The sequence below is a fragment of the Nocardioides sp. NBC_00163 genome (assembly GCF_045206295.1).
GTDB lineage: Bacteria > Actinomycetota > Actinomycetes > Propionibacteriales > Nocardioidaceae > Nocardioides.
Genome location: NZ_CP108155.1, coordinates 3,448,052 through 3,504,507, shown reverse-complemented (window position 1 = coordinate 3,504,507; position 56,456 = coordinate 3,448,052). Strand labels below are relative to the sequence as shown.

The 56,456-nt window shown below is 68.8% G+C and carries 55 protein-coding genes, 3 tRNA genes, 1 other RNA gene and 1 pseudogene (1 of these 60 cut by a window edge); 27 read left to right on the top strand and 33 right to left on the bottom strand.

Annotation, left to right across the window (positions count from 1 at the left end; all coding sequences use genetic code 11):
* Positions 1-22 precede the first annotated feature (22 nt).
* A complete protein-coding gene (locus OG801_RS16840) occupies positions 23-1,480 on the bottom strand; it encodes an alkaline phosphatase PhoX (RefSeq protein ID WP_406029916.1) in 1,458 nt (485 codons plus the stop codon).
* Between the two features lie 427 nt (positions 1,481-1,907).
* Complete coding sequence (locus tag OG801_RS16835) at positions 1,908-2,858, bottom strand: 5'-nucleotidase (protein WP_406029914.1); 951 nt, start codon at positions 2,856-2,858, stop codon at positions 1,908-1,910.
* A 107-nt stretch (positions 2,859-2,965) separates the two neighbouring features.
* Between OG801_RS16835 and OG801_RS16830 the strand changes: the two genes are divergently transcribed.
* A tRNA-Pro gene (locus tag OG801_RS16830) sits at positions 2,966-3,038 on the top strand.
* A gap of 8 nt (positions 3,039-3,046) precedes the next feature.
* Here the strand turns inward: OG801_RS16830 and OG801_RS16825 are convergent.
* Positions 3,047-3,520: a hypothetical protein gene (locus OG801_RS16825; protein ID WP_406029912.1), complete on the bottom strand. Its 474-nt coding sequence runs from the start codon at positions 3,518-3,520 to the stop codon at positions 3,047-3,049.
* A gap of 92 nt (positions 3,521-3,612) precedes the next feature.
* On the opposite strand from OG801_RS16825, the gene OG801_RS16820 reads away from it, so the two are divergent.
* From OG801_RS16820 to acs, 8 genes are all read left to right on the top strand, one after another.
* Positions 3,613-4,716, top strand: a complete 1,104-nt coding sequence (locus OG801_RS16820) for a sensor histidine kinase (protein ID WP_406029910.1) — start codon at positions 3,613-3,615, stop codon at positions 4,714-4,716.
* Positions 4,713-5,486, top strand: coding sequence for a LytTR family DNA-binding domain-containing protein (locus OG801_RS16815; protein ID WP_355229787.1), 774 nt, complete (start codon positions 4,713-4,715; stop codon positions 5,484-5,486). The genes OG801_RS16820 and OG801_RS16815 overlap by 4 nt, the downstream gene beginning before the upstream one ends.
* Before the next feature lies 1 nt (position 5,487).
* On the top strand, positions 5,488-5,856 hold the full coding sequence (locus OG801_RS16810; RefSeq protein WP_355021134.1) for a hypothetical protein: 369 nt from the start codon (positions 5,488-5,490) through the stop codon (positions 5,854-5,856).
* Positions 5,853-7,379 (top strand): cation acetate symporter, encoded by a 1,527-nt coding sequence (locus tag OG801_RS16805; RefSeq protein WP_406029908.1) that lies wholly within the window; start codon positions 5,853-5,855, stop codon positions 7,377-7,379. Before OG801_RS16810 ends, OG801_RS16805 begins: the two co-directional genes overlap by 4 nt.
* A 19-nt stretch (positions 7,380-7,398) precedes the next feature.
* Complete coding sequence (locus tag OG801_RS16800; protein WP_406029906.1) at positions 7,399-9,126, top strand: hypothetical protein; 1,728 nt, start codon at positions 7,399-7,401, stop codon at positions 9,124-9,126.
* 174 nt (positions 9,127-9,300) lie between these two features.
* Complete coding sequence (locus tag OG801_RS16795; RefSeq protein WP_355021136.1) at positions 9,301-9,651, top strand: DUF485 domain-containing protein; 351 nt, start codon at positions 9,301-9,303, stop codon at positions 9,649-9,651.
* A 1-nt stretch (position 9,652) separates the two neighbouring features.
* Positions 9,653-11,284, top strand: coding sequence for a cation acetate symporter (locus OG801_RS16790; RefSeq protein WP_355021137.1), 1,632 nt, complete (start codon positions 9,653-9,655; stop codon positions 11,282-11,284).
* Positions 11,285-11,394: 110 nt separating this feature from the next.
* Complete coding sequence (gene acs / locus OG801_RS16785; protein WP_406029904.1) at positions 11,395-13,365, top strand: acetate--CoA ligase; 1,971 nt, start codon at positions 11,395-11,397, stop codon at positions 13,363-13,365.
* 64 nt (positions 13,366-13,429) lie between these two features.
* On the opposite strand, the gene OG801_RS16780 is transcribed toward acs, so the two are convergent.
* Complete coding sequence (locus OG801_RS16780) at positions 13,430-13,957, bottom strand: C40 family peptidase (protein ID WP_406029902.1); 528 nt, start codon at positions 13,955-13,957, stop codon at positions 13,430-13,432.
* A gap of 513 nt (positions 13,958-14,470) precedes the next feature.
* On the opposite strand from OG801_RS16780, the gene nhaA reads away from it, so the two are divergent.
* The 3 genes from nhaA to OG801_RS16765 all read left to right on the top strand — a co-directional run bounded on the left by nhaA (position 14,471) and on the right by OG801_RS16765 (position 17,308).
* Positions 14,471-15,769: a Na+/H+ antiporter NhaA gene (gene nhaA / locus OG801_RS16775; RefSeq protein WP_406029900.1), complete on the top strand. Its 1,299-nt coding sequence runs from the start codon at positions 14,471-14,473 to the stop codon at positions 15,767-15,769.
* 42 nt (positions 15,770-15,811) lie between these two features.
* Positions 15,812-16,219 carry a phage holin family protein gene (locus OG801_RS16770; protein WP_406029898.1) on the top strand — a complete coding sequence of 136 codons (408 nt, stop codon included), beginning with the start codon at positions 15,812-15,814 and terminating at the stop codon, positions 16,217-16,219.
* 156 nt (positions 16,220-16,375) lie between these two features.
* Entirely contained in the window at positions 16,376-17,308 is a 933-nt protein-coding gene (locus tag OG801_RS16765; RefSeq protein WP_406029896.1) for a DUF559 domain-containing protein, read from the top strand.
* Positions 17,309-17,461: 153 nt separating this feature from the next.
* On the opposite strand, the gene OG801_RS16760 is transcribed toward OG801_RS16765, so the two are convergent.
* From OG801_RS16760 to nth, 4 genes are read right to left on the bottom strand one after another with little or no spacing between them, the layout of a single operon-like run.
* The gene (locus OG801_RS16760; RefSeq protein ID WP_355021143.1) at positions 17,462-18,640 is read right to left on the bottom strand and encodes a MarP family serine protease; all 1,179 of its coding nucleotides are present in this window, start codon (positions 18,638-18,640) and stop codon (positions 17,462-17,464) included.
* Positions 18,637-19,332 carry a CoA pyrophosphatase gene (locus OG801_RS16755; protein ID WP_355021144.1) on the bottom strand — a complete coding sequence of 232 codons (696 nt, stop codon included), beginning with the start codon at positions 19,330-19,332 and terminating at the stop codon, positions 18,637-18,639. The genes OG801_RS16760 and OG801_RS16755 overlap by 4 nt, the downstream gene beginning before the upstream one ends.
* Entirely contained in the window at positions 19,329-19,973 is a 645-nt protein-coding gene (locus OG801_RS16750; protein WP_406029893.1) for a TlpA family protein disulfide reductase, read from the bottom strand. Before OG801_RS16750 ends, OG801_RS16755 begins: the two co-directional genes overlap by 4 nt.
* Positions 19,973-20,689: an endonuclease III gene (gene nth, locus OG801_RS16745; protein WP_378685898.1), complete on the bottom strand. Its 717-nt coding sequence runs from the start codon at positions 20,687-20,689 to the stop codon at positions 19,973-19,975. The genes OG801_RS16750 and nth overlap by 1 nt, the downstream gene beginning before the upstream one ends.
* A gap of 187 nt (positions 20,690-20,876) precedes the next feature.
* On the opposite strand from nth, the gene OG801_RS16740 reads away from it, so the two are divergent.
* The 3 genes from OG801_RS16740 (at position 20,877) to OG801_RS16730 (ending at position 23,552) form a co-directional block, all read left to right on the top strand.
* A complete protein-coding gene (locus OG801_RS16740; protein WP_008356269.1) occupies positions 20,877-21,554 on the top strand; it encodes a Crp/Fnr family transcriptional regulator in 678 nt (225 codons plus the stop codon).
* Between the two features lie 68 nt (positions 21,555-21,622).
* On the top strand, positions 21,623-22,132 hold the full coding sequence (locus tag OG801_RS16735; protein ID WP_355021147.1) for a SigE family RNA polymerase sigma factor: 510 nt from the start codon (positions 21,623-21,625) through the stop codon (positions 22,130-22,132).
* Positions 22,125-23,552, top strand: coding sequence for a hypothetical protein (locus OG801_RS16730; protein ID WP_406029891.1), 1,428 nt, complete (start codon positions 22,125-22,127; stop codon positions 23,550-23,552). Before OG801_RS16735 ends, OG801_RS16730 begins: the two co-directional genes overlap by 8 nt.
* A gap of 44 nt (positions 23,553-23,596) precedes the next feature.
* Here the strand turns inward: OG801_RS16730 and OG801_RS16725 are convergent, their stop codons facing one another.
* The 5 genes from OG801_RS16725 to OG801_RS16705 form a co-directional block, all read right to left on the bottom strand.
* Positions 23,597-24,193, bottom strand: a complete 597-nt coding sequence (locus OG801_RS16725; RefSeq protein ID WP_406029889.1) for a YdeI family protein — start codon at positions 24,191-24,193, stop codon at positions 23,597-23,599.
* Between the two features lie 17 nt (positions 24,194-24,210).
* Positions 24,211-25,005: an MBL fold metallo-hydrolase gene (locus OG801_RS16720; protein ID WP_406029887.1), complete on the bottom strand. Its 795-nt coding sequence runs from the start codon at positions 25,003-25,005 to the stop codon at positions 24,211-24,213.
* Positions 25,002-25,886 carry an NUDIX hydrolase gene (locus tag OG801_RS16715; RefSeq protein WP_355021151.1) on the bottom strand — a complete coding sequence of 295 codons (885 nt, stop codon included), beginning with the start codon at positions 25,884-25,886 and terminating at the stop codon, positions 25,002-25,004. Before OG801_RS16715 ends, OG801_RS16720 begins: the two co-directional genes overlap by 4 nt.
* Positions 25,887-25,948: 62 nt before the next feature.
* Complete coding sequence (locus OG801_RS16710; RefSeq protein ID WP_406029884.1) at positions 25,949-26,407, bottom strand: RidA family protein; 459 nt, start codon at positions 26,405-26,407, stop codon at positions 25,949-25,951.
* Entirely contained in the window at positions 26,404-26,559 is a 156-nt protein-coding gene (locus OG801_RS16705) for a DUF4177 domain-containing protein (protein ID WP_141791386.1), read from the bottom strand. The genes OG801_RS16710 and OG801_RS16705 overlap by 4 nt, the downstream gene beginning before the upstream one ends.
* 92 nt (positions 26,560-26,651) lie before the next feature.
* Between OG801_RS16705 and OG801_RS16700 the strand changes: the two genes are divergently transcribed.
* From OG801_RS16700 to OG801_RS16690, 3 genes are all read left to right on the top strand, one after another.
* Positions 26,652-27,467, top strand: a complete 816-nt coding sequence (locus tag OG801_RS16700; RefSeq protein ID WP_355021153.1) for a maleylpyruvate isomerase family mycothiol-dependent enzyme — start codon at positions 26,652-26,654, stop codon at positions 27,465-27,467.
* A 27-nt stretch (positions 27,468-27,494) separates the two neighbouring features.
* A complete protein-coding gene (locus tag OG801_RS16695; RefSeq protein ID WP_406029882.1) occupies positions 27,495-28,511 on the top strand; it encodes an ArsA-related P-loop ATPase in 1,017 nt (338 codons plus the stop codon).
* A gap of 112 nt (positions 28,512-28,623) precedes the next feature.
* Positions 28,624-29,790 carry an ArsA family ATPase gene (locus OG801_RS16690; RefSeq protein WP_406029880.1) on the top strand — a complete coding sequence of 389 codons (1,167 nt, stop codon included), beginning with the start codon at positions 28,624-28,626 and terminating at the stop codon, positions 29,788-29,790.
* A 79-nt stretch (positions 29,791-29,869) separates the two neighbouring features.
* Here OG801_RS16690 and OG801_RS16685 read toward each other — a convergent pair whose 3' ends face one another.
* On the bottom strand, positions 29,870-30,145 hold the full coding sequence (locus OG801_RS16685; protein ID WP_045548985.1) for a WhiB family transcriptional regulator: 276 nt from the start codon (positions 30,143-30,145) through the stop codon (positions 29,870-29,872).
* A 226-nt stretch (positions 30,146-30,371) separates the two neighbouring features.
* Between OG801_RS16685 and OG801_RS16680 the strand changes: the two genes are divergently transcribed.
* A complete protein-coding gene (locus tag OG801_RS16680; RefSeq protein ID WP_406029878.1) occupies positions 30,372-32,801 on the top strand; it encodes a penicillin-binding protein in 2,430 nt (809 codons plus the stop codon).
* A gap of 67 nt (positions 32,802-32,868) precedes the next feature.
* Here OG801_RS16680 and OG801_RS16675 read toward each other — a convergent pair whose 3' ends face one another.
* The gene (locus OG801_RS16675) at positions 32,869-33,327 is read right to left on the bottom strand and encodes a GatB/YqeY domain-containing protein (RefSeq protein WP_355021157.1); all 459 of its coding nucleotides are present in this window, start codon (positions 33,325-33,327) and stop codon (positions 32,869-32,871) included.
* A 25-nt stretch (positions 33,328-33,352) separates the two neighbouring features.
* Here OG801_RS16675 and OG801_RS16670 point away from each other — a divergent pair, with 25 nt between their 5' ends.
* The 4 genes from OG801_RS16670 to OG801_RS16655 all read left to right on the top strand — a co-directional run bounded on the left by OG801_RS16670 (position 33,353) and on the right by OG801_RS16655 (position 35,747).
* Positions 33,353-34,273, top strand: coding sequence for a metallophosphoesterase (locus OG801_RS16670; protein ID WP_406029876.1), 921 nt, complete (start codon positions 33,353-33,355; stop codon positions 34,271-34,273).
* A 73-nt stretch (positions 34,274-34,346) separates the two neighbouring features.
* Positions 34,347-34,420 (top strand) — tRNA-Pro (locus OG801_RS16665).
* A 72-nt stretch (positions 34,421-34,492) separates the two neighbouring features.
* A complete protein-coding gene (locus OG801_RS16660) occupies positions 34,493-34,951 on the top strand; it encodes a nitroreductase/quinone reductase family protein (RefSeq protein WP_406029874.1) in 459 nt (152 codons plus the stop codon).
* 37 nt (positions 34,952-34,988) lie between these two features.
* Entirely contained in the window at positions 34,989-35,747 is a 759-nt protein-coding gene (locus OG801_RS16655; RefSeq protein WP_406029872.1) for a hypothetical protein, read from the top strand.
* A gap of 78 nt (positions 35,748-35,825) precedes the next feature.
* On the opposite strand, the gene OG801_RS16650 is transcribed toward OG801_RS16655, so the two are convergent.
* The 8 genes and pseudogenes from OG801_RS16650 to ffs all read right to left on the bottom strand — a co-directional run bounded on the left by OG801_RS16650 (position 35,826) and on the right by ffs (position 42,848).
* Positions 35,826-36,869 carry an aspartate-semialdehyde dehydrogenase gene (locus tag OG801_RS16650; RefSeq protein WP_406029870.1) on the bottom strand — a complete coding sequence of 348 codons (1,044 nt, stop codon included), beginning with the start codon at positions 36,867-36,869 and terminating at the stop codon, positions 35,826-35,828.
* Positions 36,866-37,423: an ACT domain-containing protein gene (locus OG801_RS16645; protein ID WP_406036282.1), complete on the bottom strand. Its 558-nt coding sequence runs from the start codon at positions 37,421-37,423 to the stop codon at positions 36,866-36,868. Before OG801_RS16645 ends, OG801_RS16650 begins: the two co-directional genes overlap by 4 nt.
* Positions 37,400-38,704 (bottom strand): annotated as a pseudogene (locus OG801_RS16640) (aspartate kinase); the annotation flags it as partial. The gene OG801_RS16645 and the pseudogene OG801_RS16640, both read right to left, overlap by 24 nt.
* A gap of 11 nt (positions 38,705-38,715) precedes the next feature.
* Complete coding sequence (locus OG801_RS16635) at positions 38,716-39,303, bottom strand: DUF5063 domain-containing protein (RefSeq protein WP_355020533.1); 588 nt, start codon at positions 39,301-39,303, stop codon at positions 38,716-38,718.
* 101 nt (positions 39,304-39,404) lie between these two features.
* Positions 39,405-40,001, bottom strand: a complete 597-nt coding sequence (recR, locus tag OG801_RS16630) for a recombination mediator RecR (RefSeq protein WP_008356228.1) — start codon at positions 39,999-40,001, stop codon at positions 39,405-39,407.
* Between the two features lie 48 nt (positions 40,002-40,049).
* The gene (locus tag OG801_RS16625; RefSeq protein WP_355020534.1) at positions 40,050-40,433 is read right to left on the bottom strand and encodes a YbaB/EbfC family nucleoid-associated protein; all 384 of its coding nucleotides are present in this window, start codon (positions 40,431-40,433) and stop codon (positions 40,050-40,052) included.
* Positions 40,434-40,443: 10 nt separating this feature from the next.
* Entirely contained in the window at positions 40,444-42,585 is a 2,142-nt protein-coding gene (locus tag OG801_RS16620; protein WP_406029867.1) for a DNA polymerase III subunit gamma and tau, read from the bottom strand.
* Between the two features lie 172 nt (positions 42,586-42,757).
* Positions 42,758-42,848, bottom strand: an RNA gene (ffs, locus tag OG801_RS16615) — signal recognition particle sRNA small type.
* A gap of 100 nt (positions 42,849-42,948) precedes the next feature.
* Here ffs and OG801_RS16610 point away from each other — a divergent pair.
* Positions 42,949-43,036 (top strand) — tRNA-Ser (locus OG801_RS16610).
* Positions 43,037-43,085: 49 nt separating this feature from the next.
* On the opposite strand, the gene OG801_RS16605 is transcribed toward OG801_RS16610, so the two are convergent.
* Both OG801_RS16605 and OG801_RS16600 read right to left on the bottom strand, forming a co-directional pair.
* Complete coding sequence (locus OG801_RS16605) at positions 43,086-43,820, bottom strand: hypothetical protein (protein ID WP_406029865.1); 735 nt, start codon at positions 43,818-43,820, stop codon at positions 43,086-43,088.
* Position 43,821: 1 nt separating this feature from the next.
* The gene (locus OG801_RS16600) at positions 43,822-44,319 is read right to left on the bottom strand and encodes a VOC family protein (protein WP_406029863.1); all 498 of its coding nucleotides are present in this window, start codon (positions 44,317-44,319) and stop codon (positions 43,822-43,824) included.
* Positions 44,320-44,377: 58 nt separating this feature from the next.
* Here OG801_RS16600 and OG801_RS16595 point away from each other — a divergent pair, with 58 nt between their 5' ends.
* Entirely contained in the window at positions 44,378-45,016 is a 639-nt protein-coding gene (locus OG801_RS16595) for a helix-turn-helix domain-containing protein (RefSeq protein WP_406029861.1), read from the top strand.
* A 6-nt stretch (positions 45,017-45,022) separates the two neighbouring features.
* Here OG801_RS16595 and OG801_RS16590 read toward each other — a convergent pair whose 3' ends face one another.
* Complete coding sequence (locus OG801_RS16590) at positions 45,023-45,433, bottom strand: RidA family protein (protein ID WP_406029859.1); 411 nt, start codon at positions 45,431-45,433, stop codon at positions 45,023-45,025.
* A gap of 76 nt (positions 45,434-45,509) precedes the next feature.
* On the opposite strand from OG801_RS16590, the gene OG801_RS16585 reads away from it, so the two are divergent.
* Positions 45,510-45,875, top strand: a complete 366-nt coding sequence (locus OG801_RS16585) for a winged helix-turn-helix transcriptional regulator (RefSeq protein WP_406029857.1) — start codon at positions 45,510-45,512, stop codon at positions 45,873-45,875.
* Between the two features lie 4 nt (positions 45,876-45,879).
* Here the strand turns inward: OG801_RS16585 and OG801_RS16580 are convergent, their stop codons facing one another.
* The 6 genes from OG801_RS16580 to OG801_RS16555 all read right to left on the bottom strand — a co-directional run bounded on the left by OG801_RS16580 (position 45,880) and on the right by OG801_RS16555 (position 52,168).
* Positions 45,880-47,025: a S8/S53 family peptidase gene (locus OG801_RS16580; RefSeq protein WP_406029855.1), complete on the bottom strand. Its 1,146-nt coding sequence runs from the start codon at positions 47,023-47,025 to the stop codon at positions 45,880-45,882.
* Entirely contained in the window at positions 47,007-48,410 is a 1,404-nt protein-coding gene (locus OG801_RS16575; RefSeq protein WP_355020543.1) for a type VII secretion protein EccB, read from the bottom strand. Before OG801_RS16575 ends, OG801_RS16580 begins: the two co-directional genes overlap by 19 nt.
* Entirely contained in the window at positions 48,410-49,780 is a 1,371-nt protein-coding gene (gene eccD, locus OG801_RS16570; RefSeq protein ID WP_355020544.1) for a type VII secretion integral membrane protein EccD, read from the bottom strand. The genes OG801_RS16575 and eccD overlap by 1 nt, the downstream gene beginning before the upstream one ends.
* A gap of 183 nt (positions 49,781-49,963) precedes the next feature.
* Complete coding sequence (locus tag OG801_RS16565; protein WP_355020545.1) at positions 49,964-50,257, bottom strand: WXG100 family type VII secretion target; 294 nt, start codon at positions 50,255-50,257, stop codon at positions 49,964-49,966.
* 47 nt (positions 50,258-50,304) lie between these two features.
* Positions 50,305-50,640 carry a WXG100 family type VII secretion target gene (locus OG801_RS16560; protein WP_355020546.1) on the bottom strand — a complete coding sequence of 112 codons (336 nt, stop codon included), beginning with the start codon at positions 50,638-50,640 and terminating at the stop codon, positions 50,305-50,307.
* A 154-nt stretch (positions 50,641-50,794) separates the two neighbouring features.
* On the bottom strand, positions 50,795-52,168 hold the full coding sequence (locus OG801_RS16555; protein WP_406029852.1) for a hypothetical protein: 1,374 nt from the start codon (positions 52,166-52,168) through the stop codon (positions 50,795-50,797).
* A gap of 174 nt (positions 52,169-52,342) precedes the next feature.
* On the opposite strand from OG801_RS16555, the gene eccCa reads away from it, so the two are divergent.
* Complete coding sequence (gene eccCa, locus OG801_RS16550) at positions 52,343-56,374, top strand: type VII secretion protein EccCa (protein ID WP_355020548.1); 4,032 nt, start codon at positions 52,343-52,345, stop codon at positions 56,372-56,374.
* A gap of 72 nt (positions 56,375-56,446) precedes the next feature.
* On the opposite strand, the gene OG801_RS16545 is transcribed toward eccCa, so the two are convergent.
* Positions 56,447-56,456, bottom strand: the 3' end of a protein-coding gene (locus OG801_RS16545; protein WP_355020549.1) for a protein kinase domain-containing protein. 2,054 nt of this gene lie beyond the right edge of the window; the window shows 10 of its 2,064 coding nt (coding positions 2,055-2,064); the start codon falls outside the window, past its right edge; it ends in the stop codon at positions 56,447-56,449.

The window sequence follows — 56,456 nt, the reverse complement described above, 5'->3', positions numbered from 1 at the left end:
TCATCTCTCGAGCCGCCGATCCTCAACCGAGGTAGCGCTCCCACGGGCCGGTGATGGCCAGGGTGTAGCCGGGGTCCTGCATGTTGACGAAGAGGACCTTGCCGTCGGGCGAGAAGCACGGCCCACAGAACTCGGAGTCGTTCAGATCGTTGCGGGCGATGGCGTACGCCGGGCCACCCGGGAACGCGCCGAGCACGTGCGAGGCGCCGGTGCCGTCCTCGGCGAGCACCAGCGAACCCCAGGGGGTGACGGTGACGTTGTCGGGGCCGTCGAAGGTGAGGTCGCTGTACTTCGGCGCCGGGGCATCGTCCTCGGACTGCGTCTGGTGCGGGAAGTACGTCACCAGCTGGATGGTCTCGGCCTTGTAGTCGTAGAACCAGACCATGCCGTCGTGCGGGGACGCGTCGGCGGGCATGTCGCCCTCCTCCCACGCGTAGGAGTTGACCACGTAGACGCCCTCGTCGGTGCCCCACACGCCCTCGAACTTGCGCCCGCGGGTGACCTCGCCGTCGGCGAACTGCTCGCGGCACGGCGTCTCCTGGGCGTCGCGCTCGGGCACGGTCTTCCACTTCACCGGGAAGGGCTGACCCATCTGCGCGGAGGTCAGATAGGCCACGTCGGGCAGCACCGAGCCGTCGGGAAGGATGATCTGCATCGCGGCGAGCGTGCCGGCGTCGTCGGCCAGCTCGGTGAGCACGCCCGGGCCGAGCCTCACCCCGGCCGGGGCGGTCCAGCGGTAGAAGAGCCCGTTCGGCTCGTCGGCGTCCTCGGAGAGGTAGACCTTCGTGCGGCTCTTGTCGATCGCGAGGGCCTCGTGGTCGTAGCGACCGAAGGCCTTGATCGGGCGCGGGTCGGCCGAGCCGTCGGCCCAGACCTCGAAGACGTAGCCGTGGTCCTTCTCGTAGACGCCCTTGGTGCCGTCCTCGCCCTCCCACTCCTCACCGGCGTCGTTGACGGTCTCCTCGCAGGTCAGCCAGGTCCCCCACGGCGTCGGACCGCCGGCGCAGTTGGTGGACGTGCCGGAGATCGCGACGAACTCACCGAAATTGGCACCGCCCCCGTCGGTGGTGATCACGGTGCAGCCGCCCGACGGTGCGCCCGGGTCGTAGACGGTGCCCTCGACGAGCGGAACCGGCACGCCCTCACCGGGCTCGATCTCGTGGTTCTGGATCAACGTGTAGCGCCCACGCCTGCCGCCGAGCACCATCATCCCGTCGTGGTTGGACGGCGTCTTCTCACCCGTCTTCAGGGTCGTCTCGCCGGCGGAGGTGACGATGGCGTACGCGAACCCCTCGGCCAGCGCGAGGATCCCCTTGGGGTCGTCCACCAGCGGCGGGAACGGCTCGCGGGCGCGCTTGCGTCCAGGGGTGCCGGGCCGCGCCGGCTTCGCCTCGGCAAGAGCGGGAACGGCACCGGCGACGGCCAGGCCGACCCCGGCCGCGGCTCCTCCGGTGAGCAGGGAGCGTCGAGTTGCGGACATGGGTTGGTACTCCTCGGAGCTTGGTAGGGGATCCCGAGACAGGTCTCAGCCCTCTACCCAAGCCACTCCGCAACACCTGCGCGCCCGCGCGAGATGAACCTCAGGCGACAGTGGCGTGAAACGTACGCCGACGGCGCCTCAGGCCGCTCCGAACAGGCCGTTCAGGCCGGTCCTCCGGGCGGGGCCGGAGCGCCCGCTCTCCCACGCGTACCCGCACCTGCAGCACATCAGCCGCCGGCGGCCCCCCGCCGAACGCGAGAGAACCCGGATCTCCTCGTCTTCGGTGCACTTGGCACACATAGCCGAAGTCATCGAGTGAACTCCTCGCACTTCTCAAGTGAACAGAATCTGTACAACTCCGCCCAGGGTGACATATGCGAGGGCCTATCCACCAGATGAGAACCTCCTGTGGATGAACTGTAAAGCGCTATTGACCAGCGGGAACATCGTCGGCGTTGGCCACGCCGTAGGGGATGTGGACTCCGGCGATCGACCCGACCGCCTCGTCCAGATGGGTCGTCTGGTCGTCGAAGAAGATCAGCGGACGGAGCACCTCGAGCACCCGCACCTTCTCCACGCCACCGAGGAAGAAGGCCTCGTTGACGTAGACGTCCCACGACTGCAGAGACCGGATCGCCCGCTCGTGGGCGGGGGCGCCGCGGGCGGTGACGAGCGCGATCCGCAGCCGTGGCTCGTAGCCCGGATCCTCCAGACGGCGCTGCTCCTCGATCTGCTGGATCCGGTTGAGGTCGCGCAGCAGCGGCTGCAGCGGCCCGGGCTCGAGCGGCTCGGCCTTCCGGCTGGCCTCGTAGGCCCGATATATCTCGATCCCCTCCTCGCGGAAGACCCGCTCGCTGCCGTCGTCGGCGAGCACACCGTCGAAGTCGAAGGCGACGACCACGGAGCGGTCGGCCTCGTCGTACGTCGCCGCCGACGGCAGCACGTGACCGGCCGGGAACCCCTCGCGGCTGGCCGCGATGACGTCCTCGCGGTTGCCACTGAGGAACAGCGACATCCCGAGCGCGCCGATGTAGGGGTGGGGCGAGCGACCCTGGGTGAAGACCGCGCGGGTCATCGGCAGGCCGTGGTGCTCGATCGAGCGCATCACCCGCAGACCGGTGTTGGGGTCGTTGCGCGAGACCACGATCACCTCGACGAGCCCGTCGTCGGCGTCGGCCGCCAGGTCGTTGAGGCTCAGCAGCCGCTTGATGAACGGGAAGGCGACACCTGGCCGGAGCGGGTCGTCGATGCGCTCGTCCTGGTAGCGGCGGTAAGCCTTCTCGCCGTGCTCGCGGAAGTACGCATCCGACTCGGTGAGGTCGAAGAGCGCGCTCGAGGCGATCCCGACGACCAACCGGTCCCTCAGCTCGTATCCCACGCGTCGCAACCTACAGCCGATAAATCGATAAATCGTGTGCGTTCGGAGTCATGGCCTGTCTAACGTGGTCGGCATGCAGCAGCGACCGCGCCCGTGAAGACACGAAACGGGTTGTGGGGAAGCGGCTATCCCTCCTGGGTTGGGTCCAGGCGATCGCGGGTTCGAGTCCCGCCAACCCGACGACGACCTCAGTCCACGTTGGTGACGCGGAGGAACTCCTGGACGTCGAAGACGGCCCGGAAGACGCCGGCGGCCTTCGGGAGCAGCGGCGCGACCTCGGCGTACGGGACGACGCGCGGGTCGGTGACCCGGTGGTCGACGCCGTCGTAGACGATCGTGGCCGAGTTGGCGGCCAGGACGTTCTGGGCCCAGTCGACCTTCGAGGTGTAGGGCAGGTTGATGACGAAGCCGTCGGGGGTCGGGAACGGCGTGACCGGGGTGGCGTACTCCCGTCCGCTCGCGCGGCCGACGTGGAGGACGACGCCGTTGGTGGCACCTTCCATCCCGGCGGTCTTCAGGGCCTCGGAAGCGAACCGCTTCGAGAAGGCGCGGATGCGGTCCTGCAGCCACGGCGACTTGTTGCGCATGCCGACCACGAAGGCGGCGCCCGCGCCCGCTACGCCGACAGCCAGCAGACCCGGGATCACTCGACTCAATCGCATGCCGCAAACCTACCTCGCGCCCCTGCGGTGGCCCGGGTGACAGATAGCGTGGGCGCCGTCACAATTATCGGTGAGCGGCGAGAGGAGAGCGGATGCGGCGCTGGAGGCGCACCCACCTGGGCACAGAAGCCGATCGGGCGACCTTCCGCACCCTCCACAACGCATCGCTGGCGAGCCCTGCGCTGCGTGGCGGCCTGACCGTCGACAGCGCCGAGCGCGCTGCCCCACACCTGCAGGCGCTCCTGGCCGCCCCGGCGCTCGCGATCACCGACACCGACGGCCTGCTCGCCTGGGAAGGCATCGGCACCCACCACCAGGAGCACGTGACCAAGCTGGCCGAGGGGACGCTGGAGCACGGCGCGACAAGGTTCTACGACCGGGTCGACCTCGAGTGCGGCCAGGCCGGCTGCCCGCTGCACTCCGCCGTGGTCAGCCCGCTGGTCGTCGACGATCACCTCGTCGGCACGCTGCAGGCGTACGCCCCGGACACCTCGGCGATGATGGTCCGCGCCACCGACGAGGTCGCGACCTGGGTCTCCGGTCAGCTGGAGCTGGCCGAGCTCGACGCGTCGCGGCGGCGCCTGATGGAGGCGGAGGTGCGCGCACTGCGCGCTCAGATCAGCCCCCACTTCATCTACAACTCGCTGGGGGCGATCGCCAGCTTCGTACGCACCGATCCGGAGCGCGCGCGCGAGCTGCTCCTGGAGTTCGCGGACTTCACCCGCTACTCCTTCCGGACCCATGGCGAATACACCACGCTGTCCGAGGAGCTCCGCTCCGTGGAGCGCTATCTCCTGCTGGAGCAGGCGCGGTTCGGCGAGCGGCTCTCGGTGAGGCTCTCGGTGGCGCCCGAGGTGCTGCCGATCGCGGTGCCGTTCCTGTGCCTGCAGCCGCTGGTCGAGAATGCCGTACGCCACGGGCTCGCCGACGCGCATACCGGCCACATCTCCATCCGGGCCGCCGACAGCGGCACCGAGTGCGTGATCGAGGTCGAGGACGACGGTGCCGGCGAAGACCCGGAGAAGGTACGCAACGCGCTGGCCGGCGGCGCCGACTCCGTAGGGCTCGGCAACGTCGACGCCCGGCTCCGCAACGCCTACGGCGACGACTACGGTCTGGTGGTCGAGACCGCCCCCGGCGCCGGCACGAAGGTCATCCTCAGAATCCCGAAGTTCGCCCCAGGAGTGCACACATGAGCGGCCGTACGACGCAGGCATTCGCCGCGCGGCAAGGTGCCCCCGGAGGCCGGCTGAGAATCCTGGTCGTCGACGACGAGCCGCCGGCAGCCGACGAGCTCTCCTACCTGCTCACCCAGGACGCGCGGGTGGCGGAGGTGCGCACCTGCCTGAACGCGACCGACGGGCTGCAGCAGCTGCAGGGGTCGGGCGTGGACGCGGTCTTCCTCGACATCCAGATGCCCGGTCTCAACGGGCTCGAGCTGGCCCGCCTGCTGGCGAGGTTCAAGACGCCGCCGGCGGTCGTGTTCGTGACCGCTCACGAGGAGCACGCACTGGAGGCGTTCGACCTGCGCGCCGTCGACTACGTGCTCAAGCCGGTGCGCGCCGAGCGGCTGGCGGAGACCGTCACCCGGCTGATGGGCAGCATGCCGGAGGAGGAGCCGAGCGGCGACGTACAGATCCCGGTCGAGCTCGGCGGCGTCACCCGCTTCGTCTGGCGCTCCCAGATCACCCACGTCGAGGCGCAGGGCGACTACGCCCGGCTGCACACCGCCGACGCGTCCCATCTGGTGCGGGTCCCGCTGACCCAGCTGGAGCAGGAGTGGGCCTCCGCCCGGTTCGTACGCATCCACCGCTCTCTCCTCGTCAACCTCGCCCACGTGACCGAGGTGCGGTCCGAGGCCGGCCGCTGCTCGGTCGTCGTCGGTGGCTCCGCCCGCGGGACCGAGCTGCAGGTCAGCCGCCGGCACACGCGCCAGCTCAAGGACCTGCTCGCCCGGCGAAGCTGACATGACAGAACCCCAACGCGTACGCGTCACCGGACCGCCCCGGCGACGCCCGGCCGTCCGCCGGGTCGACGTCGACGAGGACACCCGCCTCGGCGAGGTCTACCTCGGCTCGCTGATGCGCGCCCAGTTCTCGATCGCCCTCCGCACCCTGGCGGTGCTCTTCCTCGGCGTCGGCTCGCTCCCGCTGCTGTTCTGGCTGGCTCCGGGCCTGGTGCGCACCGCGCCGTTCGGCGTACCGCTCCCCTGGCTGCTCCTCGGGGTGCTGGTCTACCCGTTCCTGTTCCTCCTCGGCCGCTGGTACCTGCGCGGAGCTGAGCGCAACGAGGCCAGCTATGCCGACCTGCTCCGCTCGGACGACGAGACGCCATGACCCTCGACTCTGCCCCCGCGATCGTCGCGGTCACCCTGGTCACCCTGGCGACGCTGACCATCGGCACCTGGGGGCTGCGGTTCAGCCGCACCACGAGCGACTTCTACGTCGCCTCGCGATCGGTGCGCCCCGGCCTCAACGCGAGCGCGATCGGCGGAGAGTATCTCTCGGCCGCCTCCTTCCTCGGGGTCGCCGGTCTGGTGTTCACCTCCGGTGCCGAGATGCTCTGGTATCCGATCGGCTGGACCGCGGGCTATCTCGTGCTGCTGACCCTGGTCGCGGCACCTTTGCGCAGGTCAGGGGCGTACACACTGCCCGACTTCGCCGAGGAGCGGCTCGCCTCCACAGGCGTGCGGCGGCTCTGCTCGCTGCTGGTCGTGAGCATCGGCTGGCTCTATCTGCTGCCCCAGCTGCAGGGCGCCGGGCTGACCCTGGAGCTGGTCGCGGACGCACCTCGCTGGGTGGGACCGGTGCTGGTCGGGACGGTGGTGCTGGTCAGCGTCTTCTCGGGTGGGATGCGCTCGATCACGTTCGTGCAGGCCTTCCAGTACTGGCTCAAGCTGACCGCCCTGCTGGTGCCCGTCGGGGTGCTGGTCGCGGTCTGGGCCAACGACGGCGCACCGCGCGCCGACCTCAGCCAGGCCTGGTCGCTGCCTATCGGCACCGACACCACGACCGGCCTCTACGCCACCTACTCGCTGATCGCGGCGACGTTCCTCGGCACGATGGGCCTGCCGCACGTGGGCGTCCGCTTCTACACCAACCCCGACGGCCGCGCCGCCCGCCGCACGACCCTGGTCGTGCTCGCCCTCCTCGGCGTCTTCTACCTGCTGCCACCGATCCTCGGCCTCCTCGGGCGCGTATACGCAGCCACCCCCGCCTCCGCCGACACCCTGGTGCTCGAACTGCCCCGGCTGATGGTCCCCGGCTGGGCGGGCGACGCCCTCACCGGACTGGTCTGCGCCGGTGCCTTCGCGGCCTTCCTCTCGACGTCGTCGGGCCTGGCGATCGCCGTCTCCGGCGTGCTCTCCCAGGACGTGGTCGTCCCCCTCCTACGCCGAAGGGGCAGCCGCTTCGGCGGCGTCGCCGCCTTCCGGATCGCCTCTCTGGTCGCCGTCATCGTCCCGGTCATCGGCGCCCTGCTGACCCCCAGCGTCGGGGTCGCCCGCGGGGTCGCGTTGGCCTTCGCTCTCGCCGCCGCCACCTTCTGCCCGTTGCTCCTGCTCGGCATCTGGTGGCGCCGGCTGACCGCCTACGGCGCCGCCACCGGCCTGGTCACCGGCCTGGTCACCACGGGGTCGGCCGTGGTGTTCACGATCAGTGGGTCGCGTACGGGCACGTGGGCCGACGTCGCGCTCACCCAGCCCGCGCTGTGGGCGGTGCCGTTGTCCTTCGCCGTCATGATCGTCGTCAGCCTCGCCTCCGCCTCCCACGTCCCGGCCCACACCACCCGGCTTCTGGTCCGCCTGCACTCCCCTGAGCCCACGATCGAGCCCGTCACCACGTCCGCCATGCAGCGCTGATCTGATCCGGGAGCCGGTGTTGGGCGAGAGCGCGGATGTCGGCGCTGATCTGGGTCTGTACGTGACCTGTGCCGGAGGCCTGTTGGGCGCGTGGCATGCGGCCGGCCGACGTGAGGTCGACGGCTTCGGAGACGCGGCGCTGGCCGTGCTCGCGGCCGTGGCCGGCGCCTTCGCCGGGCTCCTTCTTGGTCTGCTCATCGGTGTGGCGGTCGTGGTGATCCACACGGTCGCGGTCGCGCCTGTGGCCGGGTGGTGGCGACACCGGAGGTTCGGCCGCGCCGCGCTCGCCGTCGTCGCCTGGACCGTGGTCATCACCGCCCTGCTCTGGTGGTGGCCCGACCGCTTCCTCCCTGCCGGCCTGATCGTGGGCTTCGGCGGCTGGTCCGTGTTCCTGGCCCGCAGGCGGTTCGGCGAGTCGGCGCACCTCGGCGCGCAGGCCGTCCCGCACCTCGGTGGCGTCGCCGTCGCCACCCTCGTGGGCGAGCAGCTCGTCTTCGGCAACCTGCTCTCCGCGACGTACGTCGCGCCCCTGCTCTTCGCGATCGCCGGGTGGCTCTCCTGGTGCGGATGGCGGGCGATGCGTACGGCTCGACGGGTCACGGTGCGTGCCGCGGCGGACATCGTCTGGTCGATCCAGCTCGGTCTGCTGCTGTCGCTGGTGCTGGTGTGGCTGGCCGGTGTCCTCTCGCTCAGCCCGACCCAGGTCACGACGATCCGGGTCGTGCTGGAGAGGACGCAGGCGCTGACCGGGGTGCACTGGGCGTACTGGCTGACGGCCTACACCGTTCTCGCCCTGAGCACCTTCCTCGTGCTGCGGTGGCCGCAGCGCTTCGGCGAGACCCGGCTGCCCGTGCTCGGCATGCTCAACACGGGCAAGCGGACGCTGGCCGGGATCAACATCGGCCTGATGGTCGCGCTGGTCTTCACCATCACCGCGGTGCCTGTCTCCGAGGGAGCGTGGAAGCGGCAGGTCGAGGATCGGTACGCCCTCGAGACGCGACACGTTCAGCACGCGGAGGGCGAAGAGGCGGCGTACGAGCAGATCCACCAATACGTCACCACGAACCGTCGCGTCACCGCCGAGCTGAAGCCGGTTGTCGTGGCGGTCCAGGAGGCCGCGCCCGCCGAGCCGGGACAGCCGGTCCCGGAGATCGCCCTGGGCATCGCCCCTCAGCTCGGCCGGTTCCAGGCGGCGACCCTCCGCCTCGGGGACCCGCTTCCGGTGCCGGTCACGGTGCTGCCCGGTGATCCGGATGTGAGCGAGGCGTTCGCGGCGCTCGACGAGGCGCAGCAGGCTCGGTCGCAGCAGGAGGCACGGACCGACCGGTTCACGGATGCCGCCGCGGCCGCCATCGCCAGCACCCTCGACATCCCCGACGTCGGACGCAACGAGGTCGTCCACATCCTCAAGGCATATCTCGGCGGGCTGGTCGAGGAAGGTCCCGTGCGGGACATGGCCCGCCTGGTCTCCGTCGACGTGCCCGCCCTCTACGACGCCGCCTACGACCTGGCACGGAGGGCGGCGATCCGCGCGGGTGTGGACGTGTGGGCGTTCAACGCGGCGTACGGCCTCGGCCTCACGATGCCGGGCGAGACGCCGCAGCTTTCCGAGGTCGTGATCCTCGCCCGCCAGACCCACCATCTGGCCGACAGCAGCAGTCCGTGTCCGGGGTGCGTCCATCCGCCAGACGGCGGCGGCACCCAGCACGGCGGCGGCACGTCAGGTGGCGGCGGACGCCGCGGCTAGACCAGCCATTCAGCGTACGAAATCGACCGCTCGTCGCGCGACGACGCCGTCTACCGAGGGACCGGGCGTTACCCCGCGACGAGCGGTCCGACGGGCCCCTAATGTGACTGCGATCACACGTCGTCCGTCATCCACCCCCACGGTTGACGGCCTCGTCAACGAAAGGGTTAGACCGTGAGCGAAGAAGCGCACGACCAAGCCCACCGGCACGACCCGGTCTACGACAGACTGCACGCCACGGCAGAGTTTCGCGCTCTGCGGTCGGCGTACCGGAAGTTCGTATTCCCGGCCACGGTGGCATTCCTGGCTTGGTATCTCCTCTACGTGTTCTGCTCCAACTGGGCAGAGGACTTCATGAACACCAAGCTCGTCGGCAACATCAACGTCGCGCTGGTCTTCGGGCTCCTCCAGTTCGCGACCACGTTCGGCATCGCCTACCTCTACGCCAACTACTCCAACAAGCACCTCGACCCGCTGGCTCGGAAGCTCGACGAGGAATACGAGATCGAGAAGAGGGACGCCTGATATGGACGGCAGCCAGATCCTCACCACGGTCCTCTTCCTCGCGGTCGTCGCGGTCACGATCGGTATCACCTTCTGGGCGAGCCGGCAGACGAAGACAGCGGCCGACTACTACGCCGGGGGCCGCGGCTTCTCCGGTTTCCAGAACGGTCTCGCCATCGGCGGCGACTACATGTCGGCGGCGTCGTTCCTCGGCATCTCCGGCGCCATCGCCCTGTCCGGCTACGACGGGTTCCTCTACTCGATCGGCTTCCTCGTCGCCTGGCTGGTGGCGCTGCTGCTGGTCGCGGAGGTGCTGCGTAACTCCGGTCGCTACACGATGGCCGACCAGTTGGCGTACCGGATGAAGCAGCGCCCGGTCCGCCTGGCCGCGGCGACCTCCACGGTCGTCGTCTCGATCTTCTACCTGCTGGCCCAGATGGTCGGTGCGGGCGCCCTGGTGGCCCTGCTGCTCGGTGTCGAGGACCAGGTCGTCAAGAACATCGTGATCCTGTTCGTCGGCGCGCTGATGATCTTCTACGTCACTGTCGGGGGGATGAAGGGCACCACCTGGGTCCAGATCGTCAAGGCCGTGCTGCTGATGACCGGCTCGGCGCTGATCGTGATCCTGGTGCTCGCCCAGTTCGGCTTCAACCTCTCCGAGCTGCTCGGCTCCGCCGCCGACGCCTCGGGCAAGGGCGACGCCTTCCTCCAGCCCGGACTGAAGTACGGCCTGAGCTTCACCAGCGAGCTGGACTTCGTCTCGCTCGGGCTCGCCCTGGTGCTCGGCACCGCCGGCCTGCCGCACATCCTGATCCGCTTCTACACCGTCCCGACCTCGGCGGATGCCCGCAAGTCGGTGCTGTGGGCGATCGGCCTGATCGGTGTCTTCTACCTGTTCACCCTGGTCCTGGGCTTCGGTGCGGCCGCGCTGGTCGACCCGACAACCCTGGACAAGGCCGGCAACCTGGCGGCACCACTGCTCGCCCAGGAGGTCGGTGGCGGTGAAGGCTCCATCGGTGGCGCCGTACTGCTGGCGCTCATCGCAGCGGTCGCCTTCGCCACGATCCTCGCCGTGGTCGCGGGTCTGACGTTGACCTCCTCGGTCTCCGTCGCCCACGACATCTACAACTCGGTGATCAAGCGTGGCAAGGCCACCGAGAAGGAGGAGATGAAGGTCTCTCGCTGGGCCGCGGCAGGCATCGGCCTCGTCGCGATCCTGCTGGCCATCCCAGCGCAGTCGCTGAACATCGCGTTCCTGGTGGCACTGGCCTTCGCGGTCGCCGCCTCGGCGAACCTGCCGGCGATCATCTACAACATGTTCTGGGCGCGGTTCAACACCCGTGGTGCGGTGTGGTCGATCTACGGCGGCCTGATCTCCTGTGTCGGTCTGGTCTTCTTCTCGCCGGTCGTCTCCGGCAAGACGGCCGTAGACGCGGTGACGGGCGAGACGATCTCCGCCTCGCTCTTCCCGCTCGGCGTGGACTTCTCCTGGTTCCCCCTGGAGAACCCCGGCATCATCTCCATCCCGCTCGGGTTCTTCCTGGGCTGGCTGGGCACGGTGACGTCGAAGGAGCCGGAGACCGCTGAGCGTTACGTCGAGCTCGAGGTGCGCGCCCTCACCGGCGCCGGCTCGGAGAAGGCCATCACGCACTGATCCATCACGGCGGGCCGTCGTACACAGGTGTTGTACGACGGCCCGCCATCATTCTTTCCCCCGCACTACCCTGTGGCTTGAGCCACACATTTTCGTACGTAGGAGTCACTGTGAGCGACGAGACCCTGTCCAACCTGCTGCACGAGAAGCGCCGGTTCGAGCCCCCGGCCGAGCTTGCCGCCGCTGCCAACGTCAAGGCCGATGCGTACGACGCCGCTGCCGCGGACCGCGACGCGTTCTGGGCGGCCGCCGCGGAACGGCTCACCTGGTCCAAGCCGTTCGATCGCGTCCTGAACTGGGACAACCCGCCGTTCGCGAAGTGGTACGAGGGTGGCGAGATCAACGTCGCCTACAACGCCGTCGACCGCCACGTCGAGGCCGGGCTCGGCGACCGGGTCGCGATCCACTGGGTCGGCGAGCCTGCCGACGACAAACGCACCATCACCTATGCCGAGCTCAAGGACGCGGTCTCCCGGGCCGCGAACGCCTTCGAGGCGCTCGGGGTCGGCAAGGGCGACCGGGTGGCGATCTACATGCCGATGATCCCCGAGGCCGTCATCGCGATGCTGGCCTGCGCGCGGATCGGCGCGATCCACACCGTCATCTTCGGTGGCTTCTCGGCCGACGCTCTCGCGACCCGCGTCGTCGACTGCGGCGCGAAGCTGATCGTCACCTCGGACGGCGGCTACCGTCGTGGCGCACCCTCGGCGCTCAAGCCCGCCGTGGACGAGGCGGTCACCAAGGTCGAGGCGACCCAGCCCGGCCTGGTCGAGAACGTACTCGTGGTCAAGCGCACCGGCCAGGACGTCGACTGGAACGACTCGGTCGACAAGTGGTGGTCGGATGTCGTGTCGTCGGCGTCGACCGAGCACACTCCGGTGGCGCACGACGCCGAGCACCCGCTCTTCGTCATGTACACCTCGGGCACCACGGGGAAGCCGAAGGGCATCCTGCACACCACCGGCGGCTACCTCACCCAGGCGGCGTTCACGCACTGGGAGGTCTTCGACCTCAAGCCCGAGACCGACGTCTACTGGTGCACCGCCGACATCGGCTGGATCACCGGACACTCCTACATCGTCTACGGACCGCTCGCCAACGGCGCGACCCAGGTGCTCTACGAAGGCACCCCGGACTTCCCGGAGAAGGGTCGCTGGTGGCAGATCATCGAGGAGTACGGCGTCACGATCTTCTACACCGCGCCGACCGCGATCCGGACGTTCATGAAGCAGGGGCGCGCCATCCCGGACGGCCGCGACCTCTCCTCGGTCCGCCTGCTCGGGTCCGTTGGTGAGCCGATCAACCCCGAGGCCTACATCTGGTACCGCGACGTCATCGGTGGCTCCTCGGTGCCGGTGGTGGACACCTGGTGGCAGACCGAGACCGGCGCGATCATGATCTCGCCGCTCCCCGGGGTGACCCACGGCAAGCCGGGTTCGGCGATGAAGGCCCTGCCGGGCGTGGGCGCCGACGTGGTCGACGACAACGGCGTCTCCGTCCCGAACGGTGCCGGGGGCTACCTCGTGCTGACCCAGCCGTGGCCGTCGATGCTGCGTACGATCTGGGGCGACGACCAGCGCTACATCGACACCTACTGGGCGCGGTTCAAGGATCAAGGGTTCTACTTCGCCGGCGACGGCGCGAAGAAGGACGAGGACGGGGACGTCTGGGTCCTGGGCCGCGTCGACGACGTGATGAACGTGTCCGGACACCGCCTCTCCACGACCGAGATCGAGTCGGCGCTGGTCTCGCACCCCTACGTCGCCGAGGCGGCGGTCGTCGGTGCGACCGACCCCGACACGGGGCAGGCCGTGGTGGCGTACGTCATCCTGCGCGACGGGTCGCCGGAGGACTGCCACAAGGAGCTCTCCGACCACGTCCGCAAGGAGATCGGTCCGATCGCCAAGCCGCGCCAGATCATGATCGTGCCCGAGCTGCCCAAGACGCGCTCGGGGAAGATCATGCGCCGACTGCTCCGCGACCTCGCCGAGGGTCGCGGCGTCGGCGATACGACGACGCTTGCCGATCAGACGATCATGGATCTGATCGCCGCCGGGAAGACGACCGCCACGGACGAGTGATCACGGGCGGGTCCCACAGCGGCCCGGTCACCCTTCGCGGGGCGGCCGGGCCGCTGCGTACGTTCTAGTGCTTCTTGTACTTCACCCGGCGGATGAAGTGGCTGTCGGTCCAGATCGGGTCCTTCGTGACGGCCTCACCCGACCCGGGCGCATGCCAGACCCAGCGGCGACCGTCGCGCTTCCCGGCGTAGATGCCGACGTGATAGACGCCGCCGCTGCCGTAGAAGAAGACCAGGTCGCCCTTGCGTGGCTTCTTGACCTTGAAGGTGTGGCCGACCTGGGCCGACGAGCTGTGCGGCAGCTTGCGGCCGAGCTTCTTGTAGACCCATTGGGTCAAGCCCGAGCAGTCGTAGGCGTGGGGGCCGTTGGCGCCGTAGGAGTAGGGGTCGCCGGCCTGGCTCTTGACGCGACGCAGCGCTCGCAGCCCGCGCGACTTCTTCTTTTTCTTGGTGGTGTGGGTGCTCGTCTGAGCGCTGGTGTTGGCGCTGGTCTGGGCACTTGCGCCCGGCGGGGAAGCTGCCGTGGCGGACTGGTTGGGAGCGGCGGCGAGCGCGAGACCGACCACAAGGGCGGTCGCGAGGCCGACGGTCATCGTTCTGTAGACACGCGAAAGCGCACGGACACACGATCCGGTCATTCGAGGTTCCCCTGTTGCAGCGACGCCTGCGAAGGTTCACCTGTCGGATTCGGGCTGCTGTTGCCCGGGCGCTGGTCTCGTCTGCGCCTTCACCCCGAGCCGGTCCGCCTTGTCTCTGGCTCCCGGCGTACTGCTTGGCTCCCCCGTGCCCGCCACCGTGGTCGGATCGACTCTCCTCCGGTTGTGACGGGCCTCGGCGCGACCGGAGCGGCCCCACCATTCGGTGAGGGCTCATCCACTATGCAATGGAATCCGGTGCCTGTCGGGGCATTTGTGCAGCAACTCACTCTCTGTTTTATAAATTTGCTTGTGTTTGACTCCCTTTGCGCTCGCCCTTCGGTCGAAAGTGGCCCCAAGTTGAGCACCCTCCTGTCCCTGACAACGGTGCTTGCTAGGGTCGAGATCAGGTGTGCCGGGAAGTCTGGTCGGCGTGACATCGTCGACCCCTGAGCCCCTGGAGGCCCATCCGTGACCGACACCCGCAACCGCCTCTTCACCCGCGGCTCCTGGCTGGAGACCTCGCGGACGGCCGAGATCCTGCGAGCCGAGACGACCGGCGGCGTACTCCTCATCATCGCCGCGATCATCGCGGTCATCCTGGCCAACAGCCCCTGGCAGGAGGCGTACGAGGCGGTCCGCGACTTCCGGGTCGGGCCGGAGGCTCTTCATCTCGATCTGACCATCGGGGCCTGGGCGGCCGACGGCCTGCTCGCGATCTTCTTCTTCGTCGCCGGTCTGGAGCTCAAGCGGGAGTTCGTCTCCGGCGACCTCCGCGACCCCCGGCGGGCCGCGCTGCCGATCGCGGCCGCGGTCGGCGGCATGGTCGTACCGGCGCTGGTCTACGTCGCCGTCAACCTGATCGGCGACGGCTCGCTGGCCGGCTGGGCGACACCGGTGGCCACCGACATCGCCTTCGCGGTCGCCATCCTGGCGGTCATCTCGACGCATCTGCCTGCGGGGCTGCGTACGTTCCTGCTGACCCTCGCCGTCGTCGACGACCTCCTCGGCATCACCATCATCGCGGTCTTCTTCACCTCGGAGCTGCACATCGGCTACCTGCTGCTGGCACTCATCCCGATCGGGCTCTTCGCGGTGCTCGTGCAGCGTCGCGTACGCAGCCCCTGGCTGCTCCTCCCGCTCGCCCTGATCGCCTGGGCCCTCGTCCACTCCAGCGGTGTCCACGCCACCGTCGCCGGCGTGCTGCTCGGATTCACCGTCCCTGTGATCGCCCGCAACCCGGAGGCCAAGCGCGGGCTCGCCGAGCACTTCGAGCACCTGGTCCGACCGATCTCCGCCGGTGTCGCGGTGCCGATCTTCGCCTTCTTCGCCGCCGGCGTGTCTCTCGGTGGCTGGGACGGGGTGACCAGCGCGATGCGCGACCCGATCACGCTCGGCATCATCCTCGGCCTGGTCGTCGGCAAGACCATCGGTATCTCCGGCTCGACGTGGCTGCTGGCCCGGTTCACCAAGGCCTCGCTCGACGACGACCTCGCCTGGTGGGACGTGATCGGGATGGCGATGCTGGCGGGCATCGGGTTCACCGTGTCGCTGCTGATCGGCGAGCTGGCTTTCCACTCCGATCCCGGCGCCCATGACCACATGAAGGTGGGCGTGCTCTTCGGGTCCGTCCTGGCCGCCGCCTTGGCGACGGTGGTGCTGCGTGCCCGCAACCGGGTCTACCGCCGCATCGAGCAGGTCGAGACTCTCGACGCCAACAAGGACGGCGTGCCGGACGTGTTCGAGGATGATCAGGGTCGGGACCGGTAAGGTCGTGAGCGCTCCCCAACACACGTTCAGCGAAGGGTTCCCATGGCAGTCGACATCGTGAAGTCCCCGGGCGACGAGGACCCGACGATCGGAAAGCTCGTCGTCGACGCCACCCGCGACATCTCCGAGCTCGTCAACAAGGAGATCACGCTCGCCAAACAGGAGCTCAAGGTCTCGATGACCAACGCCGGCGTCGGCGTCGGTCTCTTCGCCACCACCGCGTTCCTGCTGGTCCTCGCCGTGATCATGCTCTCCTTCTCGGCGGCCTACTTCATCCACTGGGCCGGCCTCGGCCTGCACTGGTCCTTCCTCATCGTCTTCGGCTTCTACGTCCTCCTCGCCGCCCTGCTCGGCTTCATCGGCGTACTCAAGGTGAAGAAGGTCAAGGCCCCCGAGAAGGCCATCGCCCAGGGCAAGGAGATCCCCCGGGCGCTCAAGGGCCAGTACTGACCCACCGCCGAATCGGTAGTTGTGGCGGGCGAATCGGTAGTTCTGCCGAACGAGTTCGGGCCACTTACTGTCCACAGGCGTCCTTCGGGCTGAAGTTATCCACAGCCGGCGGAAACGGCAGTGAATTTCGTACGCCGCAAGCGCACAGTGGCTCGCATGAACCTGTCAGTTGTCGGCGCTGCCTCGGCTCTGCCAGCGCGCCCGTTTACCGCCAGCGAGCTCAGCGAGCTCTCCATCAAGAGGTACGACCTCCGCGTTGCTGTCGAGCGCGGTGAGATCCTCAGACCCTTCCGCGGGGTCTTCATCCCTTCCGACGTGGAGGACACCGCGGAGACAAGAGCCGCAGCGGTTGCCCGCGTCGTATCCCCACACCACGTCGTGTCCGACCGCACTGCCGCATGGATCCACGGGATCAACACCTACTCGCTCAGCGAGCAGACCCAGATTCCAGCCGTCGAAACCTGCGCACGTCGCGGCTTCGCGCCGACGCGCCTGGAAGGGGTCGACGGCCGCTCACGTGACCTTCTCGACCGGGACATCATGACGATCAACGGCGTCAAGATCACGACCCCCTTGCGCACCGCGCTCGATCTCGGGTGCAACCTGAAGCGCCGCGAGGCAATGGCCGCCCTCAACGAATTCGCCAAGGAGCACGGCATCACCCGAGCTGCCCTCAACCAAGAGTTTCCCCGCTTCAAAGGCCGCCGCGGAGTCGTCCAGCTTCGGGAGCTCGTTCCGCTCCTCAATCGCCACGTTGAGTCCCAACGAGAGTCCTGGACGTTGCTTGCCATCAGCGACGCCGGTCTACCCCTCCCTGAGACACAGGTCTGGGTCGATGTGGAAGGTATCCCGACCTATCGCCTCGACTTCGCATACCGCCTCGCCAAGGTCGCCGTCGAGTACGACGGCGAAGACCATGACGACCCGGAGCAGCGGATCTACGACGAGGAGCGACGAGGCTGGCTGGTCGACCATGGCTGGATCGTGATCATCGTGCGCCGAGGAGACTTCACCGGCGATCGCCTCGACGCCTGGCTCCGGGAGATCAAGGACGCGCTCACCCCGACGTACTCCTCACGCCGCTTCTGACCACACCGCGCGGTCCTCAACCAGCCGAGTCCGCAGTTGTGGCGCGTCGAATCTGTAGTTGTGGGCGACGAAACTCGAGTTTCGTCGCCCACAACTACAGATTCGACGTCCGGAATTACCGACTCGGCCGCCACATCTACCGTCTCGGCAGGGTTAGCCGGCGCAGGCTCCGGTGTCGACGGCAGCGGTCTGGGAGCGAGCCTCGCGGGCGATCTCGATGACCTGGTCGGTGGTGAGGGCGTAGCCGGTCTCGGAGTCGGTGACCGAGGCGGCGAAGACGACGCCGACGACGTCACCCTCGGAGTCGACGATGGGGCCTCCGGAGTTGCCGGGGCGGATGAGGCTGCGTACGGAGTAGACGTCTCGGATGACGGTGCCGACGCCGTAGATGTCGGGCGATCGGAGTCGCTGCTCGGCACGGATACGACCGGGCTGTACGTCGAAGGGGCCGTCCTGCGGATAGCCCAGGACAGCGATCGGGTCCTCAGCGGCAGCAGAGCTGTCGAAGTCGAGGCGCTTGAGGTTGCCGCCACCCTCGAACTTCAGAACGGCGATGTCGATCTCCGGGTCGTAGTGGACGACCTTGGCGTCGTTGGCGCCGTCACCGACGATGACGTTGGGGTCGTCGACGCCGGCGACGACGTGGGCATTCGTCATCAGGTAGCCGCGGCCGATGACGAATCCGGTGCCCTCGACACCCTTGCCGCACTCGTTGGCGCCGCGGATCTTGAGGACCGACTCGCCGGCGCGTACGACATCGGGGTCGGTGAGCATCCGCCGCGGACCGGGTCCGACCTCGACGATCCGCTCACTGGCGAACGGCTCCAGGTAGCGCGGGAAGAACGAGGTGCCGACGACGTCGTTGAACGCACTCAGTGCACGGTCGGCAGGCGACGGCATGATCGAGTCGACCTTGGCCAGGATCGCCGACCCACGCACCGCGGGCGTGAGCCCGTTGATCTGTGCCCCCGAGACCGCGACCCCGAGAGCCCAGGCGACGACCAGGACGGCCGCCGCGCTGAGCAGCGATCCGCCGAGCGCATCGACGATCCGGGCCGGCTGCCAGGTGATCTCGTCCCGCACGCGTACGCCGCCGTATTGCAGCACCGCCTGCCCGATGGACGCACACGCGATCACGACGAACAGAGCGCCGAGCGAGACCCACAACGACGGAGCCGCGCTGCCGAGCACCTTCGGTGCCAGCCAGATGCCGATGAAGCCACCGAGCAGCAGTCCGCCGGTCGCGAAGGCGCCGGTGATGAAGCCCTGCCAATATCCCGAGAGCGCGTAGGCCGCGACGAGGATGATCAGGATCCAGTCAAGAAAGTTCACGGCTGATTCCGTTCGCGTCCCTGGAACATGTATTCGGGCAACTCCTTGATCGGGGCGTCCGGAATCTCCGTGATCCACCCGAGATAGGTGAAGAAACGGCTGATGATTCCACCTGTGAAGCCCCAGAGGATGACATCCTTCTCCGGTCCGATCAAGAACGCGGGCATCAGCCATCCGCTACGGCCCGGTGCGCCGACCTGGATCCGGTGAGCCGGGTCGATGAGATCCGACAACGGCACCCGGTAGACGGCGTGCACCTCTTCGACCGAGCGCGTGGTGACCGGAGACGGCTCCCGCCACCACCCGATGATCGGCACCACCGCGTGGTTGGAGAACGGGATCCACAGCGCCGGAAGGCGGCCGACCACGTCGACACCGGTCGGGTCGAGCCCGGTCTCCTCCCAGGCCTCCCGCAGCGCTGCCTCCTCGGCGGTCTCCCCCGGATCGAGCCGGCCGCCGGGGAACGAGACCTGGCCCGGATGCGACCGCATCGTGTGCGAACGCTCGGTCAGCAGCAGATCGGGACCCGAGGGCCCTTCGCCGAAGAGCATCAGCACGGCTGACTCGCGGGCGCTGCCGTCGGCCGGCGGCAGGAACTGTGAGATGTCCTCGCCCTGGATCTGCTGCGCCGCCTCGACGATCTCGTCGAACCACTCCGGCCGCGTCCCGTTGGCCGCCTGGCGCTCCCTCACAGCTCGATCCCCAACTTCTTCTCGACGAGCTCCTTCACCTGGGCCGCACTGGTCATGCCACCCATCTGCAGCAGCTCGACCTCGCCGGAGGAGGACAGGACGTACGTCGCCGGCACCGCCCGCGCTGTGAGCGGCCCGCCCTGCAGCTCACCGCCCGGATCGGCGTACATCGGGAAGGTCACCCCTCGCGAGATCGCCTCCTCGAGCGCGACTCCCGGGACGGTGTCCATGACGTCGATGCCGACCACCGGCACCTCGTCGCCGTAGGTCTCGTAGAAGCTCTGCAGCGCGGGCATCTCCTCCTTGCAGGGCGCGCAGAAGCCCTGGAAGAGGTTGATCACCATTGGTCCCTCGAACGAGGCGAGGTCGGCGGACTCGCCACCGCCGAGGCAAGGCAGCACGATCGACGGCAGCCCACCGTCGCTCGCAGGCCCTTCCTCGCAGGCCTCCACCTTCGACGCCTTCTTGGCCGCCACCATCTCCGCGGTGGCGACGTTGACCTTGGAGGAGGACGGCTCGTCGGCGAGTGGCGCGCCGGACTGCCCGCCCCCGCTCGAAGAGTTGCCGCAACCGGCCAGGACGGCCAGCAGCAGGGCGGCTGCCGACGCGACCCGGGCTCGTCTCCCCAGGGCACGAACCATCAGTTGCGGCCCTCCGTGCGGACCAGCTTGGCCGCGGCGACAGGGTCGGTCGGCCCCTCGCCGTACGCAGGGCACAGCTGCGACACCGGACAGGCACCGCACGCGGGCTTCTGCGCGTGACAGATCCGCCGCCCGTGCCAGATCACATGGTGGGACAGCATCGTCCAGTCCCGCTTCTCGAAGAGGGCGCCGACCTCGTGCTCGACCTTGACCGGGTCCTTCTCGGTCGTCCAACCGAAGCGCCGCGAGAGCCGCCCGAAGTGCGTGTCGACGGTGATCCCCGGCTTGCCGAAGGCGTTGCCGAGCACCACGTTGGCGGTCTTGCGCCCGACACCGGGCAGCTTCACCAGCTGCTCCAGACGGTCGGGCACCTCGCCGTCGTACTCCTCCACCAGCACGGCGCTCAGCTTCAGCAGCGCTTCGGTCTTGGCGCGGAAGAAGCCGAGCGGCCCGACGAGCTGCTCCAGGTGCTCCCGGGGCGCCGCCGCCATCTCCTTCGCGGACGGGTACGCCGCAAAGAGGGCCGGTGAGGCCAGGTTGACGCGCTTGTCCGTGGTCTGCGCGCTCAGCACGGTCACGACCAGGCATTCGAACGGATTGGTGAAGTCGAGCTCGGCCTTGGCATCCGGATAGGTCTCACCGAGGACGCGGTCGATCCGACGGGCACGACGCACCAGACCCAGGCGCGTCTCAGTCGCAAACTTCTGGGCAGGCACGCAGCAAGGCTACGCGGCCGCACCGACAATCCCGATCCGGCCCAGAGGGCGGCTACCACAAACACCGCTCAACACATGCACTTTCTGCCCTTATCGGTGGGTGATGTGCACTTGTGAGACGTTCCACAGATAGGATTCCCGGTGTAATACCCGCGGATGTGGGGAAAATCCAGGAGGAATGGCCGCAATGGACAACGACGTACTCCGTCAGGCACCGCTCTTCAGCGCACTCGACGACGAGTCGATGACGGCCCTGCACGCCTCGATGGCAGAGTCGAAGCTCCGCCGCGGAGAGGTGCTCTTTCACGAGGGCGACTCCGGCGACAAGCTGTACGTCGTGATCGACGGCAAGGTGAAGCTCGGCCGCACCTCGTCCGACGGCCGCGAGAACCTGCTCGCCATCATGGGCCCGGGCCAGATGTTCGGTGAGCTCTCGCTCTTCGACCCCGGCCCCCGCTCGGCCACCGTCACCGCGGTCACCGACTCCGCCTTCGCCAGCCTGTCGCACGAGGACCTCCTGAAGTGGCTCGAGGGCCGCCCGGTCGTCGCCCGCGGCCTGCTCGCCCAGCTGGCCGGCCGCCTCCGCAAGGCCAACGACGTCGTCGCCGACCTCGTCTTCTCCGACGTCCCCGGCCGTGTCGCGAAGGCCCTGCTCGACCTCGCCGACCGCTTCGGCCGCACCGCCGACGACGGCGTCCACGTCCACCACGACCTCACCCAGGAGGAGCTCGCCCAGCTCGTCGGCGCCTCCCGCGAGACGGTCAACAAGGCCCTGGCCGACTTCGCCAGCCGCGGCTGGCTCCGCCTCGAGCCGCGCAGCGTCGTCATCATGGACATCGAGCGCATGGCTCGTCGCGCCCGCTGATTCTTTACCTTCCAACAGGCATCCGGCCTCCTTCCACCTGGCGTAACAGCAGGTGAAAGGAGGCCGAGATGCTTTTCGGATCAGACCCGGGTCAGGCGGAGTTCGACGAGTTCGTACGCTCCCGCGCCCAAGCGCTCTCCCGCACGGCGTACCTGCTGACCGGTGACGCCCACCTCGCCGAGGACCTCCTCCAGCAGGCACTCCTGTCCGCGGCCAAGGCCTGGCACCGCATCGAAGGCCACCCCGAGCCGTACGTCCGGCGGATCCTCTACACCCAGAACATCTCCTGGTGGCGCCGCCGTCGTTTCGCGGAGACCCCACTGGATGCCCACGAGGCCACCACTGCAGCGCCCGAGACCGGCGACCGAGACCTCCGGCTCAGCTTGGAACAGGCCCTTGCCCAACTGACGCTGAAACAGCGCACGATCCTGGTGCTGCGCTACTTCGAAGACCTCACCGAGGCCCAGACCGCCGACATGCTCGGGCTCCACGTCGGCACCGTGAAGTCGACCGGCCGCAAGGCGCTCGATCGGCTACGCGCCCTCGCCCCGCACCTCGAGGAGCTCATCAATGACTGACCAGAAGCTCCGCGACGAGCTCTCCCGCATCGCCGACACGGCACCATCTCTCCAGGTCCCTGACGGCCTTTACGCACGCGGTCGCCGCGTCCATCGCCGCTCGGTCGCGATCGTGGCGGCCTCCGTCACCGCGGCCGTCGCTCTCATCATCATCGGCTTCACCGGGCTCCCCGACCGACAGTCCGATGTCGAGCCGGCCGAGCGCAACGGCGACCTCGCCGTCCCCGAGATGGTCGAGACCGCGCCGGAGTGGCTGACCGAGCTCGACGGGCTCGGCTCGTACGCCCATGCCGACGTCATGGAGGACGACCTCGATCTCGGCGTCGGGGCCGTGGCGTACGTCCGGAGCAGCAGCGACGAGAACGGCAGCGTCCCGGTCGTGGTCGATGCCGCTACAGGCAGCTATCACGTGCTCGACCTTCCGGGGTTCGTCGGCAAGGAGGTGCGTGGCCAGCCGTCGCACAGCGCCCTCGCGCTCTCGCCGGACGGCAACCATCTCGCCTGGGCGTGGGCCGATCCCGCCGACGGTGACGATGACGGTGACGCCACACCGCGTCCAGCCGGCGTGAAGGTCGCCGACCTGACCACCGGGGACGTACGCACCTGGAACATCTCCGCGCAACACGACGCCGCCGTCTACGTCCACAACCTCGAGTGGTCCGCCAACGGACAGTGGCTGCTGTGGCAGGGCTGGCAGATGCGGAGCTGGCGGGACGAGACCTTCGAGGCCGAGACCTCCCGAGCCGGCGGCATCGGGCTCGGGGACGACGGGTTCCTCTTCACGGACGAGAGCTCCGCCCAGGCTGATCAGCAGAACAGGGAGCTCGGGTTGAGCCGGGAGGTCGAGTGGGCCATCTCGGACGACGGCACGATCGCCCGCCTCATCGAGAGCCACGTCATCACGCAGGCCCCCGGGATGGCCCCCGAGAACCAGCCGCTGACCCCGATCGACGAGGGACAGTACGTCGGCCTGGCTTTCAGAGGAACAGAGCTGCAGGTCATCAAGCAGCCCTTCGGAACCGAGGTGCTGCCGGCGGACGGGAGCTCCCGCGGGCTGAAGACCACTGCGAGCGGATACCCGCGGCTCGTCGGCTGGGCCGGCGCGAACCCGATCCTCTGGCAGGAGATCGACGACAACCTCACCTCCTTTGATCAGTACTGGTCGGCGGCCCCCGACGGCACATCGAGCCTCGTCGCGATGCACCGGCCGATCGCCAAGGGCGCGACGATCGCCTACAGGCTGATCAAACCCGGTGAGGTCAGGACCACCGTTATCCGACCCGACCCGACCTGGCCCGAACCGTCCAGCGGCCTGGGCCTGCCGACGATCGGCCTCATCATCGCGGCCCTGTTCGCCCTCGTCCTTGCCCCGTTCGTCGTACGCCGGCGTCAGTTCCGTTCGGCGAGAAAGGCCCGCTGAGCGCGCACCAAGAGCTCCCGCGACATCCGCCCACACGAACGGGGCTACTGAGGCCGGCGCTTCTGTGGATGGATCGTCTCGTGACGGGCGAGCATGGCGACGTACTCCTCGATCTTGCGCGCCCGCGCGGCCTCGGTCTTCAGGGCGGTGATGCGGTGATAGAGGGCGAAACGGTTCTGGGAGGTGAGGACGTCGTACATCGCCTGCGCCTCGGGCACCGCGGCGATCGCGGCGAGGAGTTCGGGCGGGGTCTGGGCAGTGGCCGGACCGGCGTACGCCGCCTCCCACCGCCCATCCGCCTTCGCCGCCTCCACGGCGGCCCGCCCGGCGGCGGTCATCCGGCCCTCGCGCTCGAGACGGTCGATGTGCTCGACGTTCCTCAGTGACCAGCGGCTCTTCGGCCCGCGCGGGGTGAACCGCTGGAACGACGACTGCTCGTCGCGCCGCCGGGCCTGGCCGTCGATCCAGCCGAAGCAGAGCGCTTCGTCAAGCGCGGTCTGCCAGGTCAGCGTGGTCAGCGTGCCGCCCTTCTTGGTCAGCACCAGCCAGACCGCGGGCGTCTCGGCATGGTGCTCCTCCAGCCAGGCCCGCCACGCGGGTGGGTCGGGAAGCAGGAGCTCGGCTCCGGACAGGATCGCCATGAGCCGAACAGTAGGCCTCAGCGCTCAGCGAGGTAAGCCAATTGGGCTCGCACCGAGAGCTCGGCGGCACCCCAGAGGACCTGGTCGACGTCGGCGTACACGATCTCGACGATCGCCCGCGGATCCGCACCGGCAGGGGTGGCGCCGAGCCCGGAGAGTGCTTCCTCGACCTGGCCGAGGCGTTCGCGGCGGTGGGCGATGTAGTAGTCCAGCGCGCCGAGGGCGTTTCCGATGACCGGGCCGTGGCCAGGCCAGACGCTGCCGACACCGTGCTCGGAGGCGAGGGCGTGCAGGCGGTCGAGCGAGTCCAGATAGGCACCCAGCTCGCCGTCGGGGTGGGCGACCACGGTCGTCCCACGCCCGAGGACGGTGTCACCCGTCAGCACCGCCCCGTCGGCGGGCAGCCAGAAGGACAGCGAGTCCGAGGTGTGCCCCGGAGTCCCGACGACGCGGATCTCCAGACCGTCGACCTCGATGACGTCACCGTCGCCGAGCCCCTCGGTCCCGAGCCGGTATTCAGGATCAAGAGCGCGTACGCCGGCCCCGACCCGCTCCGCGAAGGCCCGTGCCGCCTCGGAGTGGTCGTAGTGATGGTGGGTCAGCAGCACCGTCGCCACCTCACCGGCGGCCTCCGCGACGGCATCGAGATGCCCGTCGTCGAGAGGCCCCGGATCGATCACGACCGACCGGCGCGCGCCGGGCTCACGCAGCACCCAGGTGTTGGTGCCGTCGAGAGACATGATCCCGGGGTTGGGCGCGAGGATGCACTGCCCGCGCTCGCCGAATGCCCCGCCAGACCAGGACTCGTTCATGAGTGCTTCCTTCCGGCGACGAGGGAGGCGTGCAGGGGCATCATCGACAGGGTGTGGCCGCCGTCGACCTCGGTCACAGCGGGAGTGAACATCGTCAGCACACGCTCGGCGGCGACCGCGAGGACCTCGTCCTCGGACCCGAACGAGGTGACCTCGAGACAGTTGAGATAGGTCGGCGGCATCATTGCCAGCTCGCCGGCCTCGACCTGGGCGACCGCCTCGGCGGTGCTCAGCCAGAGCACCGAGGACGACTCGCTGGACACGTCGCGCGTCACCTGCCCCTCGGGGAGGCGCGCGACGAAGAACCAGGTCGCGAAGCGCTTCGGCTCGAAGACGGGCGTCGTCCAGGCCGCCCATGGCGCCAGCAGGTCCGTACGCAGCACCAGCCCGCGCCGGGTCAGCAGCTCGGTCAACGACAACGAGCGTGACTCCAGGGCGGCCCGGTCGGCCTCCCAGTCGTCGCCCGAGACGTCATCTACGACGGAATCGCCCGAGGCTCCCGCGAGCAGCACCCCGGACTCCTCGAACGTCTCCCGCACCGCCGCGGCGACCAGCGCTCGCGCGCGGGACTCGTCGACCCCGAGCCGCCGAGCCCACTCACCGGCGGACGGCCCGGCCCAGCAGGAGTCGGGCAGCTCGGCATCGCGTACGTCCACGCCGCCGCCGGGAAAGACAGCCATCCCGGCAGCGAAACCCATCGTCAGCTGCCGGCGGAGCAGGTAGACCTCGGGGCCGGAGGAGGAGCCGTAGGAGCCCGGCCGCAGCAGCAGCACCGTCGCCGCGTCGCGCGGCTCGACCGGGGTGCGTACGCCCTGGGCGTACTCCCCGGCCAACGCCACGATGTCGTCACCAAGCCGGACTGGAGGGATCGGGATACGCACGTTCGTCACTGTAGCGACGCTCACACCAGCGCCCTAGCCCCATCCGAGCCTCAGACCGAGGCTCAGATCTCGACGACGATCTCCACCTCGACGGGAGCGTCGAGCGGCAGGACGGGCACACCGACGGCGGAACGCGCGTGCCGGCCGGCCTCGCCGAAGACCTTCCCGAGCAGCTCCGAGGCACCGTTGGCGACGCCCGGCTGACCGGTGAAGTCGGGGGTGGAGGCGACGAAGCACAGCACCTTCACGATCCGCTTGACCTGCGAGAGGTCACCGATCTCGGCCTTGACCGCGGCCAGGGCGTTGAGCGCACACTGCTGCGCCGCCGCGTAGCCGTCCTCGGCCGACACGTCCCCGCCGACCTTGCCGACGGAGAGCAGCGCGCCGTCCTTCATCGGGAGCTGGCCCGAGGTGAAGACGTGGTTGCCCGAGCGCACCGCCGGGATGTAGGCCGCCACCGGCGGCACGACGTCCGGCACGCTCAGCCCGAGCTCGGCGAGGACCTCCTCGGGCCCGCTCACTCGGAGACCGCCCGCTTGAAGAAGCCGACGTAGTTGCCGGTGCCGTTGTCGAGGATCGAGACGAGCTCCCACCCGTCGGCACCGAAGTTGTTGAGAATCTGCGCCGCAGCGTGGTTGAGGATCGGCGCTACCTGGTACTCCCACTTGGTCATATCGGCACCCTACTTCGCGGACCCGCGGACGGGTCTCCCGGCGAGATGGTTTGACCTTCCAACTGAGGTCCCGGCCCACTATGGTCAGGTCCGTGACTTCCGCAGAGCAGCTGAAGACGTACGTCGACACCTGGTGGTCCTCCGTCCAGGACCTCCTCACTCTCCTGGAGGAGCTCTCCGAGACCGATTGGGACCAGCCGACCGACCTCCCCGGCTGGGACGTACGCGCCATCGCCTCCCATGTCGCTCACCTCGAGGGCCTCACCGCCGGCGCACCCCGCGAGGACGCCTCCGTACCCGAGTCCACCCACATCAAGTCGCCGATGGGTCAGTTCACCGAGATCGGCGTGATCACCCGACGCGACGCCGCGCCGTCGAGCATCATCGACGAGATCCGCCGCTACACCGCCGTACGTCACGACGAGCTGCTCGCGTCTCCGCCCGAGGACCCCGCGGCGCCGGCGTCCGGCATCTTCGGTGCGCTCGGTTGGACGACCGGCAAGCTGCTCCGCAACCGGCCGCTCGACCTCTGGCTGCACGAGCAGGACATCCGCCGCGCCACCGGCCGCCCGGGCAACCTCGACAGCCCCGGCGCCCTCCACACCGCCGACTATCTCCTCGAAGGTGTCGGGTTCGTGCTCGCCAAGAAGGCCGCCTGCGCCCCCGGCACCTCCGTCGTCGTCGAGGTCGAGGGCCACGCGCCCTACGCCTTCACCGTCACCAAGGAGGGCAAGGGAGTCCCGGTGGCCGACCCGGTCACCGCGCCCACCGTCACGCTCTCCACGGACCGGGAGACGTACGTCCTCCTCACCGGCGGCCGCGCCTCCGGCGACCCCGCCAAGGTCGAGATCAGCGGCGACACTGCCATCGGCACCAAGATCGTCGAGAACCTCAACATCACCCCCTGATGGCGCGACCCCGTTAAAGTCGTTCCCATGAGTTCCGACTGGCCCCACGTGCAGCTGCATGTGGTGACCGGCAAGGGCGGCACGGGCAAGTCGACAGTGGCTGCGGCCCTGGCGCTCGGGCTGGCCTCCCACGGGCAGAACGTCCTGCTGTGCGAGGTCGAGGGCCGCCAGGGCGTGGCGCGGATGTTCGACGTCGACCCGCTGCCCTACGCCGAGACCCGCATCGCAACCGGTCTGCGGCTGCGGGCGCGATCCGGTGCCGACGCCGAGCCGGGCAACGTCTACGCCCTGCACATCGCCCCGGAGGAAGCCCTCCTCGAGTACCTCAAGATGTACTACAAGCTCGGCCCGGCCGGCCGCGCCCTCGACCGCTTCGGCGTGATCGAGTTCGCGACCACGATCGCGCCCGGGGTCAGGGACGTCCTGCTCACCGGCAAGCTCTTCGAGGCCGTCCAGCGCAACAGTCGCAACAAGGGCGCCCGGACCTACGACGCAGTCGTGCTAGACGCTCCCCCGACCGGCCGGATCACGAGCTTCCTCAACGTGTCCGAGTCGGTCGCGGGCCTGGCCAAGGTCGGCCCGATCAAGCACCAGGCCGACACGATGATGACCCTGTTCCGCTCCCGGCGCACCGCGGTCCATCTGGTCACGCTGCTCGAGGAGATGCCGGTCCAGGAGACCGCCGACGGCATCAGCGAGCTGCGCGCGGCCGGGCTTCCGGTCGGTGGCGTCATCGTCAACCAGGTACGCCCCCGCGACCTCCCCGACACCGCCCTCGACCCCGCGCTCGCCGGCACCCTGGACGACGAGCTGATCGCCGAGGACCTCAAGCGCGCCGGCGTCGAACCCGAACCCGCCCTGATCTCCGCCCTCGCCGTCGAGGCCAAGGAGTACGCCGAGCGCCGAGCCCTCGAGGACGCCCAGCGTGACCTCGTCGCCGGCCTCGGGGTCCCGACCTACGAGCTCAACCGGATCGCCGGCGGGATCGACATGGGTGGGCTGTACGAGCTCGCGGCCGAGCTCAAGGATCAGGGGCTGGCATGAGGATGGAATACCCGGTTAACCGGGTATCCCTGCACTTCTCGGGCATTGCAACACCTGAGAAGTGCAGGAAGTGCCTGAGCGGCGTGACGGAAGTGACGAGAGGGACAGCCCGATGAGCGCGCACCCACGCGTCGGCCCGCTGGCCGCCCATGCCGACCACACCCAGGCCCTCGAGGTCGACCGGCTGCTCGACGACCGCGACACCCACATCATCGTCTGCTGCGGCAGCGGCGGCGTGGGGAAGACGACGACGTCGGCGGCGCTCGCACTCAGAGCAGCCGAGCGCGGACGCAAGGTGGTGGTGCTGACGATCGATCCGGCGCGACGCCTCGCCCAGTCGATGGGCATCGAGCGGCTCGACAACACGCCTCGCCCTGTTCCCGGGATCGGCCCTGGCCGGCTGGACGCGATGATGCTCGACATGAAGCGCACCTTCGACGAGGTGGTCGAGTCGCAAGCCAGCCCCGAGAAGGCGCAGCAGATCCTCAACAACCAGTTCTACATCGCGCTGAGCTCGAGCTTCGCGGGCACGCAGGAATACATGGCGATGGAGAAGCTCGGCCAGATCTACCGCGACGCCTTCGCCCACAACGGCGGCAACGGCGACTACGACCTGATCGTCGTCGACACGCCCCCGAGCCGCAGCGCCCTCGACTTCCTCGACGCACCTGAGCGCCTCTCCAGCTTCCTCGACGGGCGCTTCCTGCGTCTGATGCTGGCCCCGGCCAAAGGTCCGGTCAGGCTGATGTCGGCCGGGATCAACATCGTCACCAACGCGCTCAAGAAGGTCCTCGGCGGGCAGATGCTCACCGACCTGCAGACCTTCGTGACCGCGCTCGACACCGTCTTCGGCGGGTTCCGGCAACGAGCCCAGGAGACGTACGCACTGCTCCAGGCCGACGAGACCGCCTTCCTCGTCATCGCGGCCCCCGAGCCCGACGCGCTCCGGGAGGCCGCCTACTTCGTCGAGCGCCTCTCCGGCGACCGGATGCCGCTCCAGGGCCTGGTCGTCAACCGGGCCACCCTGCCTGACGACGCATCGCTCACCGCAGCCGCGGCCGGGGCCGCCTCGGAGCGTCTCCCCGACGCGCCGCTCACCGCCGGGCTGCTGAGGCTCCACACCGACCGCGCGCTCCTGGTCGAGCGCCAGAGCCAGCTGCGCGAGCGCTTCGCCGTCGCCCATCCCCAGGTGCCGACCGCCGTCGTGCCGGCGCTGCCCGGTGACGTACACGATCTCGACGGGCTCCGCGAGATCGGCCGGCTGCTGGCCCGGGAATGAGTCGAGCCAGGACGCACGAAACGTACGTCCTGGCTCAGACCAAGATCTTCAGCGACCCACTCGAGTAGGGGACGAGGGGTCACTCCACAGAGGCACGGGTGCGCGCGGCCTCGAGGACAGCGCGCCAGGAGGCGTTCGGGCTGCGGCGGAGCAGCGCCCGACGCTCGCGCTCGGTCATGCCGCCCCAGACACCCCACTCGATCTGGTTGTCGAGCGCCTCGGCCAGGCATTCGGTGCGGACTACGCAGCCGGAGCAGACCATCTTGGCCTTGTTCTGCTCGGCTCCACGTACGAAGAGCTCGTCGGGCTCGTTCTCACGACAAGCGGCCTGTAGCGACCATTCATCAACCCACATGGTGTGCCATCCCTTCATCGGAGCGCTTCGCCCTCCCCATATTGATGACGTGGCGCCCGTGCGGACTAAAGGTTAAGGACTCGACCCGGTCGAGTGACACACCCTTCTGGCCCAAAGTACGTAGTTCGAAATGACTAGATGGGGTCCTAGGACCCGTTTCTGGCTCCCTGTCCGGCTCCGATTGCGAATCATGTGCTATTAGCCGCAATCACCTACGATGACCAGCATGTCCTCGCCGTCGCTGCGCCCGCAGACCGTGCTCAAGCATCTCGCCGTCATGTGCGGCGTGGCAGCCGTCCTCGGAGTCGTCGCCGCGGGTCTCGCCATTCCCTTCGCCGGTGTGGCTGGGATCGCGGCCAAGGAGACCGCCGAGAAGATGGACTCGCTGCCGCAGGCCTTCGAGGTCGACGACATGTCCCAGACAACCAAGATCGTCGACCGCAAGGGCAACCTGATCACGACGCTCTACGACCAGAACCGCGTCTACCGCCCTCTCGACCAGATCTCGCCCAACATGTCGAAGGCGCTCCTGGCGATCGAGGACTACCGCTTCTACCAGCACGGCGCGATGGACCTCAAGGGCACGTTGCGCGCGCTGATCACCAACCAGGCGAGCGACTCGGTGCAGGGTGGTTCCTCGATCACCCAGCAGCTGGTGAAGACGACGCTGGTCTACTCCGCGAAGACCGAGGCCGAGCGCAAGGCGGCCATCGAGAAGTCGACCGCCCGCAAGATCCGCGAGCTGCGCTACGCGATCGCTCTGGAGGAGAAGCACTCCAAGGACTGGATCCTCGAGCGCTACCTCAACGCGGCCTACTTCGGCGACGGCGCGTACGGCGTCCAGGCGGCCGCCAAGCACTACTTCAACGTCAACGCCTCCGAGCTCAACTGGCAGCAGTCGGCGATGCTGGCCGGGATGGTGAAGAACCCCACCGGCTACGACCCGACCAACTACCCCGACGCCACCATCGCCCGCCGCAACGTCGTCGTCGACCGGATGGCCGCGCTCAAGGTCGTCTCCCGCCCCGAGGCGGAGACGTTGAAGGACGCCAGCCTCGGCCTGAACGTCCAGAAGCAGCGCAACGGCTGCCTCGGCTCGTCCGCGGAGTTCTTCTGTGACTACGTCCTCAACTGGCTCCTCAAGGACCCCTCTTTCGGCGAGACGGAGGCCGACCGGCTGGCACTCATCAGGTCCAGCGGTCTGACCATCAAGACCACCTTGGACCAGCGCTTCCAGGACGCTGCTCAGGAGTCCGTCGAGGACCATGTGTACGCGACCGACGACGCGATCGGCGCGCTGGCGATGGTTGAGCCCGGCACTGGCCGGGTGCGCGGGCTCGCCCAGTCGCGTCCGATGGGTGACAAGCGCAAGAAGGGCCAGTCGTACCTGAACTACATGGTGCCGACGCAGTACGGCGACTCCGCCGGGTTCCAAGCCGGATCGACGTTCAAGCCGTTCGTGCTCACGGCGGCGATCGAGCAGGGTTTCCCGCTCAAGCAGCAGATCAACTCGCCCGAGAAACTGACACTCGACCAGTCGTCGTTCGCACCGTGCCCCGGCGACGGCAAGTTCACCGGCCCTTGGCCGGTCAGCAACTCCACGACCTCCGGGATGAAGGACGCCTACACCGGGACGCGGGAGTCCGTGAACACCTTCTACGCCCAGCTCAGCCAGATCACCGGCTTCTGCGCGCCCTACAAGATGGCCCAGAAGATGGGCATCCAGCTCGACGCCCCGTTCGGTCGCGACAAGGAGACCGGAGCGGCGTGCAAGTCCGCCCAGACCAACTGCACCCCTGGCGAACGAGTGCCTTCGTTCACGCTCGGCGTGACCAGCGTGAGCCCCCTGGAGATGGCGGAGGCGTACGCAACCTTCGGCGCTCGCGGCAAGCATTGCGACTCCGTGCCCGTCAACGAGATCCTTGACGCCAACGACAAGGTGATCAAGAAGTACGAGCCCAACTGCAAGCAGGTGATGGCCGAGGGCACCGCCGATGCGGTCAACGACATCCTGCGGGGCGTCATCGACGGCGGGTTCGCGAGCAACCAGGCTCTCTCGGTCCCCGCCGCGGGGAAGACCGGAACGATCAACGGGAACATGGCCGTCTGGTTCATGGGGTACACCCCGAAGCTCGCCACCGCGGCGATGATCGCCGGTGCCAACTACGACGGCACCTGGAAGACCCTCAACGGGCAGCTCGTCGGAGGCTCCTACATCGGCGAGGCTTCCGGTTCAGGGCAGGCTGCCCCGATGTGGGGCGATGCGATGAAGGTGATCGACAAATACCTCAAGTGGCAGGACTTCCACGAGGTCGATCCCAAGGTGATCGCGGGGAACACCGTCGACGTCCCTTGGACCGGCGGCATGACGGTCGAGAAGGCGACGAAGGTCCTGCGGGCCGCTGGCTTCCAGGTCCAGGTCGGCCCGGAGGCGTACTCGGAGTACGACCCCGGCCTGGTCGCCTTCACCACTCCCTCCGGCGAAGCAGCCGAGGGGTCGCCGGTCACGATCTACACCTCGCTCGGCCCGGAGCCGAAGCCAGATCCCAAGCCCAAGAAGAAGCAGCCCGAGAAGAAGCCCGGCCGCGGCGATGAAGAGAGACCCGCCACGGTCGAGGACGAGCCCGACTTCGGCTGGGAGTGGCCGACCGGCTGACGCCCAACCCAGCAACGACACGTGGCCCCACCGATCCGGTGGGGCCACAGTCGTTCTCGGGCAGTCGTCAGGCGAGCTGCTTACGCACCTCCGCGGCCACGGCGCCGCCATCGGCACGGCCCTTGGTCTGCGGGGTCAGGATGCCCATCACCTTGCCCATGGCGCGCATCCCCTCGTCGGCCGCACCGGTCTGGGCGATGGCCTTGCTGACCAGGTCGGAGATCTCCTCGGCGCTCAGCTGAGCGGGCAGGTACTCGGTGATCACCGCGGCCTCCGCGGTCTCCTTCTCGGCCTGCTCGGCGCGACCGCCGTCGGCGAAGGCAGTGGCCGCCTCGCGGCGCTTCTTGGCCTCGCGGGTGAGGATCGTGATGATCTCGTCGTCGGTGAGCTCCTTGGCCTCCTTGCCGGCGACCTCGGCCTCGGTGATCGAGGCCATGACCATGCGCAGCGTCCCGGCGCGCTCCTTGTCACGGGCCTTCATCGCGGAGGTCAGGTCGGTCCTCAGCTGGTCCTTCAGAGTGCTCATGGAACCATTGTGGCAGGGTTGAGCCATGCGGCTCGCCTCAGTAATCGGCGCAACCCTCGGCACCGGGCTCGCCACCGGCGCGGCCATGACGGCGTACGCCTTGTGGGAGGCCCGTCAGTACACGCTGCGCCACGTCGGACTGCCGGTGCTCCCCGAGGGCGCGGACCCGCTGCGGGTGCTGCATCTCTCCGACATGCACGTGGTCCCGTCGCAGCACAAGAAGCTCGACTGGATCGCGTCGCTGGCGTCGCTGAAGCCGGACCTGGTCGTCGACACCGGTGACAACCTGGCCCACCAGCGGGCGGTGCCGTCGATCGTCAATGCCCTCGGCACGCTGCTCGACGTACCGGGCGTCTTCGTGCACGGCTCCAACGACTACTACGAACCGCGGATGCGCAACCCGATCGGCTACCTGCTGCCGGACAACGGTAAACGGCAGACGAACGTGCCCGAGCTCCCCTGGCGTGACCTGTCCGCGTCGTTCACCAAGTCCGGCTGGCTGGACCTCACCAACACGCGCTCGTCGCTGACCGTCAAGGGCATCGAGTTCGCCTTCGCGGGCGTCGACGACCCCCACCTCCGCCTCGACGACCTCTCCTCGGTCGCCGGCCCCGCGGACCCGTCCGCGGACGTACGCCTCGGGGTCGCGCATGCTCCGTATCTACGGGTCCTGGACCAGTTCACCGCCGACGGTTACGACGCGATCCTGGCCGGCCACACCCACGGCGGTCAGATCTGTCTGCCCGGCGGACGAGCGCTGGCCACCAACTGCGATCTCGACCCCGCTCGGGTACGCGGCCTGCACACTCACACCCACGGCGGACGGCAGGCGTGGCTGCACGTCTCGGCCGGCCTCGGCACCTCGCCCTACACCCGGATCCGCATCGCCTGCCGCCCCGAGGCGACGCTCCTGACGCTCACCCCGCGCGGGGCGTCTCGTCGGTAGGGGCCGATTACGGATCGGAGGAGTCTCTGGGCTATGCTCATTCCTCGTTGGACCGTTTGTTCGGTGCAGCATTCGGGTTGTAGCGCAGCTTGGTAGCGCACCTCGTTCGGGACGAGGGGGCCGCAGGTTCAAATCCTGTCAACCCGACATCGAGTTCAGGCTCGGAGATCGCAAGATCTCCGAGCCTGAACCTCTTTCTGGCCGAGTAATGTCGACGCCATGAGCTTCGACACTCGCAACGGCACCCGTGGCGCCAAGCAGCCCTCGGCCAACCTCCTCCTGAAGCTGGGCAACAAGCTGATGATGAGCCGGGCCCGCAAGAGCAACGGCACCACGGCCGGGATGCGGCTGCTCGTGCTCACCACGATCGGCAAGAAGAGCGGCGAGCCTCGCTCGACGCCGCTCGCCTGGTTCCCGGGCGACGACGACACCTGGCTGATCGCCGCCTCGGCAGCCGGCGGGCCGAAGAACCCGGCGTGGTACTACAACCTCGCCGCCAACCCCGACCGGGTCACCATCGAGCTCGGCGGCGAGACCATCCCGGTGGTCGCCGAGCAGCTGCACGGCGAGGAACGCGCCCGCGCGTGGGCTGCGATCGTCGAGTCGGCCGCCAACTTTGGGAGCTACGAGGAGAAGACCGACCGGGAGATCCCGGTCATCCGCCTCACCCGCGCCTGAGTTCAAATGTGACGCGCGACATGCGAAACTGCCCCTCATGAGCAACGACCCCGCCGACAAGCTCGCCGCGCCGTCGTTCGGTTTCAAGAAGAAGCGTGGGGGCACGAAGCCGGCGAACGCCAAGCCCGAGAAGACCCAGCCCTCGAAGACTCAACCCCAGAAGACGCAGGCCCCGAAGGCTCGTGTCGAGAAGGCACCGGTCGAGACTGCACCGGTCGAGAAGGCATCGGTCAAGACTGCTGCGGTCGAAACGGCCTCCGCGGAGAAAACCCAGGTGCTGGAGAAGACGCCACCACCCGTCGTAGCGCCCGAGCCGCCTGCGAAGAAGCAGAAGGCACAGAAGCCGTCCAAGCCGGCAAAGGAACCGAGAGCGCCCAAGGCACCCAAGACGCCCAAGGACCCGAGCCAGCGGCGGATCAACCTCGGCACCCCGTCGGGCCTGTCCGCGGCTGTCATGATCGGCGCCATCGTCGGCGCGTTCATGGCCCTGGCCGTCTGGTTCAGCGGCACCCTGAGCCAGTGGACGCGAGGCACCTCGTCGCTCGGCGACAAGGGAGCGATCATCCTCATCGCCGTCTTCGCCCTCGCGATCATCGTCGGCGGCTACCTCCTCCGCCTGGCCGGCGCCCGCTCCCCCTTCACGATCAGCTTCCTCGGCTCAGCACTCGTCGCCGTACTCTCGATGCTCTTCCTCACCGACGTCTTCGCCCACGCCTGGGGAGTGATCGTCGTCGTGATCCTCGCCGCCGCCGCGTACGCTCTCGCCTACTGGGTCACCACCAACTACATCGACTGACAGACCCGGCCGAGGCGTCACTCCGGTCGGCCGAGTTGGCACCGTCGCGCCAACTCGGCCAGCGCGCCTGACGTCTCGTCAGAGAGCGGCGGCTACCAGCTCGGCAAGTTGGACGGTGTTGAGCGCGGCGCCCTTGCGGAGGTTGTCGTTGGAGATGAACAGGGCGAGGCCGCGGTTGTCGGGCACGCCCTCGTCCTGGCGGATGCGGCCGACGTAGGAGGGGTCCTTGCCGGCGGCGTACAGAGGCGTCGGTACGTCGCGGAGCTCGACGCCCGGGGCGTTCGAGAGGATCTCGGTGGCGCGCTCGGGGGTCAGCGACGAGGAGAACTCGGCGTTGACCGCGAGCGAGTGGCCGGTGACGACCGGGACGCGGACGCAGATACCGGAGACCCGCAGGTCGGGCAGGGACAGGATCTTGCGGGACTCGTTGCGGAGCTTCTGCTCCTCATCGGTCTCGTTGAGGCCGTCCTCGACCAGCGAACCGGCGTAGGGAAGGACGTTGTAGGCGATCGTCTCGACGTACTTGTCCGGCTCCGGGAAGGTGATGGCGGAGCCGTCGTAGGCGAGCTCGCGGGCCTTGTCGCCGGCAGCCGCGACCTCGCTGACCAGCTCCTCGACGCCGGCGACGCCGGAGCCCGAGACGGCCTGGTAGGTCGATACGACGAGCCGCTCGAGACCGGCTTCGTCGTGGAGCGCCTTGAGGACCGGCATCGCGGCCATCGTGGTGCAGTTGGGGTTGGCGATGATGCCCTGGCGGGCCTCGATGACTCCGTCCATCGCCGAGGGGTTGACCTCGGAGACGACCAGCGGGATCGACGGGTCCTTGCGCCAGGCCGAGGAGTTGTCGATGACGATCACGCCGGCGTCGGCGAACTTCGGCGCCAGTGCCTTCGAGGTGGCGCCACCGGCGGAGAAGATCGCGATGTCGAGGCCCGAGGGGTCAGCGGTGGCGGCGTCCTCGACGACGACCGAGCGGTCACCGAACTCGATGGTCTTGCCCGCTGAGCGCGCCGAGGCGAAGAAACGGACCTCGCCGAGCGGGAAGCCGCGCTCGAGCAGGATCTGGCGTACTGCGACGCCCACCTGTCCGGTCGCTCCCACGATTCCCAGGTTGATGCTCATCGGCCGGTCCCTCCGTAGACGATGGCCTCTACGTCGCTGTCGAGGCCGAATGCTTTGTGTGTGGCGCGCACGGCGCGGTCGAGGTCGTCGGCGCTGACGAGCACCGAGACGCGGATCTCCGAGGTCGAAACCATCCGGATCAGCACTCCCTCTGCGGCGAGCGCGGCGAAGAACTTCGCCGTGATCCCCGGATGCGTACGCATCCCGGCACCGACGATCGAGAGCTTGCCGATCTGCTCGTCGGCGACCGGGTCGGCGAAACCGACCTCGGCCTGGATGTCGCCGAGTGCCGCGCGGGCCCGCTTGACGTCGGTGCGCGGCAGCGTGAACGAGATGTCCGTACGCCGGGTCTTCTCCGCCGACACGTTCTGGACGATCATGTCGATGTTGATGCCGTTGTCGGCAAGGGTGTCAAAGATGCGGGCGGCCTCGCCGGGCTCGTCGGTGACGCCGGCAACGGTGATCTTGGCTTCGCCACGGTCGTGGGCTACGCCGACGATCTCCGGGGTGTCGCCATCGGCGTCGGCGCCGTAGGAGACCTTCTCGACCTCCACGTCGCTGAACCTCTCCGCGGCGGCCTCCACGGCGCGGTCGACCTCGTCGTCACCGACGACGACCGAGACCCGGACCTCCGAGGTGGAGATCATCTGGATGTTGACGCCGGCCTGCGCGATCGCGGAGAAGAAGTCGGCGATCTTCTTCGGCTGGGTGCGCAGCCCGGCACCGATCAGGGAGACCTTGCCCATCCGAGGCTCGGTGTTCACCCGCTCGAAGCCGACCTCGCCGCGCGCCTGCTCCAGCGCCTTCCCGGCGCGCTCGGCGTCGTCGCGGGGCAGTGTGAACGTGATGTCGGTGCGGTCGGCGCCGGCCGCCGACGAGTCCTGGACCACCATGTCGACGTTGATGCCCACCCCGGCGATGATCTCGAAGACCTTCGCCGCGGCGCCCACCTCGTCGGGTGCGTTGACGACGGTGATCTTGGCCTGGCTGCGGTCGTGGGCGATGGCGGCGACGATCGGCGCCTCCATCCCAGCGTCCCCGCTGAGCTGATGGTCGGCGTGTGGCGAGACCGCGTCGATGCTGCCCTTGACGACGGTGCCGTTGAGGGTGGAGAAGGACGAGCGTACGTGGATCGGGAGGCTGTGACGCCGGGCGAACTCCACCGAGCGCAGGTGGAGCACCTTCGCCCCGGAGGCCGCGAGCTCGAGCATCTCCTCGAAGGCGACCGAGCTCAGCTTGCGGGCGGTCGGGACGATCCGCGGGTCGGCGGTGAAGACGCCGTCGACGTCGGTGTAGATCTCGCACACGTCGGCGTCCAGCGCCACCGCCAGCGCGACCGCGGTGGTGTCGGTGCCGCCACGGCCCAGCGTGGTGATGTCCTTGGTGTCCCTGGAGACGCCCTGGAAGCCGGCCACGATCGCGATCGCACCGTCGCCGAGCGCTGCCTGGATCCGCTCCGGGGTGATGCTGAGGATCTTGGCGCGCCCATGCTGCGCGTCGGTGATCAGACCGGCCTGCGACCCGGTGAAGGACCGAGCCTCGTACGCCAGCCCGCGCTCGTTCGCGACGTCGTTGATCGCCATCGCGAGCAGCGCCATCGACTGCCGCTCGCCGGAGGTCAGCAGCATGTCGAACTCACGCGCGTGCGCGGTCGCGTCGGGCGAGACCTTGTTGGCCAGGTCGATCAGCTCGTCGGTGGTGTCGCCCATGGCAGAGACGGCCACGACAACATCGTGGCCCTGCTCTTTGGTCGCGACCACTCGCTGAGCGACGCGCTTGATGCCTGCAGCGTCCGCGACCGAGCTGCCACCGTACTTCTGAACGACGATTCCCACGGCGGGAGAGTCTACGTTGCCGATGCGGCCGTCTTCTCCAGCATCTCATCAGCGGCAGCCAGGTCCTCGTCCTCACCGGTGAACGGCTCGGAATCGAGGCGGTCGTGAGCGACCACGGTGAGCAGTGCGTTGAGCACGGCACCGGCCAGGTTGCCCCAGTTGTTGACGTAGCTGAACTGCCACCACCACAGCGCCTCGTCGACGTCGCCGAGACGGTAATGACGCAGGCCGTACTCCAGGTCGGTCACCAGGCTGGAGACGTCGTCGGAGATCTGGCTGTCGACCACGTCCGGGCTGTACGGATCGAAGACGAAGCTGTAGGTGTCGATGTCCCCGAACATCTCGGCAAGCCCCATCCGGAGCTCGTCGACGTCGGCTTCCATGCCCACGTCTGGCTGGAACTCCTCACGAGGCTCGAAGTCCTGCTGGGCGCCCAGTCGCGCGCCCGCCAGCAGAATCTGACTCACCTCCAGCAGCAGCATCGGGACAGCGCTGCCACCATCGCCGTCCGCAGCGATCGCGCGCACCGAGAGCAGAAAGCTCTCCACCGAGTCGGCGATGCTGGTGGCGAAGTCCTTACCGGTCAAGTCGTTCGTCATGACGGCCCCCTTCCCGAAGTCCCTTGAACCGTCAGGCTACCGCCGAAGTCGCGGCCTGACGAGGGTAAAGAGTCGGCTCTTAGGGATCGCACAGGTAACGACTACTCAGCCGCACGGCGTCCGGCGAAGGCTCGGCCGAGGGTGACCTCGTCGGCGTACTCCAGATCGCCACCGACCGGGAGACCGCTGGCCAGACGGGTGACCTTCAGCCCGAGCGGGCTCAGCTGACGGGTCAGATAGGTCGCCGTCGCCTCGCCCTCGAGGTTGGGGTCCGTGGCGAGGATCACCTCAGTGATCCCTGGGTCGTTGAGCCGCTGGACGAGCTCACGGATGCGCAGCTGGTCGGGACCGATCCCGTCGATCGGGCTGATCGCGCCGCCGAGCACGTGATAGCGGCCGCGGAACTCGCGGGTGCGCTCGATCGCGACGACGTCCTTGTACTCCTCGACCACGCACAGCACCGACTGCTCGCGACGCGGGTCGCGACAGATCCGGCAGGTCTCCTCCTCGGAGACGTTGAAGCAGACCGAGCAGAACTTCACCTTGGCCTTGACCTCGTTGAGGATCGAGGCCAGCCGATGTACGTCGGCGGGATCAGCCTGGAGCAGATGGAACGCGATCCGCTGAGCGCTCTTCGGACCTACGCCCGGAAGCCGTCCCAGCTCGTCGATGAGGTCTTGGACCACACCCTCGTACAACTTGGTTATCGCCTGTCTCTAGCTGTGCTGGTTTCGACTGTGTCTGTTTCAGAAGCCGAGCTTGAACGGCGGCTCGCCGCCGCCGGGGGCACCACCGAGGCCGCCCGCGAGCGGGCCCATCGCGTCACCGGCGAGCTCGTCGGCCTTGCCCTTGGCTTCGCGGTAGGCGGCGACGATCACGGCGCCGAGGTCCTCGAGGTCGTCGGGGTTGCTGCCGTCGAACTCGCCCTGCTTGATCTCCACGCCGACCAGCTCGCCGGTGCCGGTGAGCTTGACGGTCACCGCACCGCCGGCGACGGTGCCGTCGACGATCGTCTCGGCGAGCTTCTCCTGGGCGTCGACGATCTGGCTCTGCAGCGCCTGGGCCTGCTGCATGATCGCGTTGAGGTCGAAGCCGCCCTCGCCGCCGAGGCCTTCGAGTGGGTTCGTCATCTGTGCCGTCCTAGTTGTGAGGAATCTCTTCGATCATCGTTGCACCCAACTCCTGAGCGAGCAGCGCCTCGGCGCCCATCGCGGCAGGCCCGTCGTAGGCCTGGTCGTCGGGGTTCACCGCGGCATCCGCCTCCGCCAGGCGGGCGACCGTGTCGTCGACCGGGGGCTCGTAGTCGGCCGCACGCGTCGGCCGGATGGCCTCCCGAGCAAGCGCGATCGCTCCCGGGTCGGCCGGCTGCGTCGCCGACGGCTCCGGCGGGGCCGTCGGCTGGTCGGGGGGCGGCGGCTCGGCGGCCCAGTCGGGCGGTGGCGCCTGCTCGTTCCAGGATGCCTCCGGCGGCTGTTGCGGCTGGGTGGGCTCCTGGGGCTGGCTCGGCTGCGGCGGAGGCGCGGCCTGCCGCTGCGGGGCCCCTTGGCCGCCGCCCGCGACGATCGCCTCGATCTTCGGCTGGATGCCGATCACGTTGACCAGCGCCTGCCCGAGGATCGGCTCGTGTCCGCCGGTCGCGAACCGGTCACGGAGACCCGGCGAGGCGAACCCGAGGGTGAGCACGCCGTCGCGGAAGTCGACCACCTGAGCGTTCTGTCCCACCAGCGACCAGGTCGCCCGGCGCAGGCCCTTGGTCTGGGCGATCACGTCGTCCCACAGGCGGCGGACGTCCACGTTGCCCATCGCACCCGGCGACTGCGCCTGAGGCTGAGGCTGTGTCTGTGGTTGCGGCTGAGGCTGGCTCGGCGGCTCGGGAGCGGCCGGCGCCTGCTGGGGAGGCATCTCCGCAGCCGGAGCGGGCTCGCGGGCCGGCTCGGGGGTCGGGGCGTACGCCTGGACGGGCTCGGGCTGCGGCGCCGCCGGAGCGACGGTCTCGTGCCCCGGCGCACCGACCGACGGCTTGAGCACCGGCCGGTCCTGAGCGGGGGCGGCCGCCGCCGGAGCAGCGGACACCGTCGGCGTACCGCTGATCTCGATCCGCCTCTCCAGACGGTCCAGCCGAGCCGCGAGACCATCGGCACCGTCGGCAGCGGGCAGCAGCACCCGGGCACAGATCAGCTCGAGCAGAAGCCGGGGGGCGGTGGCGCCGCGCATCTCGGTCAGACCGGTGGCGACCGCATCGGCGGCGCGCGAAAGATCGTGTGGTCCGAAGCGTCCGGCCTGGGCGACCAGCCGCTCCCCGCCGTCCTCGGAGACGTCGATGAGCCCGGTCGCGGGCGCGTCCGGGACCGCCTTGACGATGACCAGGTCACGCAGCCGCCGCAGCAGGTCCTCGGTGAACCGCCGTGGGTCCTGGCCGGTCTCGATGATCTTGTCGATGACACCGAAGACCGCGGCGCCGTCATGGGCGGCGAAGGCATCGACGACCTCGTCCAGCAGCGCGTCCGGGGTGTAGCCGAGCAGCCCGGCGGCCAACTCGTACGTCACGCCCTCAGGCCCCGCACCACCGAGCAGCTGGTCCATGACCGAGAGGCTGTCGCGCATCGACCCGGCGCCCGCGCGCGCGACCAGCGGCAGCGCGGCCGGCTCGACATTGATCCCCTCTTTCTCGCACAGCGTCGAGATGTAGTCGGAGACCAGCTTGGGCGGGAAGAGGCGGAACGGATAGTGATGGGTGCGCGACCGGATCGTCGGAATGACCTTCTCCGGCTCGGTCGTCGCGAAGATGAACCGCAGATGCTCCGGCGGCTCCTCGACGAGCTTGAGCAGCGCGTTGAAGCCCTGCGTCGAGACCATGTGGGCCTCGTCGATGATGTAGACCTTGTAGCGGCTCTTCACCGGAGCGAAGAACGCCTTCTCCCGCAGGTCACGGGCATCGTCCACACCGCCGTGCGACGCCGCGTCGATCTCGATCACGTCGATGCTGCCGGGCCCGCCGCGCGCCAGGTCCCGGCACGACTCGCACTCCCCGCACGGATCAGCGATCGGCGCCTTCTCGCAGTTCAGCGCCCGCGCCAGGATCCGCGCAGAGGTCGTCTTGCCGCAGCCACGTGGCCCGGAGAAGAGGTACGCATGATTGACCCGGTTGCCCGCCAGCGCATTGCGCAGGGGGCCGGTGACGTGATCTTGACCGATGACCTCGGCAAACGTCTCCGGCCGGTAGCGGCGGTAGAGAGCTAGCGGTGCGTCCACCCGATAGACCCTATCCGCCCGCACCGACACTTTGCGACCGCGCGGGGCTGGCTGTCAGGAAATAGAAAAGGCCCCCCACGTACGTCCGGTAGAGCCTCGCTCATCCTCGCGGCCGGACCGGGTCAAGAAATAGAAAAGGCCCCCCACGTACGTCCGGTAGAGCCTCGCTCATCCTCGCGGCCGGACCGGGTCAAGAAATAGAAAAGGCCCCCCACGTACCCAACAGAGCTCGCTTATCCTTGCTGCCTTCCGGCCCTGGGGAGGTTCGACAAGATGTCGCCACATGGGGGGTTGCGGAAGAGTCTAGACGAGTCCGCTGGCCGATCCCAAAGCGCACCCGCTGGACCTCCGCCGATTTCCTCCATGATCCCGGAGCCGCGTAGGATCCCTCACGGATCTGTCGCCTAGTGGCCTATGGCGCACGGCTGGAATCCGTGTTGGGTTAACGCCCTCGGGGGTTCGAATCCCCCCAGATCCGCCAGCACAAACCGGCGCCTGACCTGCTTTCGAGCAGGTCAGGCGCCGTTCATTTATCCAGTGCGCGCCGGCCGCTGCGCGCGAAGCAGCGCGATCCCGAGGATCAGCCCTCCGGGCACGATCACGATCGGGGCCACCGGGTCCTCGAATCCGGTGGCGACCAGGCCCACCAGGCTGACCACGCCGAGCAGGAGGCTGACGACCGTGGTCGCACGCGCCGCTCGGCGAACGACGCCGTGCCCGCGTAGCGCCTCCGCGGCGAACACCATCGACCCGAGCGCGAGCAGCGACAAGGCAGATACGAGCGGGACCGTCAGCGCATCGAAGTCCCTCACGAGCGGCGGCAGATTCTCCGGGTCGGCGAACAGGCCCAACCCCAGAGCCACGTACGTCCACCACACGACCAGCGTGGCCAGTGCCGACCACCACGCGAGCTGGGCGAGCCGGCCGGGCGCCCCGGTGCGGATCCGGCCGGCGGCCAGAGCCAGGAACACCGGGGACACGAAGAGGAGCAGCCCCGTGATCAGTGCGTAGACCGGATGGTCATGGGTGATCTCGGCCTGCGTGGAGCTCGCCAGCGCATTGACCGCCACGCCTTCGCGTTCGGCTGCGGCCACGAGATCCCGCTCGAAGCCGGCTCCGATGGTGACGGCAACCACGACATACCCCGCCAGCGCCGCGACCGCGCCGATGTACGCCCGGCCAGCCGATGCTGCCCACTGCAGCCCAGGCTCGTCGTCAACGCGGCGTACAGGCTGGTCGCCGCGGGCGATCTTCTTGACGTTCATCTCAGCCCACCGTGTGCTCGGCCCGGGCCACGGCGTTGCGTCGGGCCGCCACGACGGGGTTGTCCACGACGAGAACGTCCTCCGGGTCCGGCTCGGTGTGGTGCTGCAGGGTGTAGAACCGCACCTCGTGACCGTCGGGATCGTGCAGCAGCGGCAGGATCCAACCGAGGGTCGCAGGCTGCACGCCGGCGTGCCGCTCGCCGAGCTCGGTCAACCTGTCCGCGAGCGCCCGGAGGGTGCTCTCGTCGCTCACTCCGATCGAGAAGTAGTCGAAACCGGCGGCCGCACGGGCACGTTCGGGATCGAGCCGCAGGCCCAGGTTCGGGCCACCGTTGGGGTGCACCAGGCAGATGCCGTCGAGCTCGCCGTCCGTCTGGAACTCCACGACGAGCTTGTACCCGAGCCTTGATTCGTACCACCGCTGGGATCGCCGAAGGTCGGCGACCGGCAGCTTGAGGTGGTGGACGCCGGCGAGAGCCGGTGCTTCGTGGTCGCTCATGTCCACTCCTGACTTGCAGTGTGACTGCAATTTTCTAATTACAGTTAGACTGCAACTCGTGCCCTCAGAAGTCAATCCCCCCGCTAGGGGATCTCGTGCCGAGCGAACCGAGCAGGCGATCGTCGCCGCGGCCCACGAACTCTTCGCGCAGCGCGGCTATCGGGGCACCGCGCTGACAGACGTCGCCAAAGCCGCGGGAGTCTCCGACCGAACCATCTACGTCCGCTTCGCCACCAAGGCACACCTGCTCAAGCGAGTGGTCGACGTGGCCCTCGTCGGCGACGCCCTGCCGATCGCCTTGGCCGATCGAGACTGGATCGACACGGTGATGAACGCCCCGACGCTCGAGGAGCGACTGGCTGCGGACGCGGAAGGCACCGCGCTGATGATGGATCGCATCGCGCCCGTCCTCGCCGTGGCCATGCAGGCCGAGGCGGACGAGCCGTTGATCGCGGCGGCAGCCCAGGCGGCCCGCGAGTCGACGCTCGAGCAGGTGCGTGCGTTCTGGGAGAAGCTGCACCGCGACGGGCTGATGAGCCCCGATGCCGACCTCGAGTGGGTGATCGCGACCAGCGCCCTGCTCGCCAACGCCGAGACCTACGTCCACATGACCCGCACCCTGCGCTGGGCGCCCGCCGAGTACCAGGCGTGGCGGCACCGCACCTGGCGCCACCTCGCCATGGCCCCGTCCACCTGAGGCGCCTCAGTCCAGCACGGCGTACGCCTCGACCTCGACGAGCACGTCGGGCTCGAACAGGTAGTCCACGCCGATAGCGGACAGCGGCGGCAGCGGTTGCGGGATGCCGAGCTCGTCGATGACGCTCTCGAGCCCGGCGACGAAGGCGTCGTACTTGTCCGGGGTCCAGCCGGTGACGAAGAACCGGAGGCGTACGACGTCGGCGAAGGTCGCGCCGGCGCCGGCCAGGCCGCGGGCGGTGTTGCGCAGGGCATGGGCGAGCTGGCCGGCGAGGTCACCCGGGGCGACACCACGTCCGAGCTCGTCCCGGGCGATCTGTCCGGCGACATGGACATGGCGGGTGCCGGTGGCGACGGAGACGTGGTGATAGGGCACGGGCTGGAACATGCCTTCGGGGGTGAGCAGATCAACGGACACGATGAGATCCTTTCGAGGGTTAAGGTTTCTCATGTGTACTTGGTATCCAGAGGACACTTCAACGAGACTAGGTGTCATGTCGGATACCAGCCCGAGCCCGCTGCGCCTGACCCAGGAGCATCGCGAGCTCCTCGACCAGCTCCTCGACAAGTGGTCGCTCCAGGTGCTCGACACGCTGTGCGAGCGGCCACGCCGCTTCAACGAGCTGCGTCAGGCGATACCGGCAGTGACCCAGAAGTCACTCACCACTGCGCTCCGCCGCCTGGAACGCAACGGCATGGTCGAGCGCGTCGTGCTGAGCACTCGCCCGGTCGCGGTGGAATACCGCATCACCCCGCTGGGCAGCACCCTGCAGGACCTCATCGACCGGCTCTACCACTGGACGACCACGACACTGCCCGAAGTCGAAGCAGCACGCGAGGCCTTCGACCGCTCGGTCTGAGGCGCTACAGCGAGCTCTTGCGCCGCGAGAACAGCGGCCGCAGGACCAGCCCGAGACCGAGCGCACCGCCGCCGGCGATCCCCCACCAGATCGCGTTCTCACGAACCGCGGCAAGGGGATCCGCCTTCTCGCGCGCCATCGGGGCCTGCTCGATCTCCGGCGGAGCGGCGGCCTCCTTGACGGCCGGGCGGGTGAGCGCGGCGTAGGCGTTCACCACACCGGCACCCCAGTAGCGGCCGCCCTGGCCCTCACGGCCCGACGTGGTGCTGTAGAGGCGGTCGATGACCTGCTGAGCGCTCCAGCCGCTGTTGGTGGACCAGATGAGGGCGAGTACGCCCGCGACCTCTGCCGACGCGAACGACGTCGTGATCGAGTCGACCCAGCACGGCTGACCGAAAAGCGTCGTCGAGGCGGCACCGTACGTCGGAGCGACGACGTCGGTGTTGGAGTTGGGCAGCACCGTGAAATTCGGGTCGGAGGCCCAGGTGCCGGAGGCGCTGACCGTCACGACCGGATCGTCGGCGTTCGGGAAGACCTTGGGCGCGATGTCCAGGGGATCGGTGTCGGTGGTGACACCGGACCAGTCCGCGGCCATCACCACGATGGCGCCCTTCTTGGTGAGCGTGTCGACGGCCGCGTCGAGGCCGGGAGCAGCCTGCGTCGCGGGTAGACCGATGTCGACGATCAGCCCCTTCGCGTTGCCCTTGGCCAGCGAGTTGAGCTCGGCGGTCATCTGCTTGGCGTCGACCGTGGACTTCTCCTGACCGACCTTGAGGACTGGGTGGTCGCTGAGCTTCGCCTTGGGCGCGATCTGGGAGATCAGGCCGGCCGCGACGGTGCCGTAGTAGGCCTTCGCGCTGCGGCTGTAACCGGAGTCGACCACCGCGACACGGATCCCCTGGCCCTGCTTGCTCACCTGCTGAGCCTCAGGGATCCGCATGATCGCGAACGGAGCGACACCGTCGGGAACCGGCGCTGTCTTGGTGTCCGCCTTCTGCGGGGAACCGCCGGTGTTGGTCGCATAGGCCGAGCAGTCGGCCCTCTCCTCCGCTGCGTACGCAGGTCCCGGACTGCCCAGCAGCGACAACCCACCGACGACGGCAGCGAGCGCGATGCAGCTACGCACCAGCTTCACTCGGTCGCCACGCACTTGCTCTCCTGGACCTCGTCGGAGTTGGGCGGGCACAGCGCCAACTCGGTCGAGAGCGCAGCTCCGCCGGGGAGCAGGCGCAGCCAGGTGCCGGGCACGATCGGGCCCGAGTCGGTCTTCAGGCCGAGCCGCTCGACCGTGACCGGCCCGTCCAGCGTGTTGGCGGTGCCGCGGGCATCGATCAGATATGGCGTCGCGCTCTTCTTGTCGAGCTCCTCCCCGTTGGCGGCGTAGACGAAGGCTCCCTTGCCGGGATCGACCCGGGCCGAGGTGAAGTCGCCGGCGGCAGGAGGCTCCGAAGTCGGCCAGGCCGTCTCGCCCGGATCGATGCCGAGCCGCACGGTCGTCTCGTCCTCGGTCTCGAGCTCGGCACATACGCTGCCGGTGCCGGCCTCGAGGGACTCGTCGGGCCAGAAGGTCTCCAGACGCTCGCCGTTGATGTTCGGCTGCGAGTCCAGCGACTGCTGGTTGCCCTTGCTGCCGAAGACGACGTCATAGACCTCGCTGGTGAATTCGTCCATCCGGATCCAGCCGGACTCCGTCATCAGGTAGTTGTTGGCCTGAAAATTGGCCTTGGTGCCGATCGGGTAGTCCTCACCCTCGACCGTACCGCCGGCCTTGGTGAACGCGCCCCCGAAGGAATCACCCGACAGCGGCGCGCCGGCCGGGAAGAGGTTGACCCATGCCTGGGGCACTGTCGGCGTCGAGACAGGGTCGCTGAAGATACGGTCCGCATAGGTCTCCGCGTCACCCTCGACCTTGTAGCTGTAAGCCTGGGCGTACCCCTCGCTCTCGTGCTCGGCGATGAGGTAGGTGCCGTCCTCGGTCTGCACCATGAAACCGGTGTCCGTGGCCGGCTGCACGTCGGGTTTCGCAGAGATGTTCAGGTGCGTACCTGCACCGTTGGCGGTGCATGCCGTCCAGCCGGTGTTGATGAAGTCGGACTTCAGCGGCAGCTCCTCAGGGACGTCGGGTCCGCCGAGGCCGATCGTGCCCTTGGGGAACTCCTTGTCGATCTCCTCCTGGTCGATGACCTTGGACTTCTTCTCCAGGTCGAGCCCGAGGATGAGCTGGGCGCTGGCCAGGTTGACGACCGGGTACAGCGCCCTGTCGTTCTCGGGGCCGGTGACGACATACCGCGCCCCGCCCTTGGTCACGATCAGGCCGGGCTGGTCTGCCCAGCCCGTCGCGGGCCGGGGAGCGAGGAAGTGGGCGACGGCACCGCCAGCGATGAGCAGCACGGCGAGAACGACGCCACCGAAGACCGAGCGGCCCGGTCGGGCCGGCTCCACCTCACGCCCGCCCGGAGCGCCGGAGAGGAACGCGGAGACGAGCCGGCGGCGGCTGAAGGCATGGGCCTCTACGAGGTCCTTCTTGCTGGCCATCAGAAACCAGCCACCGCGGCGCCGAAGAGGCCCGAGGCGAGCACCATCAGCGGCAGCATCGCGAGCAGGCAGGCGGTCTCGGCGACATCGGCCAGCCGACCACGACGGATCGACCCGACGTCGGGGACGAGGGTCAGGACCAGGAGTACGCCACCCGCAGCCGCCAGCACGACGGCGGTCGTCGGCCGCCACGACTCGTGGTAGACGAGCAGCGCGGCACCGATCGCGAGCAGGCCGGCGATCCCGGAGACCAGACCGACGAGCACCTCCGAGCCCGTCCGGTACTGCCGGGTGCGCAGCATCAGCACGACGCACGCGGCGAGAGCAAGCAGCGTGCCGAAGAGCCCGAGCCGCACCACGAACGGCGAGGTCAGCACGACCAGGACGCCGACCGAGAGGGCGATCGCGACCAGGATCTCGTGGGCGACCTTCGCGTCGACCCTGACCTGGTCGGCCCGGATCTCGTCCGGGTCGAGGTTGATGTCCTCGTCGGAGTAGAGCTGAGGGACGTCGGTCTTGGTCGTGCTCAGCGCGAGCCACGGGAAGAAGCTGCCGGCCAGCACCACGACGACCAGCACGATCCCGAGCACCACACCGGCCTTCCAGCCGGTCATGCTCAGCAGCATGCCGGCGACCAGGAAGACGCCACCGACGAGCGCGCCCGGCATCGCCAGCATCCGGGCCTCGCCCAGACCGAGGAAGCCGATCGCGGCGGCGAGCATCGCGCCCGCGCCGGCGAAGGCCAGCGGCATCCCGACGCCGCCCTCGGGGCCTAGGGAGGCCGAGCCGATCAGGAAGCCGGCGACCGCGCCATAGACCTCACCGATCCACACCGCGGCGATCGCGGCGTCGTTCTCGGCCTCGAGCCGGGAGAGCACGATCGCGCCTCCGGCGAGGACGATGCCGATCACCCCGGCAGCGACGCCGGCGAGCATCGACGGAGCCTGCGTCCACAGCGCACCGGCACCGAGGAGGAGCAGCAGCGCGGCGGCCAGCAGTGACGTACGTCGTCCTGCTTCCGGCTTCCAGGGGGCCATCTCGCTCTCGACGACGTCGGTCATCGCCTCGACCACGTCGTCGTAGACCCGCGGCGGCTTGTCGTCGATTCCGGCGCTCACGGTGAGCACGCCACCGTCTTCGACGCCCTGCGGGATCAGACCGAGGTCGCCGGCGAGCTTGCGGCCGTCGGCGAGCACGACGCGGTAGCCGGCGTACGCCGTCTGCGGGTCGAGCAACCCGACGCTTCGCGCAAGCTCCGGCACGAGCTCCGCCACCGGCACCGAGCCCGGCAGCACCAGATCCATCCGACGTGTGCCGGAGGCGACTGTGACCCGGACCAGCCCAGTGGGCGCCACCTGCGCCTGCGTCATTTCACGAACTCCTCGCGTCGTGCCTGTGCCCGGGACGAACCGACCGAATGTCCCGAGAGTTAGACCTACCTCGCGCCCGCTGAGTCAGACAGCGAACATCAGCGCTGACTTTGCCATAAAACCAGCGACGAGGGGACCGGTGCCCCGCACCGGTCCCCTCGTGTTGCCTGTGTGCTGAAGAACTCAGCCGCCGAAGCCGCCGGCACCGCGACGGTCCGCGTCGTGCATGCTGGCGTTGGCCTCGTTGACGAACTTGCTGCCGCGGTCCAGAGCCATGCCGAGCTCGCGGATGCTCTGGTTCCACTTGGCCTGCGCCCGGTTGTAGGCGTCAGCCGCCTCACCGGTGAAGTTCTCCTGGAGGCCGAGGATGTGACGCTCGAGCTCGTCGAGCTCGCGGTCCATGTCCGCAACGCCCTTGAGCAGGACGTCGGTGATGGAGCCCATCTTCCCGTGGTTTACGACAATCTCTTCACCCATGTCAGTTCCTTCCAGTCCTGTGCTTGAAATGCGGCCTGACCGGGTGGTCAGCCACCCATCTTGTAGGAGATGCTGTCCATGCTGGAGGTGACGGAGCTGGACTGCCCGGCAACATCCTCGTCGGCCTGGCTACCGACCTTGCGGGCGTTCTCGAGACCCGCGGTGAGCTCGTCGAGCGCGTTGGTGATCTCGCGCGACTTCTCGTTGTAGGTGTTCATCAGCTGCTGGAACGAGGTGCCGCCGGAACCCTTCCAGCCCGATGCGCCCTCCGCCTGGGCCTCCGAGACGGTGCGGCTGTTGACGCTCTGCAGCTTGGCCTTGGTCTCGTTGATGAAGTTGACGGCGGTGTTGATCGCCTGGCCTTGCTTGATCTCACTGCTCATGGTGCTGTCCTTCCACCGGCGGAACCGGTTTTCCTAGGTTAGATACCTGTTGGAGCCCGGCTCCCGATGGGCTCCCCCGAGGTCCGGACAATGTGTTCTTACCCCGTCTCCGGAGTTCTAAACACAAATCTCTGAACTTTTTCAGCCCTGCTGCCTAGCCATTGAAACCCGATTCCCACAGGTGTCGGAAGAACCCTGAGGAAACCACGAACGACGCGATGACGGCGGCGCCGCACAGCGACTCCGCCCAGTCGGCCCGAGACGCCCACTTCGCCGAGCGCCAGCCCCGGCCGGTCGCGATCGCCGCGATGATGACGGCGAACCCGATCACCACGACTCCCAGACCGAACCAGGAGACCAGCTCCGGGTCGGCCCAGCCTACGAAGGCACGGACCCCGACCGCCAGCGCAATAACCCCGGCGACCCGGAGTACGCCGCGCGGCAGCCAGTAGCGATAGCTGCGCGCCGAGAGCAGGATGACGAAGGCACCGGCCAACAGGATCAGCCAGACACCGATCCGGTCCACGTCGTCCGTCGCCGTCGCCACCAGTGCCGGCCCGCTCACCGCGACCACGGCCAGAACCGCCCAAGAGGCCGCCGCCAAGGTGCGGGCGCCACGCCCTGCCACCTGGGTGACCTCGTCGATCGGGACCGTCGCCTTTCCCGAGGTGGTCTTGGCTCGTGCCGACCAGGCGGTCACCGACAGCTTGGAGACGTCGAGGAGATAGGAGTCCGGGACGTCGACGGCGTACGACGGGACGATCCGCGCCGCCAGCGCGGCAGCCGCGAACAGGATCGACCACGGCACCTGCGGCGAGGTGCCGAGCAGGGCGCACAGCGCGGTCACCACGAAGACGACGACGCCGGTCGTCGTCCAGATCTTCAGGGCCTCGTCGACGGTGTCGACGAGCGACCGCGAGATCGTCGCGACGACCGCGGCGCTCAACCCGGCCACGCCGACCGCCATCGGCAGCGTCTCGGGCACCGGGTCGACGGTGATGACGAAGGCGGCGCCGGCGGCGAAGGCCGGAGCGGCGATCGCTCGGCGCGCTGCGTACGGCCCCGCGGGGATGATGCCGATCAACGCGCCCAGCGCGAGCAGACCGGCGATGGCCAGTCGCTGCCAGCCGTCGGCCTGGGCGCCGAACCCGGCCGCGGCGACCGCCAGGAGGGTGGCCAGACCGACCCAGTAGAACGAGAAGCTGCCTGCTCGGACCGGGGCGGCCGTCTCGACGACCTCACGCCGCGCGTAGGCCTGAGTGGGCGGCGAGTCTGCGGCGAGCAGGGCGCCCGAGGTGATGCCACGTGAGGCGAGCGACGCGTCCGGCTGGATCACCTCGCCACGGCGGTCACGCAGCACCGGGGCCGCGGGCAGGCCGACGGCAGTCGCGTACTCCCGCGCCAGGTCCGAGGCGTGCGCATCGGACGGAACGACGATGTCGACCACTCCGGCGGTGCCGTGGACCGTGACCGCCAGGCCGCCTGCTGCGAGCGCCGGCTCAACGGCATCGGCCGTCTGCGTGGACATGACACCTCCCGGATGCGTGATGACCCTGTGACAGAGTTCCACATCGGAAGCTCCACCGCCCGTTTTACCCGACCGGCACGGTTAAGGGTAGTAGCCGGGTGGCGGGCACTCTAAGATCCTGACCACCTGCGGCATCCGGGCCCGTGGGGCACTGAACCAGTCTCAGGGGGACACGTGACCATCGCTGCGACAGCCGGCGGTACCCGCACCGAGGAGCCGGAGGTCCCCGAGGGGGAGCTGGCTCTGAATGCTCCGCCGGCTATCGAAGAGGGCGAGGGCGTCGGGGGCATCCTGATGAACGCCATCCCCATGCTCGGTGGCCTCGGGTCGATCGTGCTCATCGCGACCATGCAGTCGGGCGCGGGCGGCTCCCCGCCGATCCAGCGCTACATCGCCGCCGGCATGTTCCTCTTCGCCACGCTCGGCTTCATCTTCGTGCAGATCGACCGGCAGCGTAAGCAGAAGCAGAAGCAGGTCGGTGGGCAGCGCACCGACTACCTGCGCTACCTGGCCGGCATCCGGCAGTCGGCGCGCAAGGCTGGTGAGCAGCAGCGCAAGGCGCTGACCTGGCACTATCCCGCGCCGTCCTCGCTGCCCGCGATCGCCGAGGAGCGCAGCCGGCTGTGGGAGCGCTCGAACACCCACAAGCGCTATCTCGACGTCCGCTACGGCGTCGCGCACCAGCCCCTGGCCCTGACCCTGGTGCCGCCCCAGCAGACCCCGATCGACCAGGTCGACCCGGCGTCGGCGAGCGCGCTGCACCGGCTGCTGACGGTCCACCGGGTCCAGCCCGACCTGCCGGCGGCGACCAACCTGCGCGGCTTCGACAAGATGGAGATCTGCGGCAACGAGGACCAGGCCCGGGCGCTCGCCCGCGCGCTGATCTGCGGGATGACGGCCTTCCACTCGCCGGAGCAGCTGATCGTCGCCGTGCTCACCTCCGAGCGCAACCTGGCCGAGTGGGACTGGGTCAAGTGGCTCCCGCACGCGCAGAGCGGCCGCGAGGTCGACGCCGTCGGGCCGCGCCGCATGGTGGTCACCAACATCAACGACCTCGGTGCCCTGCTTCCGACCGAGGTCGGCGAGCGTGCCCGCTGGGGCACCGACGACCGGATCCCCTCGCCGCAGGTCGTGGTCATCGTCGACGGCGGCTCCGTCCCGCCGGGCAACCACGTGCTCCCCGACGACGGCATCCAGGGCGTCACCGTCATCGACCTGCCGACCCACTGGGACGAGCTGTTCGACTCCAGCCGGGTGCGATTCCTGATCGACGACGAGGAGCCCGACGAGAACAACACGGTCGCCGGCTACCAGGTGCGCGTACGCATGGACCCGGTCCGCCTGCGGGTGGACCAGATGAGCATGGCCGACGCCGAGGCCTACGCCCGCCGCCTCACCGCGCTCTACACGGTGGCCCCGGAGGGTTCCGACGCGGCCGCCGAGACCCCGCAGGACACCGAGATCGCGGCCCCGAAGGACTACATGGCGCTGCTCGGTCTGGGCGACGTACGCTCCTTCGACCCGGACGTCGCCTGGCGTCCTCGCGCCAACCGCGACCGGCTGCGTGTGCCGGTCGGTGTCGGTGAGGCCGGCCAGCAGATCTACATGGACATCAAGGAGTCGGCCCAGCAGGGAATGGGGCCGCACGGCCTCGTCATCGGCGCGACCGGTTCCGGTAAGTCGGAGTTCCTCCGCACCCTCGTCCTCGGTCTGGTGCTCACCCACCCGCCGGAGGTCCTCAACCTGGTGCTGGTCGACTTCAAGGGTGGTGCGACCTTCGCCGGAATGGCCGGCATGCCACACGTCTCCGCGGTGATCACCAACCTCGAGGGCGAGCTCACCCTGGTCGACCGTATGCAGGACGCGCTCTCGGGTGAGATGACCCGCCGCCAGGAGCTCCTGCGCGAGGCCGGCAACTTCTCCTCGCTGAAGGACTACGAGAAGGCCCGTACGCAGGACCCCTCGATGGATCCGCTGCCGTCGCTGTTCATCGTGGTCGACGAGTTCTCCGAGATGCTTTCGGCCAAGCCCGAGTTCATCGACCTGTTCGTCGCGATCGGTCGTCTGGGCCGATCCCTCGGCATCCACCTGCTGCTCGCCTCGCAGCGTCTCGAGGAGGGCCGCCTACGCGGTCTCGACTCCCACCTCTCCTACCGCGTCGGTCTGCGTACGTTCTCCGCGCAGGAGTCGCGGACCGTGCTCGGTGTGCCGGACGCCTACGAGCTCCCGGCGATCCCCGGCCTCGGTTACCTGAAGCCCGACCCGACCAACATGCAGCGGTTCCGGGCTGCGTACGTCTCCGGGCCGCCGGCCGCGGGGTCACGGGTCCGCCGCGACGAGGGCGGCAAGCTGCAGGGCATCTACCCGTTCTCGATCGCCGAGGTGAAGCAGCTGGCGATGCCGGTCGAGGAGGACGAGCGTCCGGCCACCCCGGTCGTGGGCGCGGACGGCGTCGAGAAGTCGATGCTCGACATCGCCGTCGACCGGATGACCGGCCACGGCGCCCCGGCCCACCAGGTCTGGCTGCCGCCGCTCGACATCCCCGACACGCTCGACACGCTGATGCCCGACCTGACCACCTCGCCCGAGCTCGGTCTGCACTCGCCGGCCTGGAAGCGGCTCGGTGGACTGGTGGTGCCGCTCGGCATCGTCGACAAGCCGCGTGAGCAGCTGCGCGACACGCTCACGGTCGACCTGCGCGGGGCCGCCGGTCACGTCGCGGTCATCGGTGCGCCCCGCACCGGTAAGTCGACCACGCTCCGCACCATCGTCACCTCGATGTCGCTGACCATGACGCCGCAGGAGGTGCAGTTCTTCGTCCTCGACTTCGGTGGCGGCACGTTCGCACCATTGGCCAAGCTCCCGCACGTCTCCGGTGTCGGCACCCGCTCCGAGCCCGATGTCGTACGCCGCGTCCTGGCCGAGATCTCTGGCATCATCGACCGCCGCGAGGCCTACTTCCGGGCGCAGGGCATCGACTCGATCGAGACCTACCGCACCCGCCGCGCCCGCGGCCAGGCCGACGACGGCTGGGGCGACGTCTTCCTCGTCATCGACGGGTGGGGCACGCTGCGCGCCGACTTCGACGACCTCGAGTACGCCATCCAGGAGATCGCTCCGCGCGGCCTGACCTTCGGTGTCCACATCGTTGCCGCAGCCGGTCGCTGGGCCGAGTTCCGCTCGTCGATGCGCGACGTCTTCGGCACCAAGCTCGAGCTCCGTCTGGGCGACCCGATGGACTCCGAGCTCGACCGCAAGCTCGCCGCCCTGGTGCCGACCGGGCGCCCGGGTCGAGGCATCGTGAAGGAGAAGCTCCACTTCCTCAGCGCCCTGCCCCGTATGGACGGCGACGGCTCGGCGGCGACGCTGGGCGATGGCGTCGACGACCTGATCTCCCGGGTCTCCGCGGCCTGGCAGGGTCCTGCCGGACCGAAGCTGCGGCTGCTGCCGGAGCGGATCACGATCGAGCGGATCCGCGAGCAGGCCGGGGTCACCACGGAGAAGCCCGGCAAGCGACTCCTTCTCGGCATCAACGAGAAGGAGCTGGCCCCGGTCGGCCTCAACCCCGACACCGAGCCCCACCTGCTCGTCTTCGGCGACGGCCAGTCCGGCAAGTCATCGATGCTGCGCAGCATCGCCCGCGAGATCATGCGGACGCATACGCCCAAGGAGGCGCAGATCGCGGTGGTCGACTACCGGCGGTCGCTGCTCGGCGAGATCCCCGAGGACTATCTGGTCGGCTACCTCACCTCCGCGACCCAGGCGAACCCGACGCTGAACGACCTGGCGGCGTACCTGACCAAGCGGATCCCGGGCCCGGACGTCACCCCCGAGGAGCTGCGCAGCCGGTCGTGGTGGTCCGGCGCGGAGCTGTTCGTGCTCGTCGACGACTACGACCTCGTCTCGACGCAGCAGGGCTCGCCCCTGGCTCCGTTGCAGCCGCTGATGGCGCAGGCCGGCGACGTCGGCCTCCACGTCATCCTCGCCCGCCGATCGGGCGGTGCCTCGCGCTCCCTCTACGAGTCGGTCATCCAGTCGATGCGTGACCTGGCGATGCCGGGCCTGTTGCTCTCCGGCAACCCGGACGAGGGCCCGCTCATCGGCAACCTGAAGCCGGTCCCGACCCTCCCGGGTCGTGGGCGCCTCGTCACCCGCGACCGCGGCATCGAGGTCATCCAGCTGGCCTGGAGCGAGTCGACGGTGTAGTCCTCGAGCTCTCGAATGAGGAACGGCCCGCGACCTGATCCAGGTCGCGGGCCGTTCGTCATTCGTCTGCGGTCAGAGCGTC

Coding starts and splice junctions, on each gene's coding strand:
- eccD (WP_355020544.1), bottom strand. CDS start 49,780: ATGACGCAGGCGCAGGTGGCGCCCACTGGGCTGGTCCGGGTCACAGTC.
- OG801_RS16680 (WP_406029878.1), top strand. CDS start 30,372: ATGTCCTCGCCGTCGCTGCGCCCGCAGACCGTGCTCAAGCATCTCGCC.
- OG801_RS16625 (WP_355020534.1), bottom strand. CDS start 40,433: ATGACGAACCCACTCGAAGGCCTCGGCGGCGAGGGCGGCTTCGACCTC.
- OG801_RS16810 (WP_355021134.1), top strand. CDS start 5,488: ATGACAGAACCCCAACGCGTACGCGTCACCGGACCGCCCCGGCGACGC.
- OG801_RS16685 (WP_045548985.1), bottom strand. CDS start 30,145: ATGTGGGTTGATGAATGGTCGCTACAGGCCGCTTGTCGTGAGAACGAG.
- OG801_RS16675 (WP_355021157.1), bottom strand. CDS start 33,327: ATGAGCACTCTGAAGGACCAGCTGAGGACCGACCTGACCTCCGCGATG.
- OG801_RS16695 (WP_406029882.1), top strand. CDS start 27,495: ATGAGTTCCGACTGGCCCCACGTGCAGCTGCATGTGGTGACCGGCAAG.
- OG801_RS16605 (WP_406029865.1), bottom strand. CDS start 43,820: ATGAACGTCAAGAAGATCGCCCGCGGCGACCAGCCTGTACGCCGCGTT.
- OG801_RS16840 (WP_406029916.1), bottom strand. CDS start 1,480: ATGTCCGCAACTCGACGCTCCCTGCTCACCGGAGGAGCCGCGGCCGGG.
- OG801_RS16670 (WP_406029876.1), top strand. CDS start 33,353: ATGCGGCTCGCCTCAGTAATCGGCGCAACCCTCGGCACCGGGCTCGCC.
- OG801_RS16585 (WP_406029857.1), top strand. CDS start 45,510: ATGTCGGATACCAGCCCGAGCCCGCTGCGCCTGACCCAGGAGCATCGC.
- OG801_RS16560 (WP_355020546.1), bottom strand. CDS start 50,640: ATGAGCAGTGAGATCAAGCAAGGCCAGGCGATCAACACCGCCGTCAAC.
- OG801_RS16730 (WP_406029891.1), top strand. CDS start 22,125: ATGACTGACCAGAAGCTCCGCGACGAGCTCTCCCGCATCGCCGACACG.
- OG801_RS16780 (WP_406029902.1), bottom strand. CDS start 13,957: ATGACCGTCGGCCTCGCGACCGCCCTTGTGGTCGGTCTCGCGCTCGCC.
- OG801_RS16815 (WP_355229787.1), top strand. CDS start 4,713: ATGAGCGGCCGTACGACGCAGGCATTCGCCGCGCGGCAAGGTGCCCCC.
- OG801_RS16805 (WP_406029908.1), top strand. CDS start 5,853: ATGACCCTCGACTCTGCCCCCGCGATCGTCGCGGTCACCCTGGTCACC.
- OG801_RS16735 (WP_355021147.1), top strand. CDS start 21,623: ATGCTTTTCGGATCAGACCCGGGTCAGGCGGAGTTCGACGAGTTCGTA.
- OG801_RS16725 (WP_406029889.1), bottom strand. CDS start 24,193: ATGGCGATCCTGTCCGGAGCCGAGCTCCTGCTTCCCGACCCACCCGCG.
- OG801_RS16555 (WP_406029852.1), bottom strand. CDS start 52,168: ATGTCCACGCAGACGGCCGATGCCGTTGAGCCGGCGCTCGCAGCAGGC.
- OG801_RS16690 (WP_406029880.1), top strand. CDS start 28,624: ATGAGCGCGCACCCACGCGTCGGCCCGCTGGCCGCCCATGCCGACCAC.
- OG801_RS16750 (WP_406029893.1), bottom strand. CDS start 19,973: ATGGTTCGTGCCCTGGGGAGACGAGCCCGGGTCGCGTCGGCAGCCGCC.
- OG801_RS16790 (WP_355021137.1), top strand. CDS start 9,653: ATGGACGGCAGCCAGATCCTCACCACGGTCCTCTTCCTCGCGGTCGTC.
- OG801_RS16820 (WP_406029910.1), top strand. CDS start 3,613: ATGCGGCGCTGGAGGCGCACCCACCTGGGCACAGAAGCCGATCGGGCG.
- OG801_RS16575 (WP_355020543.1), bottom strand. CDS start 48,410: ATGGCCAGCAAGAAGGACCTCGTAGAGGCCCATGCCTTCAGCCGCCGC.
- OG801_RS16655 (WP_406029872.1), top strand. CDS start 34,989: ATGAGCAACGACCCCGCCGACAAGCTCGCCGCGCCGTCGTTCGGTTTC.
- OG801_RS16825 (WP_406029912.1), bottom strand. CDS start 3,520: ATGCGATTGAGTCGAGTGATCCCGGGTCTGCTGGCTGTCGGCGTAGCG.
- OG801_RS16565 (WP_355020545.1), bottom strand. CDS start 50,257: ATGGGTGAAGAGATTGTCGTAAACCACGGGAAGATGGGCTCCATCACC.
- OG801_RS16720 (WP_406029887.1), bottom strand. CDS start 25,005: ATGAACGAGTCCTGGTCTGGCGGGGCATTCGGCGAGCGCGGGCAGTGC.
- OG801_RS16660 (WP_406029874.1), top strand. CDS start 34,493: ATGAGCTTCGACACTCGCAACGGCACCCGTGGCGCCAAGCAGCCCTCG.
- OG801_RS16765 (WP_406029896.1), top strand. CDS start 16,376: ATGAACCTGTCAGTTGTCGGCGCTGCCTCGGCTCTGCCAGCGCGCCCG.
- OG801_RS16740 (WP_008356269.1), top strand. CDS start 20,877: ATGGACAACGACGTACTCCGTCAGGCACCGCTCTTCAGCGCACTCGAC.
- OG801_RS16600 (WP_406029863.1), bottom strand. CDS start 44,319: ATGAGCGACCACGAAGCACCGGCTCTCGCCGGCGTCCACCACCTCAAG.
- OG801_RS16770 (WP_406029898.1), top strand. CDS start 15,812: ATGGCAGTCGACATCGTGAAGTCCCCGGGCGACGAGGACCCGACGATC.
- OG801_RS16705 (WP_141791386.1), bottom strand. CDS start 26,559: ATGACCAAGTGGGAGTACCAGGTAGCGCCGATCCTCAACCACGCTGCG.
- OG801_RS16650 (WP_406029870.1), bottom strand. CDS start 36,869: ATGAGCATCAACCTGGGAATCGTGGGAGCGACCGGACAGGTGGGCGTC.
- OG801_RS16635 (WP_355020533.1), bottom strand. CDS start 39,303: ATGACGAACGACTTGACCGGTAAGGACTTCGCCACCAGCATCGCCGAC.